Below are 55,505 nucleotides of genomic sequence, written 5' to 3'. Positions count from 1 at the left end.
CCGCGCCGAGACGAAGGACTCTCGGCCGACATGGTAAAGAATTCGTTAAAATTTTATCTTTGTTCACCATGCCGATCGCGGCAGCGCTGCCAGATCGCCACCATGGCGAATCGTCGCCTGAGCTTGACCATACAGCAAGATCCGCCGTCGCGGCAGGCTTGACGGCTTCGCCGCTCGGGTCAGGCCTCGGCGGCCTGCAGCAGGCGGGCGGCGGCGGCCCGGGCTTCCTCGGTGACCGTGGCGCCGGCGAGCATCCGGGCGATCTCCTCCTGGCGCGGCATCGCCGCGAGCGGCTTCACCCGCGTGGCGACCCGGTCGGAGCCCTTCACCGCCTCCTTGGCGATCAGGAAATGCGTCGAGGCCCGGGCCGCGACCTGCGGCGCGTGGGTGACCGCGACGGTCTGGACCCGCGCCGAGAGCCGGGCGAGGCGGGCGCCGATCGCGTCGGCCACCGCGCCGCCGACGCCGGTATCGATCTCGTCGAAGATCAGGGTCGGGGCCGAGCCCTTGTCGGCCAGCACCACCTTGAGGGCGAGCATGAACCGCGACAGCTCGCCGCCCGACGCCACCTTCATCATTGGGCCGGGACGGGTGCCCGGGTTGGTCTGGGCCCAGAACTCGACCCGGTCGAGGCCGGCGGGATCGCGGGCCTCCGGATCGGTGGCGATCTCGGTGATGAAGCGGGCGCGCTCCAGCTTCAGCGGCGGCAATTCGGCCTGCACCGCCTTGTCGAGGGCGGAGGCCGCCTTGCGCCGGCCCTTGCTCAGCGCCTCGGCCTTCTCGAGATAGGCCGCGTCGGCGGTGGCCAGCGTCGCCTCGAGCCGGCCGAGCGCCTCCTCGCCGGCATCGATCACCGCGACGTCGCCTTCGTAGCGCCCGCGGAGCGCCGCGAGGTCGTCGACCGCGACGTTGTACTTGCGGGCGGCCGCCCGCAGGCCGAACAGCCGCTCCTCGACCCGCTCCAGCTCGCGCGGGTCGAACTCCGCCGCCTGGAGCGCGTCCTCCAGGCTGGTGCGGGCCTCGTCGAGAGCGACGAGCGCGTTGTCGAGGGCGTTGATGCTCGGCTCGACGAGCCCCGGCGCCTGGGCGGCGCGGCGCTCGAGCTTGCGTAGCGCCGCCGAGAGATGGGCGGTCGGCGAGCCCTGGCCGGCGACGGCGTCGAGGGCCTCGTTGAGCTCGCGGGCGACCTTCTCGCCCTGCTGCATCAGGGTGCGGCGCTCGGCGAGCTCGGTCTCCTCGCCGGGCTTCGGATCGAGGGCGGCGAGCTCCTCGACGGCGTGGCGCAGGAAATCGACCTCCTTGCGGGCGGCCTCGACCCGGGCGCGGTGCTCGGCGAGCGCCGTACGGGCCTGGCGCACCCGGCGCGCGGCCTCCGCCACCGCGGCCTGGCGGGTGCCGAGGCCCCCGAAGGCGTCGAGGATCGCCCGGTGGGTGGTGGAATCCGACAGGGCCCGGTCGTCGTGCTGGCCGTGGATCTCGACGAGCGCCGCCCCGATGGCGCGCAGCACCTGCACGCCGACCGGCTGGTCGTTGACGAAAGCGCGGGTGCGCCCGTCCGCGACCTGGATGCGGCGCAGGATCAGGTCGCCCTCGGTATCGATGTCGGAGGCGGCCGCGATGGTCCGGGCCGGATGGTCGGGAGCGACGTCGAACACCGCCGTCACCTGGCCCTGCGCCTCGCCCTGGCGCACCAAGCGCCCGTCGCCGCGGCCGCCGAGCGCCAGCGTGAAGGCATCGAGGAGGATCGACTTGCCGGCGCCGGTCTCCCCGGTCAGGACGCTCAGGCCTTCGCGAAAGTTCAGCTCGAGCTTATCGATCAGGACGATGTCGCGGATCGCGAGCTGAACCAGCATGCCACCCTTGCCGGGACGTGGAGGAGGAAGGGACGAGGAGGGACGGGCGGGTATCTACAGCCGAACGGGCCGCGGCGCGAGTGCGCGCCACGGCCGCATGTCCGACGGGACGCCGCGAGGCTCTTACTGCGCCTCGGCGGTGCGGGTGTCCATCCCGATCACGCCGCGGAACGCCTTGCTGATCCAGGAGGCTTTCTCCTCGCGCGGCTGCAGGCCACCGCTCTGGAGCAGGTTGTAGGCGTCCTTGTACCAGGGCGAATCGGGGAAGTTGTGGCCGAGCACCGCCGCGGCGGTCTGCGCCTCGCCGGTGATGCCGAGCGCCATGTAGGCCTCGGCCAGGCGCTCCAGCGCCTCCTCGACGTGGCGGGTGGTCTGGTACTTGCTCACGACGTCGCGAAAGCGGTTGATCGCGGCCGGGAAGTTGCGCCGCTCAAGGTAGTAGCGGCCGATCTCCATCTCCTTGCCGGCGAGCTGGTCGCGGGTGATCTGGATCTTGGCCTTGGCGTCGGCGGCGTATTCCGAGGTCGGGTACTTCTGCACCAGCTCGGTCAGCGCCACGAGGGCCTTCTCGGAGCGGTCCTGGTCGCGGGTCACGTCCGGGATCTGCTTGTAGTGCGACATCGCCAGCAGGTACTGGGCGTAGGCCGCGTCCTTCGAGCCCGGATGGCGCTGCAGGTAGCGCTTCGAGGCGGTGATCGCGTCCTCGTAGCGGCCGCCCTCGTAGTTCGAGTAGGCGGTCATCAGCACGGCCTTCCGCGACCAGTCGGAATAGGCGTATTGCTTGTCGAGGTCCTCGAACTTCTTCGTGGCGCCCTCGTAGTCGCGATCCTCCAGCTTGGCGAGGCCCTGGCTGTAGATCTTGTCGGCCGGGACGTCGGGGACGACCTCGGTCTTGTACTTCTCGTTGGCGAACGGATTGATCGAATCGATCGCGTCGCAGCCGGCAAGTCCCAGGCCGCATGCCGCGAGCAGCGCGGTCCGCAGGACGGTCACCTTCGCGGCGCGAAGCGGGTGGGCGAACGGCATTCGGGTTCTTCCCCAAGCAGGCGGCTTGTCGTGCCGCTGATCCACGAGCCCCTTAGCCCAGGCCGGCGCGGCGCGCCAAGCCCGTGAGGGCCACAGCGCGGAAGCAAGCGGCCATCGGTCGGGGACTTCTTTAACCCTGTGGGGCGAATAGGGCGCCAAGACGGCGCGGAGAGGCGCGAGATCTGCGAAAGACCGGCATTCCGTGCCGAAAGCCGCCGGATGTGGCCCGGCCGCAACGGTCGCGCTCTCAGAGTTCCGGCGCGTAGACGGCGGCGCCGAGGCCGACGCCGAACTCGGCGAAGACGGGCTCGCGGCGGGCGGGGCTGCCCTCGACGATGGCGTAGTTCGACCGATCGGCGAAGAGGGCGGTCAGCACCGCGACGTTGAGGCCGTGGCCGCCGCAGAAGGACTGGTAGGCGCCGAGGATCGGCAGGCCGGCCAGCGCCAGGTCGCCGACCGCGTCGAGGATCTTGTGGCGGACGAACTCGTCCGGGTAGCGCAGGCCCTCGGGGTTGACCACGCCGCCGTCGCCGACCGCGACGGTGTTCTCCAGCGAGGCGCCCAGCGCGAAGCCGGCCTTCCAGTAGCGCTCGACGTCGCGCATCATCCCGAAGGTGCGGGCGCGGGCGATCTCGCGGCGGTAGGCGGCGGGGGTGAGGGTCAGCGCCTTGCGGCTGCGGCCGATGACCGGGCTCTCGAAATCGATCTCGACGTCGAGGTGGAAGCCGCGCTCGAACGGGCGCAGCTCCGAATAGGCGCGGCCCTTCTCGGTCCGGACGGTCTTCAGCACCTTGATGAAGCGGCGGGGCGTGCCGCAGGAGGTGGTTCCGGCCGCCTCGATCGCCGCCACGAAGGGGCCGGCGCTGCCGTCGAGGATCGGCATCTCGGGCCCGTCGATCTCGACGAGGCAATTGTCGATGCCGAGCCCGTAGAGGGCGGACATCAGGTGCTCGATGGTGGCGACGGCGCCGGTCTCGCGGCTGCCGATGACGGTGCAGAGTTCGGTGGCGCTGACCTGGGCGTGGTGGGCCTGGATCAGGCGGTCGCGGTCGTCGGGGAGGCCGGTGCGCAGGAAGGCGATGCCGTGATGCGCCTCCGCGGGATGAAGGGTGATCGAGACGGGGTTACCGGAGTGGACGCCGATGCCGGAGAGGCTCGCGGCGGAGCGTAGGGTCGTCTGCTGACTTGTTCTCATTACCTCAGCCCTCGGCCGCGACTCACCATCATGTCCTGTTGCCCAGGCCACGTTTCGAGGCGATCCGTCCGTTGCTTGAAGCCCCTGTGGGTGTCGGTGCCGGCAGTCGCCTGGCCTTCGCCCTTGTGCGTAGAAAACCTATAGTCGCGCTCCGAAGCACGGCCAAATCACGGATTCTTACGCTCTGTAACAACTCCGGGGACCCGCATCGGACTCGAAAAGCCCTTACTCTTCAAGAGTTTAAAAAACGCGATGACCCCGAGGCCGGGGGGCCTCGGGGTGTGTCATTTGGGCGGCACTGCGGGCCTCGCGTGGCCGGATCGGGGCACCCGGGGCGCCCTTGGGGCACCGCCTGCCGGCGATACCCCCGGGCGGGATGCTCCCCGAGGCTCCCGCGGTCAGTTCGCCTGGCGGCGCAGGAAGGCCGGGATCTCGAGCTGATCGTCGTCCATCATGCGGGTGCCGGCCGGCACCGTGCGGCCCTGCGCGTCGAGGTTGCCCTGCGCCGGACGGTAGCCCTGGGGCTGGGCCGGGTAGCCGGCCTGCGGGGCGTATTGGGGCGCCGGCTGGCGCGGCGCGGCCGGGGCGTGCTGGACCGGAGCCTGATGCACCGGAGCCTGATGCACCGGAACTTGGGGCATCGGCCGGGGCGCCGGCTGCGGGGCCGCGTGAGCCTGCGGCGCGGGGGCCTGGGCCGGCTGGCCGGCCTCGTCCTCGCGCCGGCCGCCGAAGCCGACGGTGGCGAGGCGGCGCAGCAGCGAGGTGCGCTTGGCGTCGGGGCTCACCTGCTGGACCGGCTCCTCGCCGCGGCTGGCGCGGATCTGGTTCTGGGCCGGCATCGGCAGGTCCTGGACCCGCGGCATCCGGGGGGCGCGCACCACCGCCGGGGACGGCGGGATGAACGGGCCGGAGGCCATCGGCATCTGCGGCTCGGACGCCGCGACCGGGGCCGGGGCCGGCTCGTAGACCGGGTTCCGCGGCTGGGCCGGGGTGATCTGCACCTCGTCGCGCATCAGGCTGGCGGCCTGGTGGGCGACCGGCATCTCCATGCGCACCGGCTCGGGAGCCGGGGCCTGGGCGTGCATCGGCGCATGGAGCGGCGCGTGCATCGGGGCATGCGCCACCGGCTCCGGCGCCGGGGCCCGCGCTACCGGGGCCTCGGCGGGACGAAAGGAGGGGGCGGGCGCCGCCGGGGCGGCGGCCCGGGCCCGCGCCTCGGCCCGCAGGCGCTCGGCGACCTCGGCGATGCGCTGCTCGGTCTGGGCGATCTCCGGCGAGCCGATCGCGTTGGCGTTGATCAGGGCCGGCTCGATGCCGGTGGCGACCACCGAGACCCGGATGATGCCGTCGAGGCTCTCGTCGAAGGTGGCGCCCAGGATGATGTTGGCGTCGGAATCGACCTCCTCGCGGATGCGGGTGGCGGCCTCGTCGAGCTCGTACAGGGTCAGGTCGTTGCCGCCGGTGATCGAGATGAGGAGGCCGCGGGCGCCCTTCATCGAGACGTCGTCGAGGAGCGGGTTGGCGATCGCGGCTTCCGCGGCGCGGTTGGCGCGCTTCTCGCCGGACGCCTCGCCGGTGCCCATCATCGCCTTGCCCATGCCGCGCATGATCGCCCGCACGTCGGCGAAGTCGAGGTTGATGAGACCCTCCTTCACCATCAGGTCGGTGATGCAGGCGACGCCCGAATAGAGCACCTGGTCGGCCATCGCGAAGGCGTCCGCGAAGGTGGTCTTCTCGTTGGCGACCCGGAACAGGTTCTGGTTGGGGATCACGATCAGGGTGTCGACGGCCTGCTGCAGCTCGTTGATGCCCGATTCGGCGGTGCGCATGCGGCGCACGCCCTCGAACTGGAACGGCTTGGTGACGACGCCGACGGTCAGGATGCCCATGTCGCGGGCGGTGCGGGCGATGACCGGGGCCGCGCCGGTGCCGGTGCCGCCGCCCATGCCGGCGGTGATGAAGCACATGTGGGCGCCCGAGAGCTGATCGCGGATCTCGTCGATCACCTCCTCGGCGGCGGCGCGGCCGACCTCGGGCTGCGAGCCGGCGCCGAGCCCTTGCGTCACCCCGATGCCCATCTGGATCACGCGCTCGGCCTTCGAGGAGGTCAGCGCCTGGGCGTCGGTGTTGGCGACCACGAACTCGCAGCCGAGCAGGCCCGACTCGATCATGTTGTTGACGGCGTTGCCGCCGGCGCCGCCGACGCCGAACACGGTGATGCGGGGCTTCAGTTCGCGGATGTCCGGAGCTTGCAGGGAGATGGCCATGATGCGCGAGCCTCTGATGATCGTTTCGTTTCTGGTGGCGCCTCGAGCGGCGCCGTTTGCCGTCCCGCCCCTCCGGCGCGGCCCGTTTCCGGGGCCCGCGCCGGGAGGCGATCCCGTTAGAAGCTCTCCCGGATCCAGCGTCCGACCTTGGAGAGGTACGTATCGGAACCGAGGCCCGCATGGCCGGACTGGCCGCGCGGCTCGAAATGCTCGACGTGCGAGACCTGGGGGTAGACCAGGAGCCCGACGGCGGCCGAGAAGGCCGGGCCCTTGGCGGCCTCGGGCAATCCCTTGATGCCGAGCGGCCGGCCGATCCGGACCTGCCCCTGCAGGATGCGGCGGGCGACCTCCGGCAGGCCGACGAGCTGGCTGGCGCCGCCCGTCAGGACCACCCGGCGCCCGGCCTGGGCGGCGAAGCCCGCGTTGCGCAGGCGGTCGCGCACCAGCTCCAGCACCTCCTCGACCCGCGGGCGGATGATCCGCACGAGGTGCGATTTCGGGATGTGGTGGGGCAGGTCGCGCTCGTCCTCGTCGACGCCGTGGACCGCGATCATGTCGCGCTCGTCGGACGCCGTCGCCATGGCGGCGCCGTACAGGGTCTTGAGCCGCTCGGCCGCCGCCACCCGGGTCGAGAGCCCGCGGGCGATGTCCATGGTGACGTGGTGCCCGCCGACCGCCAGCGCGTCGCAATGGACGAGGTGGCCGCCCGAGAACACGCCGACGCTGGTGGTGCCGCCGCCCATGTCGACGACGGCGACGCCCATCTCGGCCTCGTCGTCGACCAGCGCCGAGAGGCCCGAGGCGTAGGGTGTCGCGATCACCGCCTCGACGCGCAGGTGGGTGTTTTCCACCGCCAGCATCAGGTTGCGGGCCGCCGCGATCTCCGCGGTGACGACGTGGAGGTCGACGCCCAGCCGCTCGCCGAGCATGCCCGACGGGTCGACCACCGCGCTCTGCTGGTCGAGGGAGTAGCCGGTCGGCAGGGCGTGCAGCACGGCGCGCCCCGGGCTGATGCTGTGGGTGCTCGCCGCCTCCAGCACCCGCTGCACGTCCGTGCCGGTGACGGCGCCGGTGCGCACCGGAACCTTGGCGTCGAAATGCTGCGAGCCGAGGCGACCGCCCGACAGGCTGACGATGACCGACTGGACCTCGACCCGGGCCATGCGCTCGGCGGCGTGGACCGCCTGGCGGATCGAGGTCTCGGCCGCCTCCAGGTCGACCACGGCGCCGCCCTTGAGCCCGAGCGAGCGCTGGTGGCCGATGCCGATGATGCGGGCGAGGTGGGTGCGGCCGCGCAGGGTCGCCAGCGTCTCGACCGGCTGCAGCTCGGCGACGAGGCAGACGATCTTGCTGGTGCCGATATCGAGCACCGACAGGGTCGCGCTCCGGCGCGCCGAGAGCGGCTTTAAGCGCGGCGTGAGACCGTGCTGGAGGAGACTCATGACGCGACGCTCACGGAGGGCTGGGACACGGGAACGGAGGGGCGGGGAAGACCGGCGGGCGTCACGTCTCGCGCGCGGGTCATGTCTCGGTTCCCTTCGGTTTCTTGGACTTCTTCTGGGCCTCCAGGCGCGCCGCCGCGCCCTCCTCGGTCAGCCGCACCACCACCCGGTCGGGCAGCCGCAGGTCGACCGCGATGATGTCCTTCTCGAGCAGGCTCGACTCGGCCTCGAGCTTGACGAGACGGGCCACCGCCTCGCGGGCGCCGGTCTCGGGCAGGCGCACGTCGATGCCGTCGAGCTTGAGGGTCCAGCGCCGGCCGGACACCAGGGTGCCGGCGCGGATCCGGTCCTTGAGCGGGCCCGCGGCCTCGAGGAGCGCGAGGTATTCCTTGGTGCGCAGGTTCGCCTCCTCGCCCACCACCAGGGGCAGGTCGGAGAAGCGGCCGTCGCGCATCTGGTCGATCACCGTGCCGTCGGCGGCGATCACGGCGATCTCGCCGTTGCGCTGCCACAGGGCGCTCGGCTCGCGCTCGGTGAGCGTGATCAGGAGCTCGCGCGGGTAGATCTTGCGCACCGAGACCGCGCCGATCAGCGGTACGGTGGACAGCCGGTCGCGCACGTCGACCACGCTGAGGAAGGGCAGCGAATTGCGCTGGTCGATGCCGGCGGCCTGCAGGATCTCGGCCGAGCGCAGCTGCACCAGCCCCGAGATCGTCACCTTGTCGAGGCCGAAGCCGAGCGCCCGGGCCGCCATGTCGAGGGGCGTGCCGGAGCGGGCCGCCAACTCGGCGTAGCCGCCGCCGGACACGAAGCCGGCTCCCGCGACGAGGCCGAAGAACCCGAAGGCCAGGCCCATCCCGAGGTGGCGCGGCATCCGCCGCTCGATCGGCACCGCCACCGACGAGCGGCGCGGGCGGAGGAACCGCGGCAGGGAGCGGGCCAGGCGCGATTCGCGCGCAGGGCCGCCCCAGGCCGGTGCCGTCCCCGGAGGGGGAGCGGGCGTGCCGGCATCCCCGCCGGCGTAACCGGCGGCGATCGGCGGCTCAGGGAAGCGTCCTCCACCATCCATTGGACGAGTTCACCGAAACTGGACCCGGCACGGGCTGCGATCTCCGGCGCGGGAAGCGGTCTCGAATCGTCCGGGGCCTGTCGTCCGGCCCCGGGGACCACGGGCTCACCGGGGCGGAGAGCCCGGTGGTCGTCGTGGCGTGAAGGGTCGGTGCGGCTGGCGTCCCGGCGTCCAAGTGCTTGATGCGCCGTTAACGCCAACTCTCGAACTCGCTGGTAAATATCCGGTAAAATTTCCGGCCCGGGCACGGGAATCGCGTGCCTCCCGGCCCCCGGTGTGGCCGCGCGGCGAGCCCCGGCGGCGGGCCTCGATCCGTCCCTCGGCGGGGTCCCGGGCCGGCCTGTCAGCGCCTCGCACGGCCCCCGGATCATCATGCGCTTACAAACACTTGCGGGCGGATCGGCCGGCCCGCCGATGCGGGGCCGGCGGCACCGTCCGGGCTCGGACGGGGCCGGGATCGTGGGCGGTGGGGAAGGCCCCGCCGCCGCGGGTGCGGCTCATCCGCCACAGGGTCGATCGTCGGCCGGACCCGCCCGGTTGGTTAACCCGCGGACCGATTCGCGAATCAGCGGGCGGGCACGCCGATGCGCTTGATCTCCCAGTGCAGGTCGATCCCGGAGGTCTCGCGGACGCGGGCGCGCACCTCCTCGCCCAGCCCCTCGATGTCGGCCGCGGTGGCGCCGCCGCGGTTGATCAGGAAGTTGCAATGCATCTCCGAGACCTGGGCGCCGCCCCGGGTCAGCCCGCGGCACCCCGCGGCGTCGACGAGCTGCCAGGCCTTGGCCCCGGGCGGGTTCTTGAAGGTCGAGCCGCCGGTGCGCTCGCGGATCGGCTGCGCCGCCTCCCGGGCCGCCGTCACCCGGTCCATCTCGGCCTCGATCGCAGCCCGGTCGCCGGGCTTTCCGCGATAGGTCGCCTGAGTGAAGATCAGGTCGGCGGGGGCCGAGCAGTGGCGATAGGCAAAGCCCATCTCGGCGTGGGACAGGACGTGCAGGGTGCCGCTCCGGTCGACCGCCCGGGCCTCGACCAGGACGTCGGTGGTCTCGCCGCCATGCGCCCCGGCATTCATCCTGAGCGCGCCGCCGATCGAGCCCGGGATGCCGCGGTAGAAGGCGAGGCCGTCGAGCCCGGCCTCCGCCGCCGCGCGGGCGAGCTTCATGTCGGGCACGGCCGTGCCGGCCCGGATCGTCTCGCCCTCGATCGCAATCGACCCGAAGGCCTTGCCGCCGAGGCGGATGACGAGCCCCGGCACGCCGCCGTCGCGCACGATCAGGTTCGAGCCGAGCCCGATCACCGTCACGGGCACCTCGGGCGGCAGGGCGGCGAGCGCCGCCGCGAGGTCGTCCTCGTCGGCGGGCGTGAACAGCACGTCGGCCGGGCCCCCGACCCGGAACCAAGTCAGGTCGGCGAGGGGGTGGTCGGGCAGGAGGCGCCCGCGCAGGGCGGCGGGGGCCAGGGCGGCGAGAATGGCGGCGGAGGTCATGGTGCGGTTCCGGCTCGACGCTGAGGGGCGGAGCGATCTAGAGTTGACGCAAGGACAATCGGAGGCCCGTCGGCGTGGCCAGAACCGTCGTCTACACGCGAAAGGCGGCCCGCGCTCTCGCCCGGATGCCGGCGGATGCCGAGGCGCTGATCCGGGGCAAGCTCGATCAGGTCGCCCGGGATCCGGGCTCGCTCGCCAACAATATTCGGGCGATGAAGGGCGTGCCGGGCTACCGGCTGCGGGTCGGGGATTGGCGCGCCGTCTTCACGAGCGAAGAGACACGGATCATTGTGCACGATGTCGGGCCGCGCGGCTCCATCTACGAATAGGGCCCAGGGCATGACTATCGTTCGCACCAGGACGCCCTCCGGCGAGGCGATCGTGATTCTCCCGGAGGCCGAGTTCGAGCGGCTCAGCGACCTCGCGGAGGAGGCCGCGGATACCCGCAGTCTCGCTGTCTCCCTCGCGCGCCTGGAGGCGGGCGAGGAGGAACTCCTGAGCGGCGACGAACTCGACGCGCTTCGGACCGCACCGACCCCCCTCGCCTTCTGGCGCCGCAAGCGGGCCATGGACGCGGCGGAACTCGCCCGACAAGCCGGCGTGCAGGAGGAGCAGATCGACGCGGTCGAGCGCGGCGAGATCATCGGCGACGTCCAGATCTACCGGCGGCTCGCCCGGGCGCTCCAGGTCGAGATCGAGGATCTCGTCCCGGACGTCGGGTGAGCGCCACGCCTCACGCCGCCTTCTCGCCGGTCGAGGCGAGTTCGCCCGGCAGCGCGTAGGCCCATTGCGTGATGTTGCCGGCGCCCAGGCACACCACGTAGTCGCCCGGGCGCGCGAGCCCGCCGACGATGCCGGCGAGGTCCTCGGTGCGCTCGAGCGCGATGGCGTTGCGGTGGCCGCGGGAGGTGAGGCCCGCCACCAGGGTGTCGCGGTCGATGCCCTCGATCGGCGCCTCGCCGGCGGCGTAGACGGGGGCGACGATCACCGTGTCGGCATCGTTGAAGCAGGTGCAGAAATCGTCGAACAGCGAGGCCAGCCGCGAGTAGCGGTGGGGCTGCACCACCGCGATCACGCCGCCGTCGGTCGAGGCGCGGGCGGCCTTGAGCACCGCCCGGATCTCGACCGGGTGGTGGCCGTAATCGTCGAAGATCTGGACGCCGTTCCACTCGCCGGTGCGGGTGAAGCGCCGCTTGACGCCGCCGAAATTCGCCAGCGCCTTGCGGATCGCGTCGGGCGACACGCCGAGCTCGTGCGCGACCGCGAGCGCCGCGGTGGCGTTGAGCGCGTTGTGCTTGCCCGGCATCGGCAGGACGAGCTCTTCCATCTCCATCCGGAAGCCGGGGCGGCGGTCGCGGATCATGACCCGGAACCGGCTCTGGCCGCCCTTCAGGTCGACGTCGAGCAGGCGCACGTCGGCCTGGGGGTTCTCGCCGTAGGTGACGATGCGCCGGTCCTCGATGCGCCCGACGAGGTCCTGCACCGTCGGGTGGTCGATGCACATCACGGCAAAGCCGTAGAACGGGATGTTGTCGATGAAGGCCCGGAAGGCGTCCTTGATCGCGTCGAACGAGCCGAAATGGTCGAGGTGCTCGGGATCGATGTTGGTGACGATCGCGATGTCGGCCGGCAGCTTCAGGAAGGTGCCGTCGGATTCGTCGGCCTCCACCACCATCCAGTCGCCCTCGCCCATGCGGGCGTTGGTGCCGTAGGCGTTGATGATGCCGCCGTTGATGACGGTGGGATCGAGGCCGCCGGCATCGAGCAGGGTGGCGACGAGGGAGGTGGTGGTGGTCTTGCCGTGGGTGCCGGCCACCGCCACGCAGGACTTGAAGCGCATCAGCTCGGCCAGCATCTCGGCCCGGCGCACCACCGGCAGGCGGCGCTCGCGGGCGGAGACCAGCTCCGGGTTGTCGCGGCGGATCGCGGTCGAGACCACCACGAGGGCGGCATCGGCCAGGTTCTCGGCCCGGTGGCCCACGAAGGTGCGGATGCCCTGCTCGGAGAGCCGGCGCACGTTGGCGTTGTCGGAGGCGTCCGAGCCCTGCACCGTGTAGCCGAGATTGTGCATCACCTCGGCGATGCCGGACATGCCGATGCCGCCGATGCCGATGAAGTGGATGGGTCCGAGCTTGTTCGGCAGCTTCATGGAAGTCGGAGTCCTTCGCGTGTCTTCTTGTTCGAACGGCCGTCAGCGGGCCGAGAGGGCGGTCTCGACCACCAGGGCGGCGAGGCGCTCGGCGGCGTCGGGCAGGCCGGCGCCCTTGGCGGCGGCGGCCGCCGTGGCGAGCCGGGCCGGATCGCCGAGCAGCGCGCCGAGGTCGGCGGCGAGCCGCTCAGGGGTGAAGTCCGTTTGTGGTGTGGGAAAGGCGGCGCCGATCCGCCCCAGCACCGCGGCGTTGGCCGCCTGGTCCTGGTCGAGGGCGCCGGGCAGCGGCACCAGGATCGACGGGCGGCCGATCACCGCGAGTTCCGCCACCGTGGAGGCGCCCGAGCGCGCCACCACGAGGTGGGAGGTCGCCATCTTGGCCGGCAGGTCCTTGAAGAACGGCGCCACCGTGAAGGCGGCGAGCCCCGCGGCCTCGTAGAGCGCCTGGACCCGGGCGAGATCCTCCGCGCGGGCCTGCTGGATCACGGTGAGGCGGGCGCGCAGGGGCGCCGGCAGCCGCACCACGGCGTCCGGCACCACGTCGCTCATCACCCGGGCGCCCTGGCTGCCGCCGAAGGCGAGGAGCTGAAGCGGCGCCTCCGCGCCGAGCGCCGGGTAGGGCATCTCGCTCGCCGCCAGCACCGCCGGGCGCACCGGGTTGCCGGTATGGACGCGCCGCGCCGTGGCCTTGGCGGGCACGCCCCGCACCTCGGGGAAGCCGGTGGCGATGACGGTGGCGGCGCGGGCGAGGAAGCCGTTGGCCCGGCCCATCACGGCGTTCTGCTCGTGCAGCAGGGTCGGCACCCGCAGCATCTGGGCGGCCAGCAGCGGCGGCACGGTCGGGTAGCCGCCGAAGCCGACGACGACCGCGGGGTTGAGGCGGCGGATCTCGCGGAGCGCCGCCGCGAAGCCGCGCCCGAGGGTCGCAAAGGCGGTGAGGCGGCGCAACGGCGAGCGCCCGCTCGACGGGGTGGCGGAGGGCACCGCCACGATCTCCGAGGCCGGGAACTCGCCCGACAGGGCCGCGACCCGGCTGTCGGTGGCGAGCGCGACCCGGATGCCGCGCTCGCGCAGGCGCAAGGCCAGGGCCTCGGCCGGAAACAGGTGGCCGCCGGTGCCGCCCGCCGCGAGCAGGACGAGGGGTTGGGCGACCGTCATCGGGCGGCCGGGGCGGAGCGGAGGAGGGACATGCGGTCTCCGGTCGGGTCGGGTGGCCCCCCGTGTGTCACGGCGGGGCGGCGAGGTCACCCCTCGAGGCGTCCCCGCGGGGATCGGTGCGGACGTCGCGGGGTCGGGATCAGTGCGCCTGGTCCTAGTGCGCTTGGCCCTAGTGCGCTTGGCCCTCGTCGCGATTGAGGAGCGTCGTGCGCGGCCGGCGCCGGGTGAGGGCGACGAGGAAGCCCATTCCGAGGGCGAGCGAGATCAGCGACGAGCCGCCATAGGAGATGAACGGCAGGGTCATGCCCTTGGCGGGCATCAGCCGGGTGTTCACCGCCATGTTGATGCAGGCCTGGAGGCCGAACAGGGCGGTGAGCCCCGTGATGGCGAGCCGGCAGAAAATGTCGTCGCTGCGCCGTGCGAGCACCAGGCCGCGCATCACGATGAAGGCGAACAGCAGGACGATGGCGATGCAGATGATGACGCCGAACTCCTCGCCCGCCACCGAGAAGATGAAGTCGGTATGGGCGTCGGGCAGGTGGCGCTTGGCGACGCCCTCGCCCGGGCCGGTGCCGAACCAGCCGCCCGAATTGAAGGATTCCTGCGACCAGAAGGTCTGGAAGTTGTCGCCCGAATCCTTGTCCATGAAGCGCTGGATGCGGGCCCGGACGTGGGGCAGGAACTCGTAGGCCGCCGCCACGCCGAGGAGGCCGGCGCCGCCGAGGCCCGCGACCCAGAACCAGTGCAGCCCGGCGACGAACACCATCGAGCACCACACCATCGTCACCAGCATGGTCTGGCCGAAATCCGGCTGCAGGATCAGCGGCACGATGGTCATCGGCAGGAGCAGGACGGCGAGCGTGCCGCCCGGCATGTCGCGCCGGCGCGCGCCCTCCGCGAAGGCCCAGGCGGCCAGGATCACGAAGGCGGGCTTCACGAACTCGGAGGGCTGGACGCCGATCGAGCCGAACTGGATCCAGCGATGCGCGCCCTTGATCTCCGGCCCGTACTTGGTGGCCGCGATGCACAGCACGATGCCGAGGCCGTAGGTGACCAAGGCCATGCGCCGGATGTGGCGCAGGGACAGGAACGACACCGCCAGGATCAGGGCGATGGTCGGCAGCAGGTACATCACCTGCCGGTTGAGGAAGTGGAAGGTCGGCAGGCCGAGGCGCTCGGCCACGGGCGGACCGCCGGCCATCAGGAAGACCAGCCCGGCCGTCATCAGAACGCCGAGGCCGGCGAGCAGCGCCCGGTCGACCGTCCACCACCAGTCGCCCAGATGCGAGCGTTCCGCGCGGGACATCATGGCTTGCGTAGGACCCTCGTTCACCAGTCGCGACCATCGGACGGAATGGTAAACCGAGTGTTGCCGCCTCGCCGCAGCGACCGGGAAAGCCGGGACGCCCCCGGGGCGTCGGCCGGCGCCCTTCGGCCCTGGACCTCGTCAGCCCTGGAACATGCCGTGGGGCGCCGGCTCGAAATGCCGGGCGTAGGCGTCCTCCAGGGTCTCCCAGGGCATCAGCATCACCCCGTGCAGGGGCGCCGCCCCGGCCGTGAGCGCCCCGAAGCGCCGCAGGATCAGGGCGAGCTCGTAGGCGGTGATGTCGGGCTTGGGCTCGAAGCGGTAGAAGTGGGTCTCGTTGTCGACCGGCTCGGCGCCGATGCTCTTCAGGAGCGAATCGAACATCGCGAACGTCCCCCCGTCTGCGGCGCGTCGCGCGCCGTCCGGGAGGCTAGGCCGGATGGGGGAGTGCGGCAAATAAACTTGATGGGAGGCGAAGTCGTTATGGCGGATCGCAGCTCCGCTGAGGGCCGTTACCGCGTCAGCGGTACTGCGGTGATGAAGTGCATTTCGGCCGGTGATCGCAGCTCCCAGACGGTACGCAGGGGTACCTCACGGCCGTCCGGCGCAGTGACGGTCCCCTCGAACACGCTCCGTGGGGCACCCTTCGGCGGCACCATCCTCACGCCCGGTCCATTGGACAGGGCGTGGGTCACGAGCGCGGCGGCCAGGACGCCGAGAGCCTCCGGGGCGAAGCCGAACCCTATGAGGTACTTCGCCTTCGATGACCCACGTGGGTGATCGGCATTCAGCAGGTAGGCCGATATCTTGGGCCCGTCGATCAACCATGTGACCGGGCCCTGCGGCGGCGTCACCGCGTCGTGATCTCGACGCGCCGGATCTCGTGCGGCTCCACGGTCGCCAGCGACCCGGGCGGCTCTGCGAATTCCACGACGTAGGTCTCGCCCGCGTTCTGTACCGACACGATCGTCCCTTCCGTACCCGCTGGGATCGAGACGCCGTCGTCGCCGATCACGGCGACCTGTAAGACGACGTCGTCGAGGTCGCGAAGACCAGACCGAGAACTCTCTTCCAGAAATCGATAGGCGAATTCGACCGACATACTGAAGAATTCGGTCGAGCCTACCGTTTTGTCAACGCGTAAGATCGGAGAGTTCCGGCAGCGGCGCCGTGCCCAGGGAGAGCGCCCTACCCCTCGTGCGGCCCGCTCCAGCCCGGCAGGTACGACGCGTCCTTGGAGCGGGCGAGCTCCATCGCCTCGTCGAGGGCGTCGGAGAAATCGTCCTTCACGTCCTTGCGCTTGATATGGCGGCGCAGGAAGTCGGCCCACAGGAACTCGCTGAACGGCGTCGTGTCCTTGGCAAAGCCCCCGGCCCGGCGCAGCTCGCCGGCGAGGCTGCGGAAGGGATCGTCGCCGAGATCCTCGATGCGCTTGGGCATGTCGCCGACGTCGCGGCGCACGCCGTGGGCATCGTAGGGATGGACCCAGGCCCGGTGGTCGGCCACGACCCAGAACGCGTCCTTCTCGAGGTGGTGCAGGTCGGCCACCACGGTGGTGAAGACGCTCTCGACCCCCTCCTCCTGCAGCGCGCGGGTGAGGTGGTGGTGGTCGATGACGTAGCGGCGCTTCTTCGGCCCGAGCAGGACCGGGATCATGTGCGAGCCGAGGAACGCCTCGCGATCCTTGTCCGCCACCTCGCGCCAGCGCTTGCGCTTGGCCGCCACCTCCCGGTAGCCGACCGTCATCTGGGTCGGCCGCAACTCGGCGATCGGCACGCTGTGGAGGATCGGATCGCGGACGGACATCGAGGCCATGGTCCCTGCTGGGCGCGGGACATCCGCGCCGAAGCGATGGAAATTGGCCACACCCTCCCTTGCGTCAAGCCGCCGAGCCGGTGCCGTATGGTCGAAACCGGCCGTTCGACCAAGCTCTGACGACTTAATCCATGGTGCTCCGACTATTTTTTAGATATTCCTCATCCTCTTGCGATCACAAGGGTTTCCATCGGTTTTCGACCGTCGCGGCAGCCCTCCGTCCGGCCCCCGCGGCACGGGGACGGGTCGGCCCGCCCGTCCTTGACTCGGCCGCGATTTGCTCGCCAAGACACCACCACCGGACGCCGCCCCGCTGGGCGTGGCGCCTCGGCCCGGATCCTGCACCGTCATCGCACTGACGCAACGGCACGGCAGGACGCCGGTGAGATCCGGTAATGAGGCACGAAGGACAGGGGCCGACCGACCCGGGATCGACTCGGACGCTCCCCGCGGGCGGCGCCGGGGCATCCGGGGCCCGGCCGTTCCCCCCGGGCGGATGGTCGGCGCGCGATGGACACCCAAACTCCCCTGAGCACGTCGGCGCGGCCGCGCGGCCGGCGCGTGGTCCGGCTCCTGGCGCTTCTGCTGGTGGCGGGCGCCGCCGTGGCGGTCTGGCGCGTGCCCGCCCTCGAGCCCGTGCGCGAGCGCATCGCCGCGCTCCTGGCGCCGCGCGAGGGGATCGAGGGACAGGCGCCGGAAGCCGGCGAGACCGCGGCTCCGGTCTTCCGGCCGACGAAGCAGCAGCTCGCGAGCTTCGGCATCGAGACCGTGCAGGCCCGCGACTTCCGGCCCGAGGGCTTCGCCGAGGGGCGGATCGGCGTCAACGAGGACGACAACGTCCCGGTCTACACGCCCTATGCGGGCCGGGTGACCAAGGTGATGGTCCGGGCCGGCGACCGGGTGAAGGCCAACCAGGTGCTGTTCACCCTGGAGGCCGCCGACATGGTCTCGGCCCTCAACGACTACCAGGCGGCGACGAACGCGCTCGCCAAGAACTCCGCCCTGCTCAAGCTCAACCAGACCGTGGCGGCCCGGCTCCAGGAGCTGTTCCAGGCCAAGGCGGTGGCCCTGAAGGACTGGCAGCAGGCGCAGAACGACGTGATCGCGGCCCAGAGCGACCAGCGCTCGGCCGAAGCCTCGCTCCAGGCGGTGCGCAACCGCCTGCGCATCCTCGGCAAGTCCGACGCGGAGATCGACGCCTTCGCCAAGAGTGGCGTGATGAGCCCGGAGACCGAGATCCGCGCGCCGATCGGCGGCACCATCGTGCAGCGCAAGATCGGCCTCGGCCAGTACCTCGCCGCGGGCAGCGACCCGGCTTTCGTCATCGGCGACCTCTCGACCGTGTGGCTCGTCGCCAACGTGCGCGAGAGCGAGGTGCCGCGGATCAAGCTCGGCCAGGAGCTGGAGGCGAGCGTGATCGGCTTCCCCGACCGGGTGTTCAAGGCGAAGATCGGCTACATGGCCGCCGCCCTCGACCCGACGACGCGCCGCCTGCCGGTCCGGGCCGAGATCGACAACGCCGAGGGCCTGCTCCGGCCCGAGATGTTCGCGACCTTCACGATCCTCACCGGGCGCGACGAGCGCGCCCCGGCGGTGCCGGCGGGGGCGATCGTCTACGAGGGCGCCCGCGCCCGGATCTGGGTCGAGCGGCCGGACGGCACCATCGTGTCGCGCGCCGTCACCCTGGGGCTCTCCGGCGGCGGCCTCGTGCAGGTGACGGACGGTCTCAGCCTCGGCGAGCGCGTCGTGACCCGCGGCAGCCTGTTCATCGACCGGGCCGCCTCCGGCGACAAAGCGTCCTGAAACCCGGCACTCCGATACCCGGCCTCCCGACCCCGAGCCGCGCATGAACCGCCTGATCGACTTCGCCCTGCGCCAGCGGGTGCTGGTGCTGCTCCTGTTCCTGGCGATGCTCGGAATCGGCTACGCGAGCTTCCAGCAGCTCAACATCGAGGCCTACCCGGACCCGGTGCCGCCGCTCGTCGACGTCATCGCGCAGAATCCCGGCCAGTCGGCCGAGGAGATCGAGCGCTACATCACCATCCCGCTCGAGGTGCAGCTCGCCGGCATTCCCAACGCCACGGTGACGCGGACGATCTCGCTGTTCGGCCTCTCGGACGTGAAGATCCAGTTCACCTACGACTTCACCTACCAGGAGGCGCTGCAGCGGGTGCTCAACCGGCTGTCGCAGCTGCCGCCCCTGCCCAACAACGCCCAGCCGCAGATCTCGCCGACGAGCCCGATCGGCGAGATCATGCGCTACCAAGTGGTCGGCCCGCCGGGCTTCTCCTCGACCGACCTGAAGACCCTGCAGGACTGGGTGCTGCAGCGCCGCTTCAAGGCGATTCCCGGCGTCGTCGACGTCTCGGCCTTCGGCGGCAAGACCAAGGAATTCGAGGTCGCGGTCGACCTGCACAAGCTCCAGGCCCAAGGGCTGACCCTGGTCCAGGTCGTCTCGGCGCTCAACAATTCCAGCACCAATGTCGGCGGCCAGACCCTCAATGTCGGGGAGCAATCGGCGGTGGTGCGCGGGGTCGGCCTGATCCGCGACATGGACGACGTCCGCAACACCATGATCACGCAGGTCGGCGGCGTGCCGGTGCTGATCAAGGACGTGGCGGAGGTGCAGGTCAGCAACGCGCCGCGGCTCGGCATCGTCGGGCACGAGAACAACGGCGACATCGTCGAGGGCATCGTGCTGCTCAGCCGCGGCGGCAAGAGCCTGCCGACGATCCAGCGGGTCGAGGCCGAGATCGAGAAGATCAACGCGTCCGGCATCCTGCCACCCGGCGTGCAGGTGGTGCCGCTCTACGACCGCAGCGCGCTCATCCACACCACCACCCACACGGTGATGCACAACCTCGTCTTCGGCGTGGTGCTGGTGTTCCTGGTGCAGTGGCTCTTCCTCGGCAGCCTGAAGAGCGCGATCATCGTCGCGGCGACGATTCCCTTCGCGCTGGGCTTCGCCATCGCCATCATGGTGGCGCGGGGCGAATCGGCGAACCTCCTGTCGCTCGGCGCGATCGATTTCGGCCTCATCGTCGACGCGACGGTGATCATGGTGGAGAACATCTTCCGCCACCTCGCCGAGCATAAGGGCCCGGCGAAAGCCGGCAGCGGGCTCAAGCTCGGGCTGATCGCGTCGGCGGCGCGCGAGGTGAACCGGGCGATCTTCTTCTCCGCCTCGATCATCATCGTGGGCTTCCTGCCGCTCTTCACCCTGACGGGCGTCGAGGGCCACATCTTCGGCCCGATGGCGAAGACCTACGCCTACGCGCTCGTCGGCGGGTTGCTCGCCACCTACACGGTCTCCCCGGCGCTCTCGGCGCTGATCCTGCCCAACCACGTCGAGGAGCGCGACACCGTCGTGGTGAAGATCCTGCGGGCGCTCTTCCGGCCGCTCCAGGGCTTCACCCTCGGCAACCGGATCCTCACCATCCTGGTGACGGTGGCGATGCTCGGCTGCACCGGGCTGGCGATGCGCACCCTCGGCCTCGAGTTCCTCCCCACCCTGGAGGAGGGCAACCTCTACATCCGCGGCACGATGCCGGCCTCGATCTCGCTGGAGGCCGGCAACCCCTACGTCGAGCGGATGCGCAAGATCATCGGCTCCTACCCGGAGGTGACCACGGTCGTCTCGCACCAGGGCCGGCCCGACGACGGCACCGACGCCACCGGGTTCTTCAACGTCGAGTTCTTCGCCCCCCTGAAGCCCGCCGACCAGTGGCGGCCGGGCCTCACCAAGGAGAAGTTGATCGAGGAGGTCTCGGGCCGCCTGCGCGAGGAGCTGCCCGGCATCGAGTTCAACTTCTCGCAGTATATCCAGGACAACGTCCAGGAGGCGGCCTCCGGCGTGAAGGGCGAGAACTCGGTCAAGATCTACGGCACCGACCTCGAGCAGATCACCCGCACCGCCAACGACGTGAAGGCGGCGCTCGCGACGGTGCCGGGGGTGACCGACCTCGCGGTCTTCACCTCGCTCGGCCAGCCGACGGTGCGCATCGACATCGACCGGGCGCGGGCGGCCCGCTACGGCCTGGCGCCCGGCGACATCGCCACCACGATCTCGGCGGCGATCGGCGGCCAGACCGCCGGCGACCTCTACGAGTACGGCAGCGACCGCCACTTCCCGATGCGGGTGCGGCTGGCGCCCGAGTACCGCCGCTCGCTGGACACGATCCGCAACATCACGGTGGGGGCGAACGCGCCCAACGGCGTGATCCAGGTGCCGCTCTCGGAGATCGCCCAGGTCCAGCTCGTCTCGGGCGCGGCCTTCATCTACCGCGAGAACCAGGAGCGCTACATCCCGGTCAAGTTCAGCGTGCGCGGGCGCGACCTCGGCGGCGCGGTGATCGAGGCGCAACGGCGCGTCGCCGAGCAGGTCGAGCTGCCGGCCGGCTACCACCTCGAATGGGTCGGCGAGTTCACCAACCTGCAGGGCGCCATCGCGCGGCTGAAGCTCGTGGTGCCGCTGACGATCGGGCTGATCGCGCTCCTGCTCTACGTCAACTTCGCCTCGCTCACCGACACGCTGCTGACCTTGAGCGTGATCCCGATGGCGCTGATCGGCGGCATCTTCGCGCTGGTGCTGACCGGCACGCCGTTCTCGGTCTCGGCGGCGATCGGCTTCATCGCGCTGTTCGGCATCTCGACCATGGAGGGCGTGATCCTGCTCTCCTACTGCAACCAGCTGATGGACGAGGGCTGGGCGCGGGCGGAGGCCATCCACCACGCCGCCGACGTGCGGATGCGCCCGGTGATGATGACCTGCGTGGCGGCCTGCGTCGGCCTCCTGCCGGCGGCGATCTCCACCGGCATCGGCTCGCAGGTGCAGAAGCCCCTGGCGCTGGTGGTGGTGGGCGGCATCCTGCTCGCCCCGATCCTGATCCTGGTGGTGCTGCCGGTGCTGATCGCGGCCTTCTCGCGCCACCGTCCGCGGGCGCCTGTCGCCCCGGTGCGACAGTCCGAACCGGCGGAGTGAGCTAGATGCAGCCCGGTTCCGACACGCCCGCCCCGGCCGACTCCAGCATGCCCCATTCCGTGCGCACCCTCCTGCGCCTGCCGACCGCCCTCGCGGCGCCGCGCGACGAGACCCCGATCCGGGTCACCGTCGCGGCGACCGACGCCGCGGGAGGCACGGGCCGGGAGCCGGACGAGGCCCCGGAGGCCGCCGCCCGCCCGGCCGCCCGCACCGCGGCGCGGATCCTGGCGGCGGCGCTCGCCGCCTCCGCCGCCTCCGCTTGCATGGTCGGGCCCGACTTCCAGGGCGCGACGCCGCCGCCGGTCTCCGCCTACACCAGGGAGGGGTTGCGCAACCCGCCCGTGACCGCCGAGGACCGGCGCAACGGCGCGCTCGGACAGAGCTTCGCGCAGGGGCGCGACGTGCCGGGCGAGTGGTGGCGGCTCTTTCGCTCCCGGGCCCTCGACAGCCTGGTCGAGGAGGCGCTCGCCCGCAACCCGACCCTCGACGCCGCCCAGGCCACGCTGCGCGCGGCCCGCGCCACCACCGAGGCGCAGCGCGGCGCGCTCTTTCCCCAGGTCGGCTTCGGGGCGCAATCCTCCTACAACAAGGCCCCGGGCGGCGACCTGCAATCGCCGCTCAACGACAACTCGCTGCTCTACAGCCTCGTCACCCCGCAGGTGACGGTGAGCTTCGCCCCCGACGTGTTCGGCGGCACCCGGCGCGCCCTCGAATCGCAGGCGGCGCAGGAGGAGGGGCAGCGCTGGCAGCTCGAGGCCGCGTATCTCACGCTCACCGCCAACGTCGTCGCGGCGGCGATTCAGGAGGCGTCGCTCCGGGCCCAGATCGCCGCGACCGAGAAGGTGATCCAGGCCCAGACCGACCTCCTGAACCTGATCACCAAGCAGTCGAATGCCGGCCAGGTCGCGGGGGCCGACGTGGTGCAGCAGACCGCGCTCCTCGCCCAGTCGCAGCAATTGCTGCCGCCGCTGCAGCGGGCGCTGGCGCAGCAGCGCAACCTGCTCACGGCCCTCGCCGGCCGCTTCCCGAGCGAGGAGGTGAGCCAGACCTTCACGCTGGCCTCCCTGCACCTGCCCCGGACCCTGCCGGTCAGCCTGCCCTCGCGGCTCGTCGAGCAGCGCCCCGACGTGAAGGCGGCGGAGGCCGCGGTCCACGCAGCCAGCGCCCAGGTCGGCGTCGCGGTGGCCAACCGCCTGCCGCAATTCACCATCTCGGGCGCGATCGGCGCCAGCGCGACCAATTTCGCGGCGCTCCTCAACCCGGCCGCCAGCCTCTGGACCATCGCCGGCGCGGTGGCCCAGCCGCTCTTCGACGGCGGCACCCTCTTCCGGCGCCAGCAGGCGGCGGAGGAGACCCTGGTCGCGGCCCAGGCCCAGTACCGCGCCACCGTCATCGGCGCCTACCAGAACGTCGCCGATGCGCTCCGCGCCCTCCAGTCCGACGGCCGCGCGGTGGCCGCCGCCAACGCCGCCGTCTCGGCGAGCCGCCAGAGCGTGGAACTGGTGCGCAAGCAATTCGGCCTCGGCGCCGTCAGCAGCGCCTCGCTGCTGATCACCCAGTCGGCCTACCTCCAGGCCGTGGTGACCCAGGCCCAGGCCCAGGCCAACCAGTATGCCGACACCGCCGCCCTGTTCCAGGCCCTCGGCGGCGGCTGGTGGAACCGCCGCGACGTGAAGCCGGCCCGCGACCCGAAGGACCCGGCGCCGTTCCTGTAACGGACCGCCCGCGGCCGGAGGCGAAGCGCAAGCGTCCGTCGCGCAATTGCCGTCACCCGGGCGATGCCGTGCGCGTCCGCGAACGAGCGCCCCTGCGCGCCGGTCTTCGCGCGCGAAGGCTGGATCGATGGCTCGGGCGGGGGCGATCGTCGGGGCCGTTGCCTGCCCAGGCTGCGCTTCCAGTCCGGCGGCGATCATCGGGACGACTGCGCTCATACGACGCGCCTCCCTCATTCCGCATCCCCTGCCCGACCGGGATGATCCTCGATCGTGAAACGTTATAATATATCATTCCGTCATGCATCGTGACGGGTGGCCCATTCATGAGAGGTTGCCGCAGGCGATGAGCGATTTACAGACCGTGACCGAGGGTCCGGCCGTTGGCGCGACGAATGCGCGTTCGATCACCTATTGCCTCACGGAAGCCAACAAGGCCCTGCAGACCTGGGTGCAGAACGTCAGCCGGCGCGACATCGATGCGGTCCTCGACCTCTACGCCCCCGACGCCATCCTCGTGCCGACGCTCTCCGACGACGTGCGCGAACGGGAGGACAGCCGCCGCCGCTACTTCGAGATGTTTCTCGCCAACGAGGGCCTGAGCTGCGGCATCACGGTGCAGAAGGGCCGCGTCAGCGCCAGGCTCGGCACCGTCGTCATCGGCGGCCTCTACTGCTTCACGATGGTCAGGGAGGGCCGCACGGAGATCGTGCCGGCACGGTTCCTGTTCACCTTCGAGGAGATCGACGGCCGGTGGCTGATCACGGGACATCACTCGTCCCAGGCCGTCGAGTAGCCGCGGCGCACGCCGATCGGGGGCTCCGCTCGCGTCCCGTCGCCGAGCCCGCGGATCCCGCATGTCGGGGCTCGGCGGCCGTCGAACGGATCGCGACGCGGAGCCAAAACGTTTCTACCCCGTTTCCAGCGAAGCGGTGATGGGCCGGGGGGTTCCGTGAGCGTCGGATTGTTGGCTCTTCTGGACGACGTCGCCTTCATGGTCAGGAGCGCGGCGGCCTCCCTCGACGACGTGGCGGCGCAGGCCGCGCGGGCCGGGACGAAGGCCGCCGGCGTCGTCATCGACGATGCGGCCGTGACGCCGCGCTACGTCGTCGGCTTCGCGGCCGAGCGCGAATTGCCGATCGTTGGCAAGATCGCGCTGGGATCGCTGCGCAACAAGCTCCTGTTCCTGCTCCCCGGCGCCCTCGCGCTCAGCGCCTTCGCGCCGTGGGCGATCACGCCGCTGCTCATGCTGGGCGGCGCCTATCTCTGCTACGAGGGCGCCGAGAAGGTCTACGAGGCCCTGTTCCCCCATGCGTCACACGGGGACGAGGAGGCGCAGCCGGCCGGCACCGGGCACGACCCCGCCCTGGAGGAGCGCCGCGTGGCGGGCGCCATCAAGACCGACTTCATCCTGTCGGCCGAGATCATGGCCATCACCCTCGCCGCCCTGCCCGAGGGCAGCGTGTGGATGAAGGCGGCGGTCCTGGCGATCGTCGGCGTCGGCATCACGGTCGGGGTCTACGGCGTCGTCGCTCTCATCGTGAAGGCGGACGATGCCGGGCTCGCCCTTGCCCGCAGCCGGGCGGGCGCGCCCTTCGGCAACCTCATCCGGGGGATCGGCCGCTTCGTGGTCCGGGGCATGCCGGTGCTACTCAAGATCCTCTCGGTCGTCGGGACGGCCGCGATGGTCTGGGTCGGCGGGGGCATCCTGCTGCACGGGCTCGAAGGCTACGGCCTGTCGGCGCCCGCACACGCCGCGCATGGCGCCGCGGTGGGCGCGGGAGCCCTCGTTCCCGCGATCCGGGGCATCGTCGAGTGGGTGGTGACGGCGGCGGCGTCGGGCCTCGTCGGCCTCCTCGTCGGCGGCGTGCTGATCCCGGTGGTGCACCTCGCCTCGCGCCTCGTCCAGCGGGGCGGCGCGGCGGAATCGACCGGGACGACGGCCGCCGGGACCGGGGCGTGAGCGGAGGGACCGGCTGAGGCGCCTTCCGCGGCGGCGTCCCGACGGGATCGTCCCGGCTGCGTCTCGCCCTCGGTCGCAAAGTGCGGCAGGATCGGGGGGAGCCGACCGCAGGACGAGACCCGGGATGGGAGCAGGTACGACACGGGTGACCCGCCGCATCGTCCTGGCCGTCGGCGGCCTCGCGGCCGGCCTGTCGCTCGCCGGCGCCGCCTGGGTCTGGTTCGCCCTCGCCCGTCTCCCACCCCTCGATCTGACCGCCGCCAACACCCGCTCCACCGTGGTCCTCGACCGCGCCGGCACGCTGCTGCGCCCCTTCGCCACCGCGGACGGGCGCTGGCGGCTGCCGCTCGAACCGAATGCGGTCGATCCGCGCTTCCTCGCCCTGCTGACCGCCTACGAGGACCGGCGTTTTCGCGATCACGCCGGCGTCGATCCGCGGGCGCTCCTGCGGGCCGCCGGGCAGTGGCTCGCGGCGGGGCGGATCGTGTCGGGCGCCTCCACCCTGTCGATGCAGGTGGCGCGCCTCGTCGAGCCGCGGGGCGAGCGGTCGCTCACGGCCAAGCTGCGCCAGATCGCCCGGGCGATCGACCTGGAGCGGCGCCTCGGCAAGGACGGGGTCTTGCGGCTCTACCTCGCGCTCGCGCCCTATGGCGGGCCGGTCGAGGGCCTGCGCGCGGCGAGCCTCGCCTATTTCGGGCGCGAGCCGGCGCGGCTCACCCTCGCCGAGGCCGCCCTGCTGGTGGCGCTCCCCCAGGCACCGGAGGCCCGCCGGCCCGACCGGTTCCCGGAGGCCGCCCGCCGGGCCCGCGACCGGGTGCTGGCCCTCGCGGCCGCCCGCGGCGTCATCCCGGCGGCGGAGGCCGAGGCGGCCCGGACCGAGCCTGTGCCGCACGGGCGAAAGCCCTTCCCGATGCTGGCGCCCCACGCCGCGGAGGCCGCCCTGGCGCAGGAGCCCGGCCGGGCCGTCCACCGCCTCACCCTCGACGCGCGCTGGCAGGCCCGGCTGGAGCCCCTGGCGGCCGAGCGCGCGGCGGCGCTCGGGCCCGGCCTGTCGGCGGCCCTCCTCGTCATCGACAACGCCACCGGCGAGGTGCGGGCGCAGGTGGGCAGCGCCGGCTATCTCGACGCGTCGCGTTCGGGCGCCATCGACATGACGGCGGCCGTGCGCTCGCCGGGCTCGGCGCTCAAACCCTTCGTCTACGCCATGGCGTTCGAGGCCGGCCTCGCCCATCCCGAGACCCTGATCGAGGACCGCCCATCGCGCTTCGGCGCGTCCTACGCGCCGGAGAACTTCGATCTCACCTTCCAGGGCACGGTGACGGCGCGGCGCGCGCTCCAGCTCTCCCTCAACGTGCCGGCGGTGGCGCTGATGGAGGCGGTCGGCCCGGCCCGCTTCATCGCGCGCCTGCGCAGGGCCGGCGCCGGGATCGCCCTGCCGCGGGACGCCGCCCCCGGCCTGCCGGTGGCGCTCGGGGGACTGGGCATCACGCTGACCGACCTCGCCCGGCTCTATGCCGGGCTCGCCCGCGGCGGCGAGGTACCGGTGCTGATCCGGCGCCTCGACGGGCCGGCGGCGCCCGAGGCGGTGCCGCCGCGCATCGCCGAGCCGGTGGCGGCCTGGTACGTCGCCGATACCCTGCGGGGGACGCCCCCGCCCGACAGCGCCCTGCCGAATCGCCTCGCCTACAAGACCGGCACCTCCTACGGCTACCGCGACGCCTGGGCGGTGGGGTTCGACCGCCGGGTCACGGTGGCGGTCTGGCTCGGGCGGCCGGACGGGGCCGGGGTGCCGGGCCTCGTCGGGCGGGTCGCCGCCGCGCCCCTGCTGTTCGACGCGGTGGCGCGGATCGGGGGCGAGCCCGAGCCGGTGCCGCGCCCCCGCGACGCCCTGGTGGCGGCGACCTCCGCCCTGCCGCCGCCGCTGCGCCGTCTCGCCCGCGACGCCGGCCCGGCCGACCGCCTGCGCATCGCCTACCCGCCGGACGGCGCGCGGATCGATCTCGGTGCCGCGGAGGGCCCGCCCGCCGGTCTCGCCCTCAAGGCGCTCGGCGGCACCCCGCCGCTGACCTGGCTCGTCGGGGGCCTGCCGGTGACCGAATCGGATCGCCGCCAGGCCGAGTGGCAGCCCGACGGCGCCGGCTTCGTGCGGATCTCGGTGCTCGACGCGATGGGCGCGAGCGACAGCGTGATGGTGCGGGTCGAGTAGGACCGATCACGATTTCGATAGGTTGGCCCAAGGTCACCGGGGGATCGTTTCGCCCGCCGCCCCGTTCCCTCCTGGTGGAAGCGTGGCGAGACGGGAGCGCCGCGCAGGGGTGAGTGCGCGTCGCATGGCGGATGGGCGAGACGATCGCAGGCGGGTCCTGCCGATGAAGCCGGCCCGGGTCCAGGCCGCCGAAACGCCCGGGGACGGCCTGGCGGCCCCCCTGGTCATCGGGGCGGTGATCGTGGCGGCCCTGTATTTCGGCCGCGAGATCCTGATCCCGATCGCCATCGCGGTGCTGCTCAGCTTCGTCATCGGGCCGCTGGTGGCGCTGCTGCGCAAGCTGCGCCTCGGGCGGATCCCGTCCGTCGGCGTCGCGGTGCTGCTGCTCCTCGCCGTGGTGGCGGGCTTGGGCGGGCTGATCGGCATGCAGCTCGCCGACCTCTCGACCGGCCTGCCGCGCTACCAGCGCACCATCGCCCAGAAGGCCGAGAACCTGAAGGCCGGGCCGCTCGGCGACCTCGCGGGCTACCTGCGCAGCATCAACCACCAGATCCAGCAGGCCGGCGCGCCCGAGCCCAAATCCGAAGAGAAGTCCGAAGGGAAGCCCGAGGCCAAGCGCGCCGCGCCGCCCGCTGTGCAGAACCCCGACAAGCCGGTGCTGGTCGAGATGCGCGACCGCGAGCCCGGCCCGGTCGAGCTCGCCGAGAAGCTGCTGGCCCCGGTGATCTCGCCGCTCGCCACCCTCGGCATCGTCTTCGTGGTGCTGATCTTCATCCTGGTCCAGCGCGAGGACCTGCGCGACCGGATGATCCGCCTCGTCGGGTCGAGCGACCTGCACCGCACCACCGTGGCGATGGACGACGCGGCGCTCCGCCTGAGCCGGTTCTTCCTGGTCCAGCTCGCATTGAATGCCGGATTCGGCCTCGTCATCGGCGTCGGGCTGTGGCTGATCGGCGTGCCGAACCCGATCCTGTGGGGCATCTTCTCGGCGCTGATGCGCTTCGTGCCCTATATCGGCGCCTTCCTGTCGGCCCTGCTGCCGCTGGCCCTCGCCGCCGCGGTCGATCCGGGCTGGAACATGGTGCTGGCCACCGCCGCCCTGTTCGTCGTGCTCGAGCCCCTGGTCGGCCAGTTCATCGAGCCGCTGCTCTACGGCCACTCCACCGGCCTGTCGCCCTTCGCGGTCCTGGTCTCGGCCCTGTTCTGGACCTGGCTGTGGGGACCCGTCGGGCTCCTGCTCTCGACGCCGCTCACCGTCTGCCTCGTGGTGCTCGGCCGCCACGTCGACAAGCTCGAATTCCTCGACGTCCTGTTCGGCGACCGGCCGGCGCTCACCCCGGTCGAGAATTTTTACCAGCGCATGCTGGCCGACGACCCCGACGAGGCGCAGGAGCTGGCCGAAGCGATTCTCGCCCAGTGCTCGCTCTCCTCCTACTACGACGAGGTGGCGCTGAAGGGCCTCCAGCTCGCCGCCACCGACGCCCGCCGCGGGGTGCTGACCGAGAGCCAGCTCGACCGCATCCGCGTCGGCATCGCCCAGTTGATCGAGGATCTCTCCGACCGGGACGATGTCGCGCCGGAGACGAAGCCGACGCTTGCCGGACGTCTCCTGTCGGGCAGCCGCGACGAGGAGGTGCCGTGCGAGGCCGCTCCCGCGGTGCCGGACGCTCCCGCTCCCGACGCCCTGCCGGAGGATTGGCGGCGCGAGGGCGCGGTGCTCTGCGTCGCCGGCCGCGGCCCCCTCGACGAGGCCGCCTCGATGATGCTGGCCCAGCTCCTGGAGAAGCACGGCTTCGGCACCCGGGTGGTGCCGTTCGAGGACGTCACGCGCTCGCAGATCGGCGCCCTCGATGCCGGGGACGCGCGGATGGTCTGCATCTCCTACCTCGAGATCAGCGGCACGCCGGCGCATCTGCGCTACCTCGTCCAGCGGCTGCGCCGCCGGGCCCCGGACGCGCAGGTGCTCGTCGGGTTGTGGCCGGCGGACGACGCGGTGCTGACCGATCCGGACGCCCGCGCGACGCTCGGCGCCGACCACTACGCGGTGTCCCTGCGCGAGGGCGTCGAGGCCTGCCTGGAGGCGGTGCGGGATGCGCCGGCTCCCGCCCACCCCGCCTCTCCCCTCCCCGGCCCGTCTCGGGCCGTTCCGGCCTCCCGCGAGCCGGCCCCGGCCGGGGCGTGAGGGCACCCGGGGCTTGACGCCGGGGCCCCGCCGCCCTTTCGATCCGGGGAGGCGGGCCGGCCGGCCCGGGCCGAGCGGGAATCGGGGACAGCATGAGCGTGGTGGATTTCGCGCGGTTCGTGGACGAGCTCGCCACCCAGTCGGGCCAGGCCATCCTGCCCTTCTTCCGCACCGCCTTCGCCACCGAGGACAAGGCCGCGGGCCACGCCGCCTTCGACCCGGTCACCGAGGCCGACCGGGCCGGCGAGGCGGTGATGCGCCGGCTGATCAAGCGCAGCTTCCCCGACCACGGCATCCTCGGCGAGGAATTCGGCACCGAGAATCCGGATGCGGAATACGTCTGGGTGCTCGACCCCATCGACGGCACCCGCGCCTTCATCGCCGGCCTGCCGACCTGGGGGACCCTGATCGGGCTCACCCGCGGCGGCGTGCCCTGCTACGGCCTGATGAACCAGCCCTTCACCGGCGAGCGCTTCTACGGCGACGGCGAGGCCGCCCATTGCCTGGGCCCGCACGGCATCCGCCGCCTGCGCACGCGGCGCAAGGGCGAGCTGTCGGAGGCGATCCTGCACACCACCGACCCGCGCCTGTTCGGCCCGGGCGACCGGGAGGCCTACGGGCGGGTCGAGGCCGCGACCCGCCTCGCCCGCTACGGCGCCGATTGCTACGCCTACGCGATGCTGGCGGCGGGCCACATCGACCTCGTGGTCGAGGCCGGGCTGAAGCCCTACGACATCGTGGCGATGATCCCGGTGATCGAGGGCGCCGGCGGCATCGTCACCACCTGGGAGGGCGAACCCGCCGCCAAGGGCGGGCGGATCGTGGCGGCCGGCGACAAGCGGCTGCACGAGGCGGCGCTGGCGCTGCTCAACGGCTGACCGCCCCCGGCACGACGAATATCGGCGCGACCAACATCGGCGCCGTGAGGTTCGTCGTGCCGCCCCCGGAATGGTCTCCTGCCGCAGGGGAATCCAACGATAAGTTGGAAGACGCCCAGAAACGATCCCCGTTCGACGAGGGAGTGCCGTTGGGATAGGACAAATCCCGGGCTGGCCACCGCAATCGCACACTGCTAGAGGCTCTTGCGCCACGCGCGCGAAGGCGTCACGCCCGAACTGCGAGCCGATGCAGACGCTGATTTCCTCCGATGACCTGAAGTCGCGCAACAGGTTCCAGACCTACCTGGAGATCGTCCGCGAGCGGTTCGTGCCGAGCGAATGCACGATGATCGGCGAGGGGAGGTTTCACGCCCATATCGAGGGCACCCAGATCGGCGGAATGCTGATCACGCGGTCGAGCATCAACGGCCAGGCGGTCCGGATCACACCGCAGACGATCCGCCGTCACAGCAAGCAGGACAAGCTCTCGGTCGTCCTCCGGCTCTCCGGCACGGCCCGCAGCGACCAGTACGACCGGGCGGTGGTGCAGCGGCCGGGCGACCTCGTCGTCCTCGACAGCAACAAGCCCGTGACCCTGGAATATCCCGATCCGACGAGCTCGCTGTTCATCGAGCTGCCGCGCGAGCAGCTGGAGGGCGCGCTCGGATCCGCCCCGCTCTATGCGGGCCTCGCCGTCGGCGGTGATCTGTCCGGCACGTCCCTGGTCCGGACGTTCTTCGCCGAGCTGATCCGCGTCCACCGCCAGATGAGCCCCGAGATGGTCGAGCGCATGGCGCGCATCGGCACCGACCTCATCGTCGCCAGCATCGCCGAGCGCCTGGCGCGGGACACGCCCCGCCCCCTCCAGGGCACCGTGATCGTGCAGCGGGCCAAGGCCTATCTGGACGCCAATCTCGGCGATCCGACCCTCGATCCGGCCCAGCTCGCGGCCGCGATGGGGGTGTCGCTCCGGCATCTGCAGCAGCTCTTCCAGGAGCAGGGGCACGCGATCGCGGACTGGATCTGGCAGCGCCGGCTCGACGTCGCCGCCCGACGCCTCGCCGATTCCGGCCACGCGCACCTGTCGATCGGGGCGCTGGCCTATGGCTGCGGCTTCATCAGCCAGGCGCATTTCGCCCGCCGCTTCAAGGACCGCTTCGCCGCGACGCCGAGCGAGTACCGGCGCACGGCCCTGACGCGGAGCGCCTGAACCGGCCGCGCCCTCACCGGTCGCCGGGCGACGGCGCGGCGCGCTCCGACGCCACCGAAAGGTCCGTCGACAGAGTTGCGGTGCAGCCACGCGGGACGGTTCCGTCGATCCGGGATCGTCGGATGAGGTCCCGATCGGCGGTCCGGGCAATCGTCCGAGGCGGACGCGATCCTGGATCGCGCTCGCCCCCGACGATCGGATCCGGCCCGATCAGGGTTTCCGCCTGATCGCTCCGCCCCTGTCCGCCCGCTCGTAGACCACGGCCTTGTCATAGGACGGCGCGACCATCGGGTAGGTTTCGGGCAGCCCGAAGCGGTCCCGGTACTCCTCCGGCGTGATGCCGTGGGCGGCGAGATGCCACTTCAGCGACTTGTACGGCTTGCCGTCGATGAAGCTGACGATCCGGTTGCGCTGGACGGACGCCGCGATCTGGGCCTCGCTGCGCCGTGCCGCCCTACTGCGCCGCTTGCGCGGCATCGTCACGGCGCGCAAGCCGGTATGGACCCGCACGATGACCTCCGCGATCTCGGAATGATGGACGCGGTTGCGCGTCACGTAGGCCGCGGTGACGGCCGAGGTCAGTTTCAGGAGATTTGACTTACCCATCGATCCGCATCCGATACACAGTCAGGCAGGCATCACGCGGGGCGATGACCATCTCGATGCTTCGGTCTCGCGCGGATCATTGCCGCCCCCCTCGGTACGGCATCGCTGGCGACCTCGGCTTCACGATCTTCATCGAACCCGTGAAGACGGTACCGCGGCGACGAATCGGGCGCTTGCCTGCCAGCGCGTCGTGTTTTGACCGGGAGCGCAAACCGGGGTGATCTGCTGTCGCGGCGGTGGGAGACAGCAATCCTAAGCCGCACATGACGGCATGGCTGTCGTTCCTGACTGTTTGCGTGACGATCGATTGCTGATGTCAGCGATCGAAATCATCTTTTCTCGAATTGCATCAATCCGGTAAATATCTTGCAGTTTCTCGCTGCAGAAGCGAGCAAAGTCATGCCGCACGTAAGGAATGTCGTCGGCCGTCGACCCGGTCCGCCGGCGGACAGGTGACGCAGAGGCCTCGCCCCTCCCCGACGCTGAACACGCCGTCGGTACCGTCCAATACCGGTCGCCGCGGAGGATCGGAGCGGGGAGGTCCGGCGGTGGCCGGGATCCGGCGCGATGGCCCGACATCGCGACCGGCCGGCTCGAACGCCTCCACGGCCGGGCCTGCGCCCTCAGGCCACCTGTTGCCGCGCGGCGCTCTCGGCATCCGGCATCGGCGCCGCCGTGCCCGGCACGAAGGCGTCGAAGGCGGCCCAGAACTGCGCCCGGATCGCGTCCCGCTCCATCAGGATCTCGTGGCGGGCGCCGCGCAGGGTGATGGTGCGCCCGGCGGCGAGCCGGGCCGCGAAGCGTTCCGCCGCCGGAGTGCTGCAGACCGGATCGGCGCCGGCCGCCACCACCAGCACCGGCAGGCGGATGCCGAGGGGGTAGCGCGGATCCTCGAAGCGGCGCATCGCCCGGAAGGCGGCGGAGAGCCAGCCCACCGTGGGATCGCCGATGGCCCCGGCCCCGACGGCGAGCGCCGCGGCGGCGTTGCGGGCGTAGCGGACCGGATCGGCGGTGAGCCGGTTGTTCGGGAACGGCTTGGTGGCGATCGACACCGCCGAGCCCCCCGGCACGTAGCGGCGGCCGAGGCCGCAGGCCCGCAGGGCCGCGGCGAGCCGCATCGCCGATTTCGGCCAGCGGATCATGCAGATCGCCACCATCGGGGCGAGGGCGACCAGACGGTCGAAGGGGAGCCAGCCCTCCCGGGCGGCGGACAGGCAGATGGCGCCGCCCATCGAATGGGCGAGGCCGAAGAACGGGCGCGGCATGCGCCCCTCCAGAACCTGCGCCTCCACCGCCGCGAGGTCGAGCCGGTACTCGGCGAAGTCGTCGACATGGCCCTTGTGCGGGTCCTCCACCGTGCGGTCGGAGCCGCCCTGGCCGCGCCAGTCGAACGCGACGACGTGGAAGCCGCGGTCGCGCAGCTCCGCCACGGTCTCGAAGTACTTCTCGATGAACTCCGCCCGTCCCTGCACCAGGCAGACCGTGCCCTGCACCCCGCGCGCCGTCGGCGCCCAGGTGGCGACCCGCAGCGACAGGCCGTCGGCGGTCCGGACCGACAGGAGCGCGGCACCGGGCGGAATCGGGTTGTCGGGCGTGGCGAGCAGCGGCACGGTCACGAGAGGGCCTCCGAGGCTGTCATCCGCCGCACCCTGGCACGGCACACCCTAACAATACCCCAGCCCCTTCGATCGGGTCCGCTCGAAGGCGCCGGGCCAAGCCCGACCGGGCGTCGGCGCCGATGCGCCGGACCTCCCGGCATCGACGGGTCGATGCCGGGAGGCGAGACTGTAGATGGGGCAGGATCCGCGCGCGTCCCGGCCTCCCGAAAAAATTCGCGCAAGGCCTCTGGCGGCGCCCTTGATCAGTCTAGACCCCACCCCAATATGCGAAGGGCGCCGGCCGATACGGCGGCGCGCAAGACCGGGCCCGGCCCCAGCGGCGGACCCACAAGACTACATATTGCTTCAGACGGAGAATATGTCATGCGTCAGTTCGATCTCGCCCCCCTGTACCGCTCGACCGTCGGCTTCGACCGCCTGTTTTCCGCGCTCGATCAGTTCGTGACCTCGGATGCGGCCCCGACCTATCCGCCCTACAACATCGAGCGCACGGCCGAGAACGCCTACCGGATCACCCTCGCGGTGGCCGGCTTCACCGACCAGGACCTGTCGATCGAGACCCGCGAGAACGCGCTCACCGTGAAGGGCGAGCGCAAGGGCGAGGCCAAGCAGGCCGAGTTCCTGCATCAGGGCATCGCGGCTCGCGGCTTCGAGCGGCGCTTCCAGCTCGCCGACCACGTCCAGGTGACGGGTGCGGTGCTGGAGAACGGCCTGCTCCACGTCGATCTCGTCCGCGAGATCCCGGAGGCGAAGAAGCCGCGCCAGATCCAGATCGCCTCGGGCTCCCGTCCGCAATCGATCGAGGGCAGCGTCCAGAAGGCCGCGTAAGCCTCGACTTCCCGCCAAGGGAAGTCGCTTCACGGGGAGCGCCCCGGCCACCCGGCCGGGGCGTTTCTTCGTGTGTGGCCGGGCATCCCGAAACCCGGACCGCTCCCCGGCGGAATCAGGGCAGCAGGTGCGTGCCGTGGGTCAGCGCCGCGCCGGCCCGCAGGGCGACCGCCACGAACACGGTCTCGGCGATCTCCTGCTCGGTGGCGCCGGCCTTCTTGGCCGCGTCCCGATGCACGTCGAGGCAGTACGGGCACTGGGTCGTCAGCGCCACCGCCAGCGCCATCAGTTCCTTGTACTTGCGCGGGATCGCGCCGTCGGCGAGCGCCGCCTTGTCGAGGGCCTCGAAAGCGCCCATCGCCTCCGGGGCGAGGCTCTTGAAGGCGGGCAGCTTCTTCAGGTTCGCGGCATCGTACATCGGCGTGCTCTCCTCCCGGTCGGCCGGGTCTGCCGGCCGCCCTCGATCGGGGCGGCTTCGGCGTTCCGAGAGGTAGGGCATCGCGGGACCGTTGCCCAATGGGCTCCGGTCATGCCTGGCCTGCCGTGCCGGGGCTCCCGGCTTTCAGAGGTCCCCGAAGGCGAGCTGGGCGGTCGCCGGGCGCTTCGACGGCTTGCCGGCCTTGTCCTTGGCCGCCCCGCCCTTGGCGGTCCGCGCCGAGTTCTTGGTCGCGGCCTTGCGCGGGCGCTTCGGCTCGGCACCCTGGATGCGGGCCTTGCCCTTGTCGCGGGCCACCGCCTCGGGGGCGGTCTGGTCGCCCGAGAGCCACTTGCCGCGCTTGATCACTTCGTTCACCCGGCCCTGGTTGACGCCGAGCTTGAAGGCGATCTCCTGCTGGGTCATCTCCGTCGAGCCGTGCAGCTCGAGGATCTCCCGGGCCAGTTCCGGCGTCATCTTCTTGCCGACGATGCGGCGCCCCGGCTTCACCACGCGGTTGGCGCGGTCGCGCTCGCGCAAGCGCTCGAGAATCGCCAGCGCCATCTGCATGCCGTTCTCGCGCAGGGCTTCCTCGAATTCCTTCAGCGTCGCCATCAGGACCGAACTCCGCTGTCACGCTCCGGCAGGGAAACGGCGCCGGTCGGGGCTGGTTGCCACCGTGCACAGGTCATCCACGGTTTGTGCGCGTCCTGTTCCGGGTTGGCAACCGGCCGCCGAAGGCCATCCACCGCTCTCGCAGCGCATCGCCCGCAGCCCCGGGTTGGACAAGGCGAGCGGCTTCGCACATGGCTTCCCGGACATGACGGCGTTCACATGCTGGCAGGAGGATCGGATGGTTCTGGAGATCGCGCAGATCGAGGTGAAGCCCGGGCACGAGAGCGCCTTCGAGGCCGGCGTCGGCCGGGCGGCGGAGCTGTTTCGCCGCGCCAAGGGCTGCCGCGGCATGGAGCTGCAGCGCTCGGTCGAGATCCCGACCCGCTACCGGCTGATGGTGCAGTGGGAGACCCTGGAGAACCACACCGTCGATTTCCGCGAATCGGCCGACTTCCAGGCCTGGCGCGCCCTGGTCTCCGAGCATTTCGTCGCTCCGCCCCAGGTCGAGCACACGGTGCTGGCGGTGCAGGGATTCTGATGGGGCGGTTCCGGCGGGGATCGGGGCCCGCCTGCCACGGAGACCGTGACAGGCGGGCCCCGGTTCGCTACTCGCGATAAGCGAGGCTCCTCAATCGCACGGCACCCGACATGCCCCGACGTCCCCTGCGCATCGGCACCCGCGGCAGCCCGATGGCGCTCGCCCAGACCGGGATGGTGCGCGACCGCATCGCGGCGGCCCATCCCGACCTCGCCGAGCCCGGCGCGATGGAGCTCGTCGTCGTCACCACGGTGGCCGACAAGGTGCTCGACCGGCCGCTCTCCGAGATCGGCGGCAAGGGCCTGTTCACCAAGGAGCTGGAGCAGGCGCTCCTCGCCGATCAGGTCGACATCGCCGTCCACTCGATGAAGGACGTCGAGACCTGGCTGCCGGACGGGCTCGTCATCGCCTGCATCCTGGAGCGGGACGACCCGCGCGACGCCTTCCTGTCGCCGCACGCCGACAGCCTCGCCGCCCTCGCGCCGGGGAGCCGGGTCGGCACCTCGTCCCTGCGCCGGGGCGCCCAGGTGCTGATGCACCGGCCGGACCTCAGGATCGTGCCCCTGCGCGGCAACGCCAACACCCGGATGAAGCGGCTCGCGGAGGGCGCCTGCGAGGCGACCCTGCTGGCCATCGCCGGCCTCGAACGCCTCGGCCTCGCCGACCGCGCCCAGGAGATCCTGCCGGTCGACGCGATGCTGCCGGCGGTGGCGCAGGGCGCGCTCGGCATCGAGTGCCGGGCCGGCGACACGGCTGTGATCGAGCGGCTCCAGGCGGTCGCCTGCGCCCGCACCACCATCGCGGTCGGCGCCGAGCGGGCGCTGCTCGAAGAGCTCGACGGCTCCTGCCGCACCCCGATCGCGGCACTGGCCCGGATCGACGGCGACATCCTCACCCTCGACGGGCTCCTGTTCCTGCCCGACGGCAGCGCCCATTGGGCCACCCACCGCACCGGGGCGGTCGCCGACGCGGTGGCGATCGGGCGCGAGGCGGGGGCCGAGCTGAAGGCGAAGGCCGGCGAGACCTACCGGACGACGCTCCAATAGGCCTACGGGAGCGGCGACCCGGCGGCGAGAGAGCGACACGCGACGGGGAGGCCGGCGGCGTGGATGCCGCCGCCCCGACGCTTCGCCACGTAGGAGGCCGCATCGGCCGCACCGATCAGGGCGTCGAGATCGGCCGAGATACCCGGCGCGCAGGCATAGCCCAGGCTCAGGCCGATGCGGATGGTCTCCTCGGCCATCGCGTAGGGCCGGCCGAGCGCCTGGACGATCTCCCGGGCGAGAACCTCGGCCGTCTCGGCGTCGTGAACGGCGTGCTGGAGCACCACGAACTCGTCGCCGCCGGTCCGCGCCGCCAGGGCGGAGGCGCCGAGGAGCCCGCGTAGCCGCAGGCCGACCTCCTGCAGGAGCGCGTCGCCGACCGCGTGGCCGTAGCGGTCGTTGACCGCCTTGAAGCCGTCGAGGTCGAAGCAATGGACCGCCACCGCCTCGCCGGAGGACCGGTGCCGGTCGCGGAACGCGTCGTGCAGGCCGAGCCGGTTGGCGAGCCCGGTCAGGGCGTCGCGGCCGGCCAAAGCCGCCATGTCGAGGCGCAGCGCGATCTGCCGGGCGGTGTTCCGGTGGGCCGTGAACACGCCCTGGACGGCCCCGAGGAGGAAGAGGCCGAACATCGTCGCCAGGATGCCGTGCGACATGCTGCCGTTCCAGCCCGCCGTGACGATCGCCGGCAGGGCGGCGAGCAGCAGGGCCGCGATCGCCATGCCCGGGCGGACCGACAGGTGGGTGACGACGCCGGAGCAGTAGCCGAACAGGAGCCCGGTCGCGAGCATCTGCATCTCCACGTCAGGCTGAAGGAAGGCCGCCCCCGCGACGGCGCCGATGCAGGAGGCGACGACCACCGTGACGAGGAGATGGGCCCGGTCCCAGACCCTGGCCTCCGCGCGCGTGCCCGTCCCCCGCGCCGGCCGATACCCCTGGAGCGTGATCAGCGCGAGCTTGCCGAGGGAGGCGATCCCGCCGATCACCGCCGCGGCGAGCAGCACCGGATCCTGGAGCGTGCGGGCGATGAAGAGGCCGACCCCGACCAGGGTGATGCCCATGATGCCCGTCGGTACCGCGGTCCGCGCGAGTTCGGCAACCAGAGCGACATAGATGTCATCGGGTTCAACGCGTGCGGTCATCCGCCCTGCTTTCGGTCCCTTTCGGCGCGGGAACGAAGCACGGAACTGCCGGAAAATCCAGCAATCGACATTGATTTGCGGTCGATACGACCGAAACGATTCTCACCTTCGCTACGTCACCGGGCCATGATGCAGAGCATGAAGCGGAGAGACCGACGATCGAGGCGGTTCGCAACGTCCCGTTGCGCGACCGTGATCATGGGGACGGGTGATCGGCGTGCGCGTGGCAGCCCCGGATCGGGCCCCCGGATTCCGCGGCGATCCGTGACAGCCTCGCCCGAGGCCCGCCCGTTACCGAGCGACGCCCCGGGACGAGGGCGCGGATCGACGGCAGCGCTCCCGCCGCAGCGCCGCCGAAGCGTCGGCGGCCTGCCCCGTGGGGTCGAGCGGATTGGGTCGAGGGTGCGAGAGCTCAGACCAGCACCGGCACCGCCTGCTGGGTGCCGACCCCGAAGACCCGCTTGTAGCGCTCGACCTCGTCCTCGGGACCCAGCGCCTTGGTCGGGTTGTCGGAGAGCTTCACGGTCGGGTGGCCGTTGGCCGAGATGACCTTGCAGACGATCGAGATCGGATCGAGGCGGCCGTCCGGCGCCAGGCCGCGGAAATCGTTGGTGAGCAGCGTGCCCCAGCCGTAGCCGATGCGCAGGCGGCCGTGGAAATGCTTGTGGATCCGCTCGATCACGTCGACGTCGAGCCCGTCGGAAAAAATCGCCAGCTTCTCGCGCGGGTTGCGGCCGTGCTGGGTCCACCAGCGGATGGCCTCCTCGCCGCCCTCGATCGGATCCTTCGAATCGATGCGGATGCCGGTCCAGTCGGCCATCCAGGCGGGGCCGCGCTCGAGGAAGCCGGTGGTGCCGTAGGTGTCGGGCAGGATCACCAGGAGGTTGCCGGCATAGTCCCGCTGCCAGTCGGCCAGCACCAGGTAGGGCGCGCGGGCGAGGTCCTCCTCGGTCTCGGCGAGCGCCGAATACACCATCGGCAGTTCGTGCGCGTTGGTGCCCACCGCCTCGATGTCGTGGCGCAGCGCGATCAGGCAGTTCGAGGTGCCGAGGAAGCTGTTGCCCAACCCCTCGATCATCGCTTCGACGCACCAATCCTGCCACAGGAAGCCGTGGCGGCGCCGGGTGCCGAAATCGGCGATCGACAGGCCCGGCAGGGTCTTCAGCCGCTCGATCTTCTCCCAGATCCGCGTCATGGCGCGGGCGTAGAGCACCTGGAGCTCGAACTTGCCCATGCCCTTGAGCACGCCGCGCGAGCGCAGTTCGTTGAGGATCGCGAGGGCGGGCACCTCCCACATCGTGGTCTCGATCCACGGGCCGTGGAAGGTGAGCACGTATTGCCCGTCCTGCTTCTCCAGCAGGTAGTCGGGGAAGCGGAAGTTCTCGAGCCAGTCCATGAAGTCCGGCGAGAACATCTGGCGGCGGCCGTAGAAGGTGTTGCCGCGCAGCCAGGTGGATTCGCCCCGGGTCAGCCGGAGCGACCGGCAATGGTCGAGCTGCTCGCGCAACTCGCCGGGGTCGATCAGGTCGGCGAGCCGGATGCGGCTGGTGCGGTTCTGGATCCCGAAGGTGACCGAGACGTCCCGGTGGCGCCGGAAGATCGTCTGGGCCATCAACAGCTTGTAGAAGTCCGTGTCGAGCACGGAACGAATGATCGGATCGATCTTCCAGGTGTGGTTGTAGACCCTGGTCGCGAGATCGAGCATCGCCCGTGCCTGCCTGACTTGGGACCGCCTCCTGCGAGCGGCCGGCACGCCGCCCGGGGGCGGCGGAAGGCGCGAAGCCCGCACGGTTCGCGGGCCGGAGTCAAGCCGCCGGCCCGCGCAAATCCCCTATGCGGCGAGGACGGACCTCAGCGGGCGCCGAGGTCGACCGCCTTCTTCTCGGTCTTCGGCGACTCGCCGGTGACGGCGGCCTTCACGTAGCCGTAGAGGTGCAGCATCGTCGAGTTCGGGCTGTCCCAGTACTCGCCCTTCTCGGGGTGGACGCGGATCAGCGCCACCGACGGGTCGTCCTTGCCGCCCGGGAACCAGGTCTTCAGGCTCTCGCTCCACTTGGCGTCGATATGCGCCTTGTCGCGCACGATCTCGGCCTTGCCCGACACCGAGACGTAGTTCTGGCTCGACGGATCGGAATACGACAGGTTGACCTGGTTGTCGCGGCCGATCTCGTTCGTCACCGGCGCGTCCTGCTTGACGAAGAACCAGAGGTCGCCGTTCTCGTCCGCGTCCTGGTTCCACATCGGGCGGCTGCGCAGCTGGCCATCGGAATCGGCCGTGGTCATCATCGCGACCTTCACGTCCTTGATCATCGCGAAGAGCTTCTTTGCGCCCTCGTGGTCGCGGTGGCTGCCCTGGTGCATCGGTGGGTCTCCCTTGAAGTCCGGGACGAGCGGGCGGGCCCGCTCGAAGCTGCACGACAACGGACGATCCCCGCTTTGGTTTCGGTTCCCCGCCATCGAAACGCGGCCGTGGGATTCCGGCGCGGACCGCTCGCCGGGCGGGGCCCCTGCCCCTATCTCTGCCGCGAGAAGGCGGCCGCGCCGCCGGGGAGAGCCGACGATGAAGATCAGTGCGCGCAACCAGCTCGACGGCAAGGTCGTCGAGGTCAAGAAGGGCGCCACCACCGCCCATGTCCGGGTCGAGCTCGCCGGCGGTCAGGTCGTCACCGCGGCGATCACCAACGAATCCGCCGACGAGCTGGGCCTGGCTCCGGGCAAGACCGTCAAGGCGGTGATCAAGTCTAGCGACGTGATGATCGCGACGGACTGACGCTTTTCGCGATGCGGCCCGACCGGCGCTCCCTGCTCATCGGCTCGGCGGCCCTCGCGCTGGCAGGACCCGCGCGTGCCGAATCCCCGCGGGACGATGCCGGCCGGGCGCTCGACACCCTGAAGCAGCCCGTTACCCGGGTGTTTCCCGCCGGCCCCCCGGCGGCGATCCTGCTCTACACGCTTGCTCCCGAACTGCTGCTCGGCTGGCCGCGGGCGATCCGGCCGGCGGAAAAGCCCTACCTCCTGCCCCAAGCCGCCGACCTGCCGGAGGTCGGCCGGCTCACCGGGCGCGGCAACACCGCCAACCTCGAATCGGTCCTGGCGCTCAAACCCGACCTGATCCTCGATGTCGGCTCCACCGCCGAGACCTACCGCTCGCTCGCCGACCGGGTGCAGGGCCAGACCGGCATCCCCTATGCCCTTCTCGACGGGCGTCTCGCCGCCGCGCCCGCCACCTATCGCAGCCTCGGCCGCCTGATCGGGCGCGACGCCGAGCCTCTGGCCGTTCTCGCCGAGGGTATCCTGACAACGATGCGCGAGCGCGTCGCCGCGGTGCCGGAGGAGAAGCGCCCCCGGGTCTACCTCGCCCGGGGCCCCCGCGGCCTCGAGACCGCCCGGGCGGGCTCGATCAACGTCGAGGCGCTGGCGCTGATGGGCGCCGCCAACGTCGCCGGCCCGGGCGGCGGCCTGGCGCAGGTCTCGCCCGAGGACGTGGTCGCCTGGGCGCCCGACATCGTCATCGCCCTCGATCCGGCCTTCGCCGCCGCCGCGCGCCAGGACCCGCTCTGGCAGGCAACCCCGGCGTTGCGGGCGAACCGCCTGCATGTCAGCCCGTCGCTGCCCTTCGGCTGGGTCGATTTCCCGCCCTCGGTCAACCGGCTGGTCGGCCTGTGGTGGCTCGGCAAGGTCCTCTACCCGGCGCTCTTCCCGGAGGACATCCGCGGCATCGCCCGCGACCTCTACGGCCGGCTCTACCACGTCACCCCGGACGATCAGGCCCTCGACCGCGTGCTGGCGGGAGCCTCGTGAGCGGCGTGGCCCTCGCGGGGGTGCGGGCCCTCCGGCTCGGCGGGCCCTGGCTGGCGCTCCTCGCCCTGGTGCTCGCCGCCGCCCTCGCCTTCGGGGTCGGGCGCTACCCGGTCTCGCTCCTCGACGTCGCCCGGGTGCTCCTCGGCCGCCTCACCGGGCACGCGCCGGACGTGGCGCCGGCGGTCGAGGCCGTGGTGTGGCAGATCCGCGGCCCCCGCATCGCCGCCGCGATCCTGATCGGCGCGGCCTTGTCGGTCGCCGGCACCGCCTTCCAGGGCCTCTTCCGCAATCCGCTCGTCTCCCCCGACATCCTCGGCGCCTCCTCGGGGGCGGCGCTCGGCGCGGTCGCGGGCATCTGGCTCTCCCTCGGGGTCCTGGCGATCGAGGGCATGGCCTTCGCGGGCGGGCTCCTGGCGGTGGCCTGCGTCTACGGGCTCGGCGCGGCCCTGTCGGGGCGCGATCCGGTGCTGGTGCTGGTGCTCGCCGGGATCGTCATCGGCTCGCTCCTCGGCGCCGGGGTCGGGCTGATCAAGTACCTGGCCGACCCCTACAACCAGCTCCCGGCGATGACCTTCTGGCTGCTCGGCAGCCTGTCGGGCACCCACCCCGCCGACCTCTTGCCGCTCGCCGGGCCCGTGATCCTCGGCACCGGGCTCCTGCTGCTGCTGCGCTGGCGCCTCGACGTCCTGTCCCTGCCCGACGAGGAGGCCCGTTCGCTCGGCCTCGCCACCGGCCCCTTGCGGGTCGCAGTGGTGGCGGCCGCCACCCTCGTCACCGCGGCGAGCGTCGCGACGGCCGGCATCGTCGGCTGGGTCGGCCTGGTGGTGCCTCATCTCGCCCGCTTCCTCGTCGGCCCCGGCTTCGGCCGGCTGGTCCCGACCGCCGCCTTGCTCGGCGCCGGCACGCTGCTCACCATCGACACGCTGGCCCGCACCGTGGCGCCGGTCGAGGTGCCGCTCGGCATCCTCACCGCCTTCGTGGGCACGCCGGTGTTTCTCTGGCTGCTCGCCCGGGCGGAGCGCGATTGGTCGTGACCCTGCTCCAGGCCGACGCCCTCGCCTTCGGCTATCCCGGCCGGGAAATCGGACGCGGTCTCTCGCTCGATCTCGCCGCCGGCGAGGCGCTGGCGCTGCTCGGGCCCAATGGCGGCGGCAAGACCACCTTGCTCAAGACACTCCTGGGCCTCCTGCCGGCGCTCGCCGGCACCATCCGGGTCGCGGGCCGGCCGCTCGGCGAGCTCACCGCCCGGGAGCGGGCGCGGGCGATGGCCTACGTGCCGCAGGCCGGCGCGAGCGCCTTCGCGTTCACGGCCCGCGCCGTGGTGCTGATGGGGCGCACCAGCCGCACGGGGCTCCTCGCCGCCCCGTCCCGGGCCGACCACGCGGCGGCGGACGCCGCGCTTCACCGGATGGGCATCGCCCATCTCGCCGAGCGGCCGGTGACCCGGCTGTCGGGCGGCGAGCGCCAGCTGGTGCTGGTCGCCCGGGCGCTGGCCCAGGAACCCCGCATCGTGGTGCTCGACGAACCGACCGCCAGCCTCGATTTCGGCAACCAGGGAAGGGTGATGGCCGAGATCCTGCGCCTGCGCGCCGACGGGCTCGGCCTCCTCTTCACCACCCACGACCCCAACCAGGCCGCCCGCTACGCCGACCGGGCGCTCCTCCTTCGCGGAGGCTCCGCCCTCGCCGCCGGCCCCGTGGCGGAGGTGCTCGACGCCGCCCGCTTGAGCCGGCTCTATGGCGCGCCGGTCGAGGAGGTGCGTGATACGGAGAGCGGCGCGCGGGCCTTCCTGCCGCAAGGAAATTTGCGGTAGAGGAAGTGCTCAGAATCAACGATTGAGTCCTCAATGCGCGTTCCAGCCGGGACCACGATACCCGCCGAGGTCCTGCTCTTCGACATGGACGGGACGCTGATCGATTCGACGAACGTCATTACAGGCCTCTGGAGGAACTGGTGCAGCCGGCACGGCGTCGATGTCGCTTCGCTGCTGCGGGTCTCGCATGGGCAGCGTACGATCGAGACAGTCCGGCGTTTCGCCCCGCCGAGCGTCGATCCCGATGCGGAGGTCGCCGCGCTCGCCGAAGCCGCTGCGACGGCGCGCGATGGGTTCACCGCCATTCCCGGCGCCGCTGATCTGCTGCACGCCCTCCCCCATTCACGCTGGGCAATCGTCACCTCCGCCGACCGGGACATCGCCCGATCCTGGCTTGCACTCGCCGGCTTGCCGATCCCCGATGTGCTGGTGACCGCAGAGGATGTCGGCGCCGGCAAGCCCGATCCGGCCGGCTATCTCCAGGCAGCCCAGCGCCTGGGCTGCGCGCCCGAGCGGGCCGTGGTGTTCGAGGATGCTCCGGCCGGTCTCGCGGCAGGCCGGGCCTCCGGCGCGCGGGTGGTGGCACTCGCCACGACACTGAGCCCAGCGGAGCTTCAGGACCACGACTGGATACCGGACTTCTCCGGAATCGCGTTCGCCCCGGAGGACGGTGGCGTACTGTCCTTCTCGTACGAAGCGTGAACCCGCCGAGGAATGCGCCCTCACTCCACCCTCGACCGAAGGGCGAGGCCCGTCACGCTGGCGTTTCCCCGTGCAGGGGTTACATGGAGCGCGAGACGACCGGGTCGCGATGGGCCCGCGTGACAGGAGCGAGACGACGTGGCGATCACCCGGGACGACGTGCTGAAGGCGCTCGCGGGCGTGACGGTCGATGCGGCGGGAACCAGCCTGCCGGCCTCCGGCCGCCTGTCCGAGATCGTCATCGACCCCACCGGCCGGGTGGTTTTTTCGATCGGCATTGCCCCGCCGGAGGCCAAGGCCTTCGAGGCGGTCCGCCAGGCGGCCGAGATCGCGGTGCTGAAGCTGCCCGGCGTCAAGGCGGCCTTGGCGAGCCTCACCGGCGAGCGCGGCCCGGGTGCCGGCGCTCCGCCCCGCCCCGCCGCTCCGGGCGGCACCCCACAGGGTGGCCCCCGCCCCGGCCCGGCCCTGCCGGGGGTGCGCCACATCGTGGCGGTGGCCTCGGGCAAGGGCGGCGTCGGCAAGTCGACCACCGCCTGCAACCTCGCCCTGGCGCTGCGGGCGCAGGGGCTCAAGGTCGGCCTGCTCGATGCCGACATCTACGGCCCCTCGGTACCAAAACTCTTCGGCCTCGACCGGAAGCCCGAGACCATCAACACGCCGCAGGGCCAGCGCATCGTGCCGCTCAACGGCTACGGCCTCGCGGTGATGTCGATCGGCTTCCTGATCTCCGCCGACACGGCGATGATCTGGCGCGGCCCGATGGTGCAATCGGCCCTGACCCAGCTCCTGCGAGAGGTCGCCTGGGGCGAGCTCGACGTGCTGATCGTCGACATGCCCCCGGGCACCGGCGACGCGCAGCTGACACTGGCGCAAGCCACGCCGCTCGCCGGCGCGGTGATCGTCTCGACCCCGCAGGACCTGGCGCTGATCGACGCGCGCCGTGCGGTGACGATGTTCCGCCGGGTCGAGGTGCCGATCCTCGGCGTGGTCGAGAACATGGCGACCTTCGTCTGCCCGCATTGCGGCGGCACCTCGCACATCTTCGGCCATGGCGGCGCCCGCCACGAGGCCGAGACCCTGGGCGTGCCGTTCCTCGGCGAGGTGCCGCTCAACATGACGATCCGCGAATCCTCGGATTCCGGCCGGCCGGTCGTGGCGGTCGATCCCGACGGGCCGCAGGCCGCCGCCTACCGAACCATCGCCGCCGGCCTGTGGGCCGGGCTCAGCGGCGGCGCCGGTCCGCGCCCGGCGCCCCGGATCGTGATCGAGTGAGCACGCCCCCGACCCTCGGGGTGATCCTGGCCGGCGGGCTCTCCCGCCGGATGGGCGGCGGCGACAAGCCGCTGCTGCGGCTCGGCGAGAAAACCCTGCTCGAACGGGTGGCGGAGCGCATACGCCCGCAATGCTCCGCCGGGCTGATCCTCAACGCCAACGGCGATCCGGCGCGGTTTCGCGCCTTCACCGGCTTCGTGGTGCCGGACTCACTTCCCGACGCCCCCGGGCCCCTCGCCGGCGTGCTCGCCGCCCTCGACTTCTGCGCCGCGCACCACCCGGACGTGCCTTACGTCGCGAGCGTCGCCGGCGACACGCCGTTCCTGCCGCACGATCTCGTCGCCCGGCTCCACGCGGCGCGGGCCCGCGACGGCGTCGCGATGGCGGTCGCGGCCTCGGGCGGGCAGCTGCATTTCGTGAACGGGCTCTGGGCGGTGTCCTTGCGCCACGACCTGCGGGCGGCCCTGGTCGAGCGGGGCCTGCGCCGGGTGGGCATGTGGATCGCCCGGCACAATGCGGCGGAAGCCGCGTGGGAGGCGGAGCCGGTGGATCCGTTCCTGAACCTCAATACGCCGGATGATTTCGCAGCGGCGGAGAAATTGCTTGCATCTTGACGGATGACGGCAAGCTATCTTGCAGCTTTGACTTGGCTGAGGTGAACCCATCCGATAGGTGAGTTCTCCCCAACCTGTACCCATTCGCCTTTTTGCTGGAAGGCATTCATGGTTTTTCCTGTTGGTAGCGTCCTTCTCGCAACCGACGTATTTTCTGGGGCTTCGCGAATATATGCATCTTGGGTTGCCACAACTCTAGCCGATCCAGCATCTGAAATGCCTTCTTGCGGCCCACCCGACGTTTTTCTTGCGTTTGCGGTGGGCGCTTTAGGTGAAGTTTCACCACTCGATTTCTGGGTAGGGAATGGTCGTGTCAATTTTTCAGGAACTTTTATTCCCGTTTTCTGTGATATGGATAGTAATATCGCGTGCCCATGATTCGTAAATAATAGAAATGCGCTTAAATATAACAAAACACTAAATAATATTCTCTTTACACCATCAAATAAATTGGCCATATTTCCACTACTGAGACCAGGAGATGCAAAGAAAAAATTATTAAGATACAAGATGCTTGTATAGGGCAGCTGCGCGGCCCACGAGATTGCATCGTAATCTGGCCGTGCGCTCAGGCCAAAATTTGACAAGACAGTTTTTAGCGAAACATCTGAGAACGTTGCAACAAATATAGCAGGGGTGAGTAAGGCCGTAAACAAAAATACAAATATGTAGTATATTGCAACGATTGGTACATATAATAATTGATAAAAGAAAAATATTATATTAATAAATACATATAAAGTGATATACTTCCAACTCATGAGTTCCGATATATAGAAATCTTCATTAACATAAGCCCAATACAAATAAATTCCAAAAAATACCACAACAGCAGCAATATTTGTTATGAGGCTAAATCCTGCGACCTTGTCGCTCGATGGTGCAGCATTGCTGAATACAGCATGATAGGCATGCCTGACTGATAGACCCCAGCGACTGACGGACTCATGAAGGGCTCTATCAGATGATGCTGTTTTTGGCGATGCCCCAGCAAGAACTTTAGTAGCTTGAATGATAGGATTGATAATTATAAATCTACTTAAGTAAATAGCATTTAATATAATTCCGATCGTTGAGTAAAGAATAAATATTACTGAAAAAGAAAATATTTTTACTAGTAAGATCATAGCAGAATTTGCCGTCGCGAGTCGTGCGGAATGGCACCGCCCCTGCTTAACAAGGGACGCAATAAGTTACCAGATACCGCTGAGCAAAATCATCAATTTGCACTGCTCGCAATGAAAATATGATTTTTGTGAGCCAGCTGCCGAAGTGGCCTTGTCGGATCGACGACACAAAATATATAAATAATAGATAGGCAGGAGGCGGCTCGCAATATATCGCGAGCCGCTAAGAGTAAGGCTTTACGCCTCGACGCGCATCGACTTGATGGTGTCGGGATCGCGCACCGGCTCGCCGCGCTTGATCTGGTCGATCACGTCCATGCCTTCGACCACCTTGCCCCACACCGTGTACTGCTTGTCGAGGAAGCGGGCGTCGGCAAAGCAGATGAAGAACTGCGAGTTGGCCGAGTGCGGGAAGTTGGTGCGGGCCATCGAGCAGGTGCCGCGCACGTGCGGCTCGGCGTTGAACTCGGCCTTCAGGTCGGGCAGCTCGGAGCCGCCGGTGCCGGTGCCGGTCGGGTCGCCGGTCTGGGCCATGAAGCCGTCGATGACGCGGTGGAACGGCACGCCGTCGTAGAAGCCCTGCTCCGAGAGGGTCGTGATCCGCTCGACGTGGTTGGGGGCGAGGTCGGGGCGCAGCTGGATGACCACGCGGCCCTTGCTGGTCTCCATCACGAGTCGGTTGCTGTCGGTCATGGTCGGTCTCCTTGATTCGGACCAGGGTAGACGAAACGCAGGGCGATGGGACGCCCCGCGACGGCGCCGCCGAGCCCCGCCGTCAGCCGCGCCGGGGTGCAGCGGGCGAGCGACGCCAGGGTCTCGGCGACGAGCGCGTCCCGCCGCCGGGACGGAACGCGCGTGAAGGTGATCCGCGGGGTGCCCTGGAGGCTCCCGTCCCGCCGCAAGGCGAAGCGCGCGGTGCTCGCGGCTGCCTCGAGATCGGCCGGCAGGCGCCAGCAGGCGGCGAGCCGGGGATAGAGCGCCGCGAGGGTGTCGGCGGGCCCCTCGGGGGTCGTCGTCACCGGCACCCGCACGGTCGCCCGCAGGGTGGTCGGCAGCGAGAGCACCGAGGGGTTATCGTACACGTCGAACTGCGCGGCGGCGGGCGAGATCGACACCGCCAGCGCGAGGCCGGCGCGAAAAGACCCGCCGCGCATGGCTTACTGGCCGTCCTGCGCCAGGCTCATCCGGACGATCTTGTCCGGGTTCTGCACGGTGCCGTTCTGGGCCGACGAGCCCTTCTTGATCTTGTCGACCACGTCCATGCCGGAGGTCACCTCGCCCACCACCGTGTACTGGTTGTTGAGGAACGAGGCGTCGCCGAAGCAGATGAAGAACTGCGAATTGGCCGAGTTCGGGTCCTGCGAGCGGGCCATGCCGACGGTGCCGCGCTTGAACGGCGCCTTGGAGAACTCCGCCGGGATGTTCGGCAGGTCGGACTTGCCCATGCCGGTGCCGGTCGGGTCGCCGGTCTGGGCCATGAAGCCGTCGATGACGCGGTGAAAGACGATGCCGTTGTAGAAGCCGCGCTTGGTCAGCGTCTTGATCTGCTGGACGTGCTTGGGCGCGAGGTCGGGACGCAGCTGGATGGTGATCCGGCCGTCCTTGGTGTCGAGATAGACGGTGTTCTGGTCGGGCGCGGCGCTCGCCGGGGCGGCGATGCCGAGGGCGGCGACGGACAGCACCAGGGCTGCGAGCCAGCGGATCATGGAGGTCTCCTGGGGTGGAAATCGGCCGCGTCAGGCGGACGGGGCGAAGCGGGCGCTCAGGCGGTCGGCCACCGCCGCGGGCACGAAGGGCCGCACGTCGCCGCCCATGGCGGCGATCTGGCGGACCAGGGTGGCGGTGATCGGCCGCACGCCGGTCGAGGCCGGCAGGAACACGGTCTGCACCTCGGGCGCCATGGCGCCGTTCATGCCGGCGAGCTGCATCTCGTAATCGAGATCGGTGCCGTCGCGCAAACCGCGGATGAACAGGCTGGCACCGTGGCGCCGCGCCGCCGCCACCGCGAGGTCGGCGAAGCTGACGACCTCCAGCACCGTGCCGGTCTCGGCGGCAAGCGGCCCGCAGGTGGCGCGGATCAGGTCGGCGCGCTCCTCGGCGGAGAAGAGCGGGGTCTTGCCCGGATGCACGCCGATCGCCACGACGAGGCGGCCGACCAGGCGGCAGGCCTGGCGCACCACGTCGAGATGGCCGTTGGTCACCGGATCGAAGGAGCCGGCATAGAGCGCGGTGCGGTTCATCGTGGTCCCCCTAGAGCATTTTCGGGCCCGGCGGAACCGCCCGTCATTTCGTCCGGTCTCACTTGGTCCGGTCTCACTTGGTCACGGCACCGACGAGCGGCCCGAGGGGCCGGCTCAGGTCCTGGCGCCCGAGGGACGGGGCGTAGAGGCTCGACACGCTGCCGTCGAGGAACAGCGCGTTGGGGCAGCCGAGATCGTCGCGGAACAGCCGCGCGAAGGCCCCGAAGCTCACCGGCGCCTCCGAGATCGCGAACACCGCCATGTGCCCGTCCGGCCGCACGCCGACCCCGTTGCGGATTTTCTGGGACGGGCCGTCCTCGGAGATCTTGGGATGGATGCGGTTGTTGATCACCAGCATCGGGCCGGACTGGGTCGCGAACTCCGCCTTGGGATGGGCCTTCAGGTAGCGCCCGGTCTCGAGCACGCCGGCGCGATCACCGGCGACGTAGAAGACCCCGTTGGGCTTCATGTGGAAGTTGCCCGGGCCGTTGGCGGTGTTGGCGGCCTTCAATTCGCGCCCGTCCTCGACATAGAGGCCGACGGGGCCGAGGCCGTTGTCGTACATCCCGGCATTCATCGCGAAGGCGAGCTTGCCGCCCTGCTGCCCGGCGAGCCGCGACAGCGAGCCGTAGGGCAGGCCGTCGGGCCCGCGCCAGAAGAGCTTCACCCGGGCGCGCCGCAGGTCGACGGTGCAGACGGTATAGGCCTGGCCCTCATGGGTCTGCGGCCGGCAGGACGCCGCCGGGGAGGCGGCGGAGCCGGGCGTCGCCAGGGCAGGACCGGCCGCGAACCAGGAGAGGCCCGCCGCCAGCAGCGACGCCCCGATCCGCCCGGTCGATCCTGCCGCCATGTGTCTCTCCGTGCCCCGCCGGCCCGACCGGTTTTCGGAATACCGGTATAGGGCGATCGTGACGTTTTGCAGCATGAACCGGAGACCGCGCGTCGACGTTCTGAGTGCCTGGGGGTTCACGATCATCTCTCGAAGGGACATCGGGTCATGAAGGGTATGTTGGCGGCATCGGCGGCCCTCGCGGGTGCGCTGCTCGTCGTTCCGGCCACCGCCGAGGCGCGCGGCTTCGGCGGCGGCGGCTTCCATGGCGGCGGATTCGGCGGTTTCCATGGCGGCGGCTTCCGAGGCGGCTTCGGCGGCGGCGGTTTCCGCGGCGGCTTCGGCGGCTATCGCGGGGTCGGCTTCGGTGGCTACCGGGGCGGCTATGGCGGCTGGCGCGGCGGTTACGGCGGCTATCGCGGCGTGGGCTTCGGCGGCTGGCGCGGCGGCTATGGCGGCTGGCGCGGGGGCTATGGCTATCGTCGCGGCGGCTATGGCTGGGGCGCGGCGGGCCTCGGGCTCGGCGTCGGGCTCGGCCTCGCGGCGGCCACGGCCTACCCGTATTACGGCGGCTACGGATACGGCGGCTATGGCGGCTACGCCCCGGTCGGCTATTACGGCGGCGGCTACGATTACGGCTATGGCGGCGGCTGCTACGAGGTGCCCCGCGTGCGCTGGACGCCCTACGGCTATCGCCGCGTCCTCGTGACCCGCTGCTACTGAGCGGCGCAAAGGCCGCGAATCGACGGAGGGCCGCCCGCGCGAGGGCGGCCCTTTGTCGTACCGGGTCCCTCGCCCGGCGGGCCGGTCAGTTCCGGCGGCCCGCCGCCTCCTCCTGCCGCATCGGCATGGCGTCGATGGTGGAAAAAAGCCGCTCGGCCGGGATCGGCTCCTCGGCAATGAGCTTCGCCCCGCCATCCTTGCCGATCAGAACCGCCCGGAATCCCGTCGCCGGCAGGCCGAGGCGGCGGCGCACGGACGCGGCCTCCCTCCCCTCCCCGATCGCCCGCACCACCACGAGGTCGCGCTCGCGCATCCCGGGCGCGACCGCCTCGGCGATGCGCGCTTGCGCGGCGGCGCGGGGATCGTCGGCGGCGGCCGCGATCACCAGGACCCGGGACGTCCAGCGGTAGCGGTCGAGATCGGACCCGGCGGACGCGGCCGGCAGGAGGGCCGCGAGCAGCAGGGGGCCGGCAAGGAGCGCGGCGGGGAGCGAGGACGGGAGCATGCCGGATCCATTCGCGGGGAAGCCGGGCAGCGCCGGCGCATCCCTGGCAGGTAAGGCTCTGACAAACTCCGGCCAGCGCGGCGTTGACGCGCGGGGCCGTGCATCCCAGTTGCGACGGGATCCCCGCGCGAGCGGAGCCGAGAGGCCGGCTCGCGCCCGACGAACCCCTGGAAGGGAGGTCCCCGCATGTCCGACGTGAACCGCCGCATCGTCCTGGCGTCCCGGCCCCACGGCGAGCCGACACCGGCCCATTTCCGCGTCGAGCGCGGCACGGTGCCGGTGGCGCATGACGGCGAGGTGCTGCTGCGCAACCATTACCTCTCGCTCGATCCCTACATGCGCGGCCGGATGAGCGCGGCGAAATCCTACGCCAAGCCGGTCGAGATCAACGACGTGATGGTCGGCGCCACGGTGTCGGAGGTGATGGCCTCGCACCATCCGGGCTTTACGGTCGGCGACACCGTGCTGGCCTATGGCGGCTGGCAGGATTTCGCCGTGTCGAACGGCCAGGGCCTGCGCAAGCTCGACCCCTCGGCGGCGCCCGTCACGACCGCGCTCGGCGTGCTCGGGATGCCGGGCATGACCGCCTATACCGGGCTCCTCACCATCGGCGCGCCGAAGCCCGGCGAGACGGTCGTGGTGGCCGCCGCCACCGGGCCGGTCGGCTCGCTCGTCGGCCAGATCGCCAAGCTGAAGGGCGCCCGCACGGTCGGCATCGCCGGCGGGCCCGACAAGTGCCGCCACCTCACCGAGGATCTCGGCTTCGACGCGGCCGTCGACCACCGCTCCGGCGACCTGCCGGCGGCTTTGGCGGCGGCCTGCCCGGACGGCATCGACGTGTATTTCGAGAATGTCGGCGGCGCGGTGTTCGACGCGGTGCTGCCGCTGCTGAACGACTTCGCCCGCATCCCGGTCTGCGGCCTCGTCGCCAACTACAACATGACCGAATTGCCCCCCGGGCCCGACCGGGTGCCGGCGCTGATGCGCGCGGTCCTGAGCAAGCGCCTGAACTTCCGCGGCTTCATCGTCTCCGACTTCGCCGACCAGGGCCCGGCCTTCCTCGAGGATGTCGGCCAGTGGCTGCGCGAGGGCAAGATCCGCTACCGCGAGGACGTGGTCGAGGGGCTGGAGAGCGCGCCGGAGGCCTTCATCGGCCTGCTCAAGGGGCGCAACTTCGGCAAGCTGGTGGTGAAACTTTAAGTTTCACGCGAAGCCGTAAGCTTCACTCCTCCGGGGGGCGCCGCGCCAGCGCCCGCAGCGCTCCCCGGAAGGTGCGCACGTCCTGCTCGGTCATCGCCATGCGGTGGAACATGTCGCGCATGTTGCGGATCATCCCGTCGCGTTTCGCCGGCGGATAGTAGCCGGCGGCGTCGAGGTCGGATTCCAGGCTCTCGAACAGCGAGATCAGGGCCTCCCGGGGCGCCGGGCCGGAGCGCATCGCGCCCGCGAACGGCAGCACCGCCCGTCCGGCCGCCCGCCGCCACTCGTAGCCCATGAGGAGCACGCTCTGGGCGAGGTTGAGCGAGGCGTGGTCCGGATCGACCGGGAAGGTGACGATGGCATCCGCCAGCGACACCTCGTCGTTCGACAACCCGACCCGCTCGCGCCCGAACAGGATGCCGACCTTTTCTCCCGCGGCGAGCCGCCCGGCCGCCTCCGCCATGCCCTCGTCGGGCCCGAAGACCCGCTTCATCTGGCCCCGCTCCCGGGCCGTGGTGGCGAGCACGTAGTGCAGGTCGGCCAGAGCCTCGGGAACCGTGGGAAAGACGGTCGTGCCGTCGAGGACGTGGGTGGCGCTCGACGCCGTCTCGCGCACGCCCTTCATCGGCCAACCGCCCTTCGGGTTCACGATCCGCAGGGCGTCGAGCCCGAAATTTCCCATCGCGCGGGCGGTCATGCCGATATTCTCGGCGAGCTGCGGCTCGACCAGGATGATGACGGGGCGGTTCGGCGAGGAATCAGTCATGGATGTGATCGGACGGGAGGAGTTGCCGGCACATAAGGCCTTCCGCCCGGATCGCGAAGGGGCGTTGCGCCGGCTCGGGAACCCATCGGCCCCGATCCGTGTTGTTAGAGCGGACCTCCTTGCAGCCCCGGCGCCCCCGCGCCGGGGTTTTTTTCATGACAGCCTCGAAAAACCATTCCGTCCCGGCGCTTCCCCCTGTTTGTGCAGCGCGCTATGACCCCCCCACGGCCGGCCGCTTAGCCAACGCGGGCATGGGGACGGCCCCCGGATCACGGAAGGCTGGATCAGACATGGCGAAGATCAAGGTGGCGAACCCCGTCGTCGAGCTCGACGGCGACGAGATGACCCGGATCATCTGGCAGTCCATCAAGGACAAGCTGATCCATCCCTACCTCGACGTTCCGCTCGAGTACTACGACCTTGGGGTCGAGCATCGCGACGCCACCAACGACAAGGTGACGATCGAGGCCGCCGAGGCGATCAAGAAGCACGGCGTCGGCGTCAAGTGCGCCACCATCACCCCGGACGAGGCCCGGGTGAAGGAGTTCAACCTCAAGGAGATGTGGAAGTCGCCGAACGGCACGATCCGCAACATCCTGGGCGGCGTGATCTTCCGCGAGCCGATCATCTGCAAGAACGTGCCGCGGCTGGTGCCGGGCTGGACCCAGCCGATCGTGGTGGGCCGTCACGCCTATGGCGACCAGTACCGCGCCACCGACTTCAAGGTGCCGGGCAAGGGCCGCATGACGGTCAAGTTCGAGGGCGACGACGGCACCGTCATCGAGCGCGAGGTGTTCAAGTTCCCGGGCGCCGGCGTCGCCCTGTCGATGTACAACCTCGACGAGTCGATCCGCGACTTCGCCCGCGCGTCGATGAACTATGGCCTCGCCCGCAAGTTCCCGGTCTACCTCTCGACCAAGAACACCATCCTCAAGGCCTATGACGGCCGGTTCAAGGACATCTTCGAGGAGGTGTACGAGGCCGAGTTCAAGTCGCGGTTCCAGTCGGCCGGCATCACCTACGAGCACCGCCTGATCGACGACATGGTCGCCTCGGCCCTGAAGTGGTCCGGCGGCTACGTCTGGGCGTGCAAGAACTACGACGGCGACGTGCAGTCGGACACCGTGGCACAGGGCTTCGGCTCGCTCGGCCTGATGACGTCGGTGCTGCTCACCCCCGACGGCCAGACCGTCGAGGCCGAGGCCGCGCACGGCA

Annotated in this window: 53 protein-coding genes and 1 pseudogene (1 of these 54 running past the window's edge); 24 read left to right on the top strand and 30 right to left on the bottom strand. The window is 70.8% G+C overall.

Going from position 1 to position 55,505, the window contains the following annotated elements; genetic code table 11:
- Positions 1–179: 179 nt before the first annotated feature.
- From recN to murB, 8 genes and pseudogenes are all read right to left on the bottom strand, one after another.
- Positions 180–1,853, bottom strand: coding sequence for a DNA repair protein RecN (gene recN / locus miv_RS18950; protein ID WP_048429088.1), 1,674 nt, complete (start codon positions 1,851–1,853; stop codon positions 180–182).
- Between the two features lie 123 nt (positions 1,854–1,976).
- Entirely contained in the window at positions 1,977–2,879 is a 903-nt protein-coding gene (locus miv_RS18945; RefSeq protein WP_048429087.1) for an outer membrane protein assembly factor BamD, read from the bottom strand.
- Positions 2,880–3,126: 247 nt separating this feature from the next.
- Positions 3,127–4,074: a UDP-3-O-acyl-N-acetylglucosamine deacetylase gene (lpxC, locus tag miv_RS18940; RefSeq protein ID WP_048429086.1), complete on the bottom strand. Its 948-nt coding sequence runs from the start codon at positions 4,072–4,074 to the stop codon at positions 3,127–3,129.
- A 398-nt stretch (positions 4,075–4,472) separates the two neighbouring features.
- On the bottom strand, positions 4,473–6,341 hold the full coding sequence (ftsZ, locus tag miv_RS18935; protein ID WP_048429085.1) for a cell division protein FtsZ: 1,869 nt from the start codon (positions 6,339–6,341) through the stop codon (positions 4,473–4,475).
- A gap of 116 nt (positions 6,342–6,457) precedes the next feature.
- Complete coding sequence (gene ftsA, locus miv_RS18930; RefSeq protein ID WP_048429084.1) at positions 6,458–7,783, bottom strand: cell division protein FtsA; 1,326 nt, start codon at positions 7,781–7,783, stop codon at positions 6,458–6,460.
- 79 nt (positions 7,784–7,862) lie between these two features.
- A complete protein-coding gene (locus miv_RS18925; RefSeq protein WP_058619849.1) occupies positions 7,863–8,852 on the bottom strand; it encodes a cell division protein FtsQ/DivIB in 990 nt (329 codons plus the stop codon).
- A 127-nt stretch (positions 8,853–8,979) separates the two neighbouring features.
- A pseudogene (locus miv_RS33920) lies at positions 8,980–9,076 on the bottom strand (D-alanine--D-alanine ligase); the annotation flags it as partial.
- A gap of 341 nt (positions 9,077–9,417) precedes the next feature.
- Positions 9,418–10,335 (bottom strand): UDP-N-acetylmuramate dehydrogenase, encoded by a 918-nt coding sequence (gene murB, locus miv_RS18920; RefSeq protein ID WP_207178234.1) that lies wholly within the window; start codon positions 10,333–10,335, stop codon positions 9,418–9,420.
- 74 nt (positions 10,336–10,409) lie between these two features.
- On the opposite strand from murB, the gene miv_RS18915 reads away from it, so the two are divergent.
- Positions 10,410–10,664: a type II toxin-antitoxin system RelE family toxin gene (locus miv_RS18915; protein ID WP_244748590.1), complete on the top strand. Its 255-nt coding sequence runs from the start codon at positions 10,410–10,412 to the stop codon at positions 10,662–10,664.
- Positions 10,665–10,674: 10 nt separating this feature from the next.
- Positions 10,675–11,058 carry a helix-turn-helix transcriptional regulator gene (locus miv_RS18910; RefSeq protein ID WP_207178232.1) on the top strand — a complete coding sequence of 128 codons (384 nt, stop codon included), beginning with the start codon at positions 10,675–10,677 and terminating at the stop codon, positions 11,056–11,058.
- Between the two features lie 10 nt (positions 11,059–11,068).
- On the opposite strand, the gene murC is transcribed toward miv_RS18910, so the two are convergent.
- From murC to miv_RS18880, 7 genes are all read right to left on the bottom strand, one after another.
- Positions 11,069–12,484: a UDP-N-acetylmuramate--L-alanine ligase gene (gene murC / locus miv_RS18905; RefSeq protein WP_048429081.1), complete on the bottom strand. Its 1,416-nt coding sequence runs from the start codon at positions 12,482–12,484 to the stop codon at positions 11,069–11,071.
- A gap of 42 nt (positions 12,485–12,526) precedes the next feature.
- On the bottom strand, positions 12,527–13,642 hold the full coding sequence (gene murG / locus miv_RS18900; protein WP_048429080.1) for an undecaprenyldiphospho-muramoylpentapeptide beta-N-acetylglucosaminyltransferase: 1,116 nt from the start codon (positions 13,640–13,642) through the stop codon (positions 12,527–12,529).
- A 169-nt stretch (positions 13,643–13,811) separates the two neighbouring features.
- Complete coding sequence (locus tag miv_RS18895; RefSeq protein ID WP_048429079.1) at positions 13,812–14,951, bottom strand: FtsW/RodA/SpoVE family cell cycle protein; 1,140 nt, start codon at positions 14,949–14,951, stop codon at positions 13,812–13,814.
- Positions 14,952–15,089: 138 nt separating this feature from the next.
- On the bottom strand, positions 15,090–15,332 hold the full coding sequence (locus miv_RS18890; RefSeq protein ID WP_207178230.1) for a hypothetical protein: 243 nt from the start codon (positions 15,330–15,332) through the stop codon (positions 15,090–15,092).
- A 128-nt stretch (positions 15,333–15,460) separates the two neighbouring features.
- Positions 15,461–15,802: a DUF6883 domain-containing protein gene (locus miv_RS33915; RefSeq protein WP_425312925.1), complete on the bottom strand. Its 342-nt coding sequence runs from the start codon at positions 15,800–15,802 to the stop codon at positions 15,461–15,463.
- Entirely contained in the window at positions 15,799–16,050 is a 252-nt protein-coding gene (locus miv_RS18885; RefSeq protein WP_207178228.1) for a DUF4926 domain-containing protein, read from the bottom strand. Before miv_RS18885 ends, miv_RS33915 begins: the two co-directional genes overlap by 4 nt.
- Positions 16,051–16,136: 86 nt before the next feature.
- Positions 16,137–16,754 (bottom strand): ParB-like protein, encoded by a 618-nt coding sequence (locus tag miv_RS18880; RefSeq protein WP_048429104.1) that lies wholly within the window; start codon positions 16,752–16,754, stop codon positions 16,137–16,139.
- A 519-nt stretch (positions 16,755–17,273) separates the two neighbouring features.
- On the opposite strand from miv_RS18880, the gene miv_RS18875 reads away from it, so the two are divergent.
- The 9 genes from miv_RS18875 (at position 17,274) to miv_RS18835 (ending at position 31,895) form a co-directional block, all read left to right on the top strand.
- Entirely contained in the window at positions 17,274–18,566 is a 1,293-nt protein-coding gene (locus miv_RS18875) for an efflux RND transporter periplasmic adaptor subunit (protein ID WP_207178226.1), read from the top strand.
- Positions 18,567–18,609: 43 nt separating this feature from the next.
- Positions 18,610–21,744 (top strand): efflux RND transporter permease subunit, encoded by a 3,135-nt coding sequence (locus tag miv_RS18870; protein WP_207178224.1) that lies wholly within the window; start codon positions 18,610–18,612, stop codon positions 21,742–21,744.
- 5 nt (positions 21,745–21,749) lie between these two features.
- A complete protein-coding gene (locus miv_RS18865; protein WP_244748589.1) occupies positions 21,750–23,459 on the top strand; it encodes an efflux transporter outer membrane subunit in 1,710 nt (569 codons plus the stop codon).
- Between the two features lie 343 nt (positions 23,460–23,802).
- Positions 23,803–24,252 carry a nuclear transport factor 2 family protein gene (locus miv_RS18860; protein ID WP_207178222.1) on the top strand — a complete coding sequence of 150 codons (450 nt, stop codon included), beginning with the start codon at positions 23,803–23,805 and terminating at the stop codon, positions 24,250–24,252.
- Between the two features lie 156 nt (positions 24,253–24,408).
- Positions 24,409–25,419: a DUF808 domain-containing protein gene (locus miv_RS18855; RefSeq protein WP_207178220.1), complete on the top strand. Its 1,011-nt coding sequence runs from the start codon at positions 24,409–24,411 to the stop codon at positions 25,417–25,419.
- A gap of 124 nt (positions 25,420–25,543) precedes the next feature.
- Positions 25,544–27,625, top strand: a complete 2,082-nt coding sequence (gene pbpC, locus miv_RS18850) for a penicillin-binding protein 1C (protein WP_207178218.1) — start codon at positions 25,544–25,546, stop codon at positions 27,623–27,625.
- A 124-nt stretch (positions 27,626–27,749) separates the two neighbouring features.
- Complete coding sequence (locus miv_RS18845) at positions 27,750–29,807, top strand: AI-2E family transporter (RefSeq protein WP_207178216.1); 2,058 nt, start codon at positions 27,750–27,752, stop codon at positions 29,805–29,807.
- Between the two features lie 92 nt (positions 29,808–29,899).
- Complete coding sequence (hisN, locus tag miv_RS18840) at positions 29,900–30,685, top strand: histidinol-phosphatase (protein ID WP_058619412.1); 786 nt, start codon at positions 29,900–29,902, stop codon at positions 30,683–30,685.
- Between the two features lie 247 nt (positions 30,686–30,932).
- Positions 30,933–31,895: a helix-turn-helix domain-containing protein gene (locus miv_RS18835; RefSeq protein WP_058619411.1), complete on the top strand. Its 963-nt coding sequence runs from the start codon at positions 30,933–30,935 to the stop codon at positions 31,893–31,895.
- Between the two features lie 210 nt (positions 31,896–32,105).
- On the opposite strand, the gene miv_RS18830 is transcribed toward miv_RS18835, so the two are convergent.
- Both miv_RS18830 and miv_RS18825 read right to left on the bottom strand, forming a co-directional pair.
- Positions 32,106–32,501, bottom strand: coding sequence for a Ros/MucR family transcriptional regulator (locus miv_RS18830; RefSeq protein WP_058619410.1), 396 nt, complete (start codon positions 32,499–32,501; stop codon positions 32,106–32,108).
- Between the two features lie 623 nt (positions 32,502–33,124).
- Complete coding sequence (locus miv_RS18825) at positions 33,125–34,117, bottom strand: alpha/beta hydrolase (protein WP_207178214.1); 993 nt, start codon at positions 34,115–34,117, stop codon at positions 33,125–33,127.
- A gap of 366 nt (positions 34,118–34,483) precedes the next feature.
- On the opposite strand from miv_RS18825, the gene miv_RS18820 reads away from it, so the two are divergent.
- Positions 34,484–34,948: an Hsp20 family protein gene (locus tag miv_RS18820; protein WP_207178212.1), complete on the top strand. Its 465-nt coding sequence runs from the start codon at positions 34,484–34,486 to the stop codon at positions 34,946–34,948.
- 115 nt (positions 34,949–35,063) lie between these two features.
- On the opposite strand, the gene miv_RS18815 is transcribed toward miv_RS18820, so the two are convergent.
- The gene (locus tag miv_RS18815) at positions 35,064–35,366 is read right to left on the bottom strand and encodes a carboxymuconolactone decarboxylase family protein (protein WP_207178210.1); all 303 of its coding nucleotides are present in this window, start codon (positions 35,364–35,366) and stop codon (positions 35,064–35,066) included.
- A 144-nt stretch (positions 35,367–35,510) separates the two neighbouring features.
- Positions 35,511–35,978 carry an RNA polymerase subunit sigma-70 gene (locus tag miv_RS18810; RefSeq protein ID WP_048427266.1) on the bottom strand — a complete coding sequence of 156 codons (468 nt, stop codon included), beginning with the start codon at positions 35,976–35,978 and terminating at the stop codon, positions 35,511–35,513.
- Positions 35,979–36,216: 238 nt separating this feature from the next.
- Between miv_RS18810 and miv_RS18805 the strand changes: the two genes are divergently transcribed.
- The gene (locus tag miv_RS18805; protein WP_048427265.1) at positions 36,217–36,516 is read left to right on the top strand and encodes an antibiotic biosynthesis monooxygenase family protein; all 300 of its coding nucleotides are present in this window, start codon (positions 36,217–36,219) and stop codon (positions 36,514–36,516) included.
- Between the two features lie 110 nt (positions 36,517–36,626).
- On the top strand, positions 36,627–37,562 hold the full coding sequence (gene hemC / locus miv_RS18800; RefSeq protein WP_207178208.1) for a hydroxymethylbilane synthase: 936 nt from the start codon (positions 36,627–36,629) through the stop codon (positions 37,560–37,562).
- A 2-nt stretch (positions 37,563–37,564) separates the two neighbouring features.
- Here hemC and miv_RS18795 read toward each other — a convergent pair whose 3' ends face one another.
- The 3 genes from miv_RS18795 to miv_RS18785 form a co-directional block, all read right to left on the bottom strand.
- Positions 37,565–38,698 carry a GGDEF domain-containing protein gene (locus miv_RS18795; protein WP_207178206.1) on the bottom strand — a complete coding sequence of 378 codons (1,134 nt, stop codon included), beginning with the start codon at positions 38,696–38,698 and terminating at the stop codon, positions 37,565–37,567.
- Between the two features lie 412 nt (positions 38,699–39,110).
- Positions 39,111–40,403 carry a nicotinate phosphoribosyltransferase gene (gene pncB / locus miv_RS18790; RefSeq protein ID WP_207178204.1) on the bottom strand — a complete coding sequence of 431 codons (1,293 nt, stop codon included), beginning with the start codon at positions 40,401–40,403 and terminating at the stop codon, positions 39,111–39,113.
- A gap of 146 nt (positions 40,404–40,549) precedes the next feature.
- Complete coding sequence (locus tag miv_RS18785) at positions 40,550–41,059, bottom strand: pyridoxamine 5'-phosphate oxidase family protein (protein WP_058619404.1); 510 nt, start codon at positions 41,057–41,059, stop codon at positions 40,550–40,552.
- 199 nt (positions 41,060–41,258) lie between these two features.
- Between miv_RS18785 and miv_RS18780 the strand changes: the two genes are divergently transcribed.
- The 7 genes from miv_RS18780 (at position 41,259) to mobA (ending at position 46,900) form a co-directional block, all read left to right on the top strand.
- Positions 41,259–41,468: a TOBE domain-containing protein gene (locus tag miv_RS18780; protein ID WP_048427261.1), complete on the top strand. Its 210-nt coding sequence runs from the start codon at positions 41,259–41,261 to the stop codon at positions 41,466–41,468.
- A gap of 11 nt (positions 41,469–41,479) precedes the next feature.
- Positions 41,480–42,499 (top strand): iron ABC transporter substrate-binding protein, encoded by a 1,020-nt coding sequence (locus miv_RS18775; RefSeq protein WP_207178202.1) that lies wholly within the window; start codon positions 41,480–41,482, stop codon positions 42,497–42,499.
- Positions 42,496–43,533, top strand: coding sequence for a FecCD family ABC transporter permease (locus tag miv_RS18770; protein ID WP_207178200.1), 1,038 nt, complete (start codon positions 42,496–42,498; stop codon positions 43,531–43,533). The genes miv_RS18775 and miv_RS18770 overlap by 4 nt, the downstream gene beginning before the upstream one ends.
- A complete protein-coding gene (locus miv_RS18765; RefSeq protein WP_207178198.1) occupies positions 43,530–44,312 on the top strand; it encodes an ABC transporter ATP-binding protein in 783 nt (260 codons plus the stop codon). The genes miv_RS18770 and miv_RS18765 overlap by 4 nt, the downstream gene beginning before the upstream one ends.
- Before the next feature lie 33 nt (positions 44,313–44,345).
- Entirely contained in the window at positions 44,346–45,014 is a 669-nt protein-coding gene (locus miv_RS18760; protein WP_207178196.1) for an HAD family hydrolase, read from the top strand.
- 138 nt (positions 45,015–45,152) lie between these two features.
- Positions 45,153–46,286 carry an Mrp/NBP35 family ATP-binding protein gene (locus miv_RS18755; protein ID WP_207178194.1) on the top strand — a complete coding sequence of 378 codons (1,134 nt, stop codon included), beginning with the start codon at positions 45,153–45,155 and terminating at the stop codon, positions 46,284–46,286.
- Positions 46,283–46,900: a molybdenum cofactor guanylyltransferase MobA gene (mobA, locus tag miv_RS18750; RefSeq protein ID WP_048430193.1), complete on the top strand. Its 618-nt coding sequence runs from the start codon at positions 46,283–46,285 to the stop codon at positions 46,898–46,900. The genes miv_RS18755 and mobA overlap by 4 nt, the downstream gene beginning before the upstream one ends.
- Positions 46,901–46,914: 14 nt before the next feature.
- Here the strand turns inward: mobA and miv_RS18745 are convergent, their stop codons facing one another.
- The 6 genes from miv_RS18745 to miv_RS18720 form a co-directional block, all read right to left on the bottom strand.
- Positions 46,915–48,027, bottom strand: coding sequence for an ARV1 family protein (locus miv_RS18745; protein ID WP_207178192.1), 1,113 nt, complete (start codon positions 48,025–48,027; stop codon positions 46,915–46,917).
- Positions 48,028–48,264: 237 nt separating this feature from the next.
- Positions 48,265–48,720, bottom strand: a complete 456-nt coding sequence (locus tag miv_RS18740) for a peptidylprolyl isomerase (protein WP_048430192.1) — start codon at positions 48,718–48,720, stop codon at positions 48,265–48,267.
- Complete coding sequence (locus miv_RS18735; protein ID WP_207178190.1) at positions 48,717–49,181, bottom strand: hypothetical protein; 465 nt, start codon at positions 49,179–49,181, stop codon at positions 48,717–48,719. The genes miv_RS18740 and miv_RS18735 overlap by 4 nt, the downstream gene beginning before the upstream one ends.
- Positions 49,182–49,184: 3 nt before the next feature.
- On the bottom strand, positions 49,185–49,733 hold the full coding sequence (locus miv_RS18730) for a peptidylprolyl isomerase (protein WP_048430191.1): 549 nt from the start codon (positions 49,731–49,733) through the stop codon (positions 49,185–49,187).
- A gap of 30 nt (positions 49,734–49,763) precedes the next feature.
- Positions 49,764–50,267, bottom strand: a complete 504-nt coding sequence (coaD, locus tag miv_RS18725; protein ID WP_048430190.1) for a pantetheine-phosphate adenylyltransferase — start codon at positions 50,265–50,267, stop codon at positions 49,764–49,766.
- A 73-nt stretch (positions 50,268–50,340) separates the two neighbouring features.
- Positions 50,341–51,117 (bottom strand): phosphodiester glycosidase family protein, encoded by a 777-nt coding sequence (locus miv_RS18720; RefSeq protein WP_207178188.1) that lies wholly within the window; start codon positions 51,115–51,117, stop codon positions 50,341–50,343.
- A 147-nt stretch (positions 51,118–51,264) separates the two neighbouring features.
- On the opposite strand from miv_RS18720, the gene miv_RS18715 reads away from it, so the two are divergent.
- The gene (locus miv_RS18715; RefSeq protein WP_207178186.1) at positions 51,265–51,819 is read left to right on the top strand and encodes a hypothetical protein; all 555 of its coding nucleotides are present in this window, start codon (positions 51,265–51,267) and stop codon (positions 51,817–51,819) included.
- An 85-nt stretch (positions 51,820–51,904) separates the two neighbouring features.
- Here miv_RS18715 and miv_RS18710 read toward each other — a convergent pair whose 3' ends face one another.
- A complete protein-coding gene (locus miv_RS18710) occupies positions 51,905–52,324 on the bottom strand; it encodes a DUF4174 domain-containing protein (RefSeq protein ID WP_207178184.1) in 420 nt (139 codons plus the stop codon).
- A gap of 186 nt (positions 52,325–52,510) precedes the next feature.
- Between miv_RS18710 and miv_RS18705 the strand changes: the two genes are divergently transcribed.
- Complete coding sequence (locus miv_RS18705; RefSeq protein WP_207178182.1) at positions 52,511–53,524, top strand: NADP-dependent oxidoreductase; 1,014 nt, start codon at positions 52,511–52,513, stop codon at positions 53,522–53,524.
- A 22-nt stretch (positions 53,525–53,546) separates the two neighbouring features.
- Here miv_RS18705 and miv_RS18700 read toward each other — a convergent pair whose 3' ends face one another.
- Positions 53,547–54,290 (bottom strand): RNA methyltransferase, encoded by a 744-nt coding sequence (locus tag miv_RS18700; protein ID WP_048430186.1) that lies wholly within the window; start codon positions 54,288–54,290, stop codon positions 53,547–53,549.
- 290 nt (positions 54,291–54,580) lie between these two features.
- Here miv_RS18700 and miv_RS18695 point away from each other — a divergent pair, with 290 nt between their 5' ends.
- On the top strand, positions 54,581–55,505 hold the 5' portion of the coding sequence (locus tag miv_RS18695) for an NADP-dependent isocitrate dehydrogenase (RefSeq protein ID WP_058618808.1). The gene runs 290 nt beyond the window's last position; only the first 925 of its 1,215 coding nucleotides appear in the window; the start codon lies at positions 54,581–54,583; its stop codon lies beyond the right edge, outside the window.

The organism is Methylobacterium indicum (genome assembly GCF_017347565.1).
GTDB classification, from domain to species: domain Bacteria; phylum Pseudomonadota; class Alphaproteobacteria; order Rhizobiales; family Beijerinckiaceae; genus Methylobacterium; species Methylobacterium indicum.
This window is presented reverse-complemented; position numbering and strand designations above follow the sequence as displayed.

Coding starts and splice junctions, on each gene's coding strand:
- recN (WP_048429088.1), bottom strand. CDS start 1,853: ATGCTGGTTCAGCTCGCGATCCGCGACATCGTCCTGATCGATAAGCTC.
- miv_RS18945 (WP_048429087.1), bottom strand. CDS start 2,879: ATGCCGTTCGCCCACCCGCTTCGCGCCGCGAAGGTGACCGTCCTGCGG.
- lpxC (WP_048429086.1), bottom strand. CDS start 4,074: ATGAGAACAAGTCAGCAGACGACCCTACGCTCCGCCGCGAGCCTCTCC.
- ftsZ (WP_048429085.1), bottom strand. CDS start 6,341: ATGGCCATCTCCCTGCAAGCTCCGGACATCCGCGAACTGAAGCCCCGC.
- ftsA (WP_048429084.1), bottom strand. CDS start 7,783: ATGAGTCTCCTCCAGCACGGTCTCACGCCGCGCTTAAAGCCGCTCTCG.
- miv_RS18925 (WP_058619849.1), bottom strand. CDS start 8,852: ATGGATGGTGGAGGACGCTTCCCTGAGCCGCCGATCGCCGCCGGTTAC.
- murB (WP_207178234.1), bottom strand. CDS start 10,335: ATGACCTCCGCCGCCATTCTCGCCGCCCTGGCCCCCGCCGCCCTGCGC.
- miv_RS18910 (WP_207178232.1), top strand. CDS start 10,675: ATGACTATCGTTCGCACCAGGACGCCCTCCGGCGAGGCGATCGTGATT.
- murC (WP_048429081.1), bottom strand. CDS start 12,484: ATGAAGCTGCCGAACAAGCTCGGACCCATCCACTTCATCGGCATCGGC.
- murG (WP_048429080.1), bottom strand. CDS start 13,642: ATGACGGTCGCCCAACCCCTCGTCCTGCTCGCGGCGGGCGGCACCGGC.
- miv_RS18895 (WP_048429079.1), bottom strand. CDS start 14,951: ATGATGTCCCGCGCGGAACGCTCGCATCTGGGCGACTGGTGGTGGACG.
- miv_RS18890 (WP_207178230.1), bottom strand. CDS start 15,332: ATGTTCGATTCGCTCCTGAAGAGCATCGGCGCCGAGCCGGTCGACAAC.
- miv_RS18885 (WP_207178228.1), bottom strand. CDS start 16,050: ATGTCGGTCGAATTCGCCTATCGATTTCTGGAAGAGAGTTCTCGGTCT.
- miv_RS18880 (WP_048429104.1), bottom strand. CDS start 16,754: ATGTCCGTCCGCGATCCGATCCTCCACAGCGTGCCGATCGCCGAGTTG.
- miv_RS18875 (WP_207178226.1), top strand. CDS start 17,274: ATGGACACCCAAACTCCCCTGAGCACGTCGGCGCGGCCGCGCGGCCGG.
- miv_RS18870 (WP_207178224.1), top strand. CDS start 18,610: ATGAACCGCCTGATCGACTTCGCCCTGCGCCAGCGGGTGCTGGTGCTG.
- miv_RS18865 (WP_244748589.1), top strand. CDS start 21,750: ATGCAGCCCGGTTCCGACACGCCCGCCCCGGCCGACTCCAGCATGCCC.
- miv_RS18860 (WP_207178222.1), top strand. CDS start 23,803: ATGAGCGATTTACAGACCGTGACCGAGGGTCCGGCCGTTGGCGCGACG.
- pbpC (WP_207178218.1), top strand. CDS start 25,544: ATGGGAGCAGGTACGACACGGGTGACCCGCCGCATCGTCCTGGCCGTC.
- miv_RS18845 (WP_207178216.1), top strand. CDS start 27,750: ATGGCGGATGGGCGAGACGATCGCAGGCGGGTCCTGCCGATGAAGCCG.
- hisN (WP_058619412.1), top strand. CDS start 29,900: ATGAGCGTGGTGGATTTCGCGCGGTTCGTGGACGAGCTCGCCACCCAG.
- miv_RS18835 (WP_058619411.1), top strand. CDS start 30,933: ATGCAGACGCTGATTTCCTCCGATGACCTGAAGTCGCGCAACAGGTTC.
- miv_RS18830 (WP_058619410.1), bottom strand. CDS start 32,501: ATGGGTAAGTCAAATCTCCTGAAACTGACCTCGGCCGTCACCGCGGCC.
- miv_RS18820 (WP_207178212.1), top strand. CDS start 34,484: ATGCGTCAGTTCGATCTCGCCCCCCTGTACCGCTCGACCGTCGGCTTC.
- miv_RS18815 (WP_207178210.1), bottom strand. CDS start 35,366: ATGTACGATGCCGCGAACCTGAAGAAGCTGCCCGCCTTCAAGAGCCTC.
- miv_RS18810 (WP_048427266.1), bottom strand. CDS start 35,978: ATGGCGACGCTGAAGGAATTCGAGGAAGCCCTGCGCGAGAACGGCATG.
- miv_RS18805 (WP_048427265.1), top strand. CDS start 36,217: ATGGTTCTGGAGATCGCGCAGATCGAGGTGAAGCCCGGGCACGAGAGC.
- hemC (WP_207178208.1), top strand. CDS start 36,627: ATGCCCCGACGTCCCCTGCGCATCGGCACCCGCGGCAGCCCGATGGCG.
- miv_RS18795 (WP_207178206.1), bottom strand. CDS start 38,698: ATGACCGCACGCGTTGAACCCGATGACATCTATGTCGCTCTGGTTGCC.
- pncB (WP_207178204.1), bottom strand. CDS start 40,403: ATGCTCGATCTCGCGACCAGGGTCTACAACCACACCTGGAAGATCGAT.
- miv_RS18785 (WP_058619404.1), bottom strand. CDS start 41,059: ATGCACCAGGGCAGCCACCGCGACCACGAGGGCGCAAAGAAGCTCTTC.
- miv_RS18780 (WP_048427261.1), top strand. CDS start 41,259: ATGAAGATCAGTGCGCGCAACCAGCTCGACGGCAAGGTCGTCGAGGTC.
- miv_RS18775 (WP_207178202.1), top strand. CDS start 41,480: ATGCGGCCCGACCGGCGCTCCCTGCTCATCGGCTCGGCGGCCCTCGCG.
- miv_RS18760 (WP_207178196.1), top strand. CDS start 44,346: ATGCGCGTTCCAGCCGGGACCACGATACCCGCCGAGGTCCTGCTCTTC.
- miv_RS18745 (WP_207178192.1), bottom strand. CDS start 48,027: ATGATCTTACTAGTAAAAATATTTTCTTTTTCAGTAATATTTATTCTT.
- miv_RS18740 (WP_048430192.1), bottom strand. CDS start 48,720: ATGACCGACAGCAACCGACTCGTGATGGAGACCAGCAAGGGCCGCGTG.
- miv_RS18735 (WP_207178190.1), bottom strand. CDS start 49,181: ATGCGCGGCGGGTCTTTTCGCGCCGGCCTCGCGCTGGCGGTGTCGATC.
- miv_RS18730 (WP_048430191.1), bottom strand. CDS start 49,733: ATGATCCGCTGGCTCGCAGCCCTGGTGCTGTCCGTCGCCGCCCTCGGC.
- coaD (WP_048430190.1), bottom strand. CDS start 50,267: ATGAACCGCACCGCGCTCTATGCCGGCTCCTTCGATCCGGTGACCAAC.
- miv_RS18720 (WP_207178188.1), bottom strand. CDS start 51,117: ATGGCGGCAGGATCGACCGGGCGGATCGGGGCGTCGCTGCTGGCGGCG.
- miv_RS18715 (WP_207178186.1), top strand. CDS start 51,265: ATGAAGGGTATGTTGGCGGCATCGGCGGCCCTCGCGGGTGCGCTGCTC.
- miv_RS18710 (WP_207178184.1), bottom strand. CDS start 52,324: ATGCTCCCGTCCTCGCTCCCCGCCGCGCTCCTTGCCGGCCCCCTGCTG.
- miv_RS18705 (WP_207178182.1), top strand. CDS start 52,511: ATGTCCGACGTGAACCGCCGCATCGTCCTGGCGTCCCGGCCCCACGGC.
- miv_RS18700 (WP_048430186.1), bottom strand. CDS start 54,290: ATGACTGATTCCTCGCCGAACCGCCCCGTCATCATCCTGGTCGAGCCG.